Raw genomic sequence first — 57,671 nt, 5'->3', positions numbered from 1 at the left:
GCAACCGGTGAGGTAATGAGCGTCGGCAGAACGGTGGAAGAAAGTATACTCAAAGCTGTTCGCTCACTTGAAATCGGATTATACCATCTGCACCACTGCAAGTTTGATGATATAGGTGCAGATGAATTGCTGGACTATATCAAAATTGGAACAGATGACCGTATTTATGCCATTGCAGAGCTGTTTAGGAAAGGCCACAGCACGCAACAAATCAATGAGGTGACTGCAATTGATTTGTTCTTTATTGAAAAACTGAAAAATATTGTGGATATGGAAGCATGCCTTAAAGATCATCCTCACAATGTGAAGGCTCTTATGCAAGCCAAGAAAATGGGCTTTTCGGATAGGGAAATTGCAAAGCTTTGGCACATAACCGAGACAGCTGTTTTTGATGAAAGAAAGCATAATGGCATTGTTCCTGTTTACAAGATGATTGATACCTGTGCATCCGAGTTTGAAAGCTATATTCCGTATTTTTACTCCACCTATGCTGATGAAAATGAATCGGTGGTATCCGATAAGAAAAAGGTCATTGTGCTCGGCTCGGGACCTATCCGTATCGGTCAGGGTGTGGAATTTGACTATTCAACGGTTCATGCTGTCCAAACGATCCAAGCATCGGGTTTTGAAGCCATTATTATCAATAACAATCCCGAAACGGTGTCAACCGATTACACCTGTTCAGACAAGTTGTATTTTGAACCGCTTTGTGTCGAGGATGTTATGAATATCATTGAGCTGGAGAAGCCGTTTGGTGTCATTGCTACGCTTGGCGGTCAAACAGCAATTAACCTCGCAGAACCTCTTGCAAAGCGTGGCGTTCGCATTATTGGAACGGATAAGAATGCCATTGATAAAGCCGAAAACCGAGAGGCCTTTGAGAAAATTCTTGCCTCTCTTTCCATTCCACAGCCAAAAGGCAAGGCTGTTACTAATATCGAGGAAGGTCTTCGTGCGGCAGAGGAAATCGGTTATCCTGTTTTGGTTCGCCCGAGCTTTGTGCTTGGAGGCAGAGCAATGCAAATTGTGGCAAAGCCTGAGCAGCTTCGCCATTATCTGAAAAACGCGGTAGAGATTGACGAGGACAAACCTGTTTTAGTGGATAAATATCTGCGTGGAAAAGAAGTTGAAGTGGATGCCGTCTGTGACGGCAAGGATGTGTTTATTCCAGGTATCATGGAGCTGGTAGAGCGTACAGGGGTTCATTCAGGCGACTCTATCAGCGTTTACCCGTCCTTTAGTATTTCGGACAAGGTAAAGGGTAAAATCATTGACTACACGAAAAAACTCGGTCTTGGAATCGGCATTGTGGGGCTTTACAATATTCAGTTCATTGTCGATGCAGAAGATCATGTGTATGTCATAGAGCTTAACCCTCGTTCCTCGAGAACAGTTCCGTTTCTTTCAAAAGCTACGGGGTACAGTCTTGCGGATATTGCAACCCTTGTAATTCTCGGAAAAAGCTTGAAAGAACAAGGATTTACCGAAATCTATCCGAAAGAAAAAGAACGCTTTTACGTCAAAGTTCCGGCATTTTCTTTCTCAAAGCTTCATGGTATGGACGCCTATTTGTCACCCGAAATGAAATCCACAGGAGAAGCTATTGGTTATGATAAGAAGATGCACCGTGCGATGTTCAAAGCAATGGCGGCATCCGGAATCCACCTGCAGAATTACGGTACAGTCGTTGTAACTCTTGCAGATGAGGACAAGGAAGAAGCGTTGCCGCTTGTGAGAAGATTTTATAACCTCGGCTTTAACATTGAGGCAACTATCGGCACGGCAGACTTTTTAAAGGCACACGGTATTCGCACAAGAGTACGCCGCAAACTCAGCGAAGGGAGCGAGGAAATACTGGAATCCATCAGAGCCGGATATGTAAGCTATGTGATTTGCACTCGTGCCATTCTTTCGGGAGTACATTACGAAGATGGTGTTGCGATCCGCCGTTGTGCAACCGAAAACAATATTACAATGCTCACATCCCTTGATACGGTTAAGGTCCTACTGGATGTGTTAGAAGAAACAACAATAGGAATCTCAACGATCAATTCATAGGAGGTAAATAATGCACTTTACAAAAATGCACGGTCTGGGAAATGATTATCTGTATTATTATGGAGAATTGAAAAACGCAGCTGTCCTATCCCAAAAGCTATCGGATCGGCATTTTGGAATCGGTTCTGACGGAATCATTACAATTTCGCCGTCAAGAACCGCGGATTTTAAGATGCGAATTTTTAATGCTGATGGCAGCGAAGCCATGATGTGTGGAAACGGTATCCGTTGTGTGGGAAAATACGTTTTTGATAAAGGCTATACCGACCGAAAAAAGTTGATAATTGAAACGCTGTCAGGTCATAGGGAGCTTACGCTCAGAACCATCGGCAATAAGGTAACCGAAGTAACCGTCGATATGGGAAAATGCATTGTCTATAAGCCGGTTTTGCTTGCTACAACCTATGGAAAGGTTATGGTTACACCGGTAATGGTTGGAAATCCCCACGCCGTAGCTTTTGTTGAGAATATTACAGATGCTCCTATGGATACAATGGGAAAAGAATTGGAGCATCACCCGTATTTCAAAAATGGCGTCAATGCAGAGTTTGTGCAGGTGATTGACCGAAATACAATAAAAATGCGTGTTTGGGAGCGTGGAAGCGGTATTACCATGGCTTGTGGTACCGGAGCCTGCGCCTCAGTTGCTGCAGCAGTCCGGGCAAATTTATGTGATAAGGATCAGGAAATAACAGTTTGTCTTGATGGCGGACGATTAAACATTAAGGTGCTATCAGATGGCACAGCAATGATGACCGGTCCGGCAGAAACCATATGCGAATGTGAGGTTGAAGAGAAGTGAGAGCAAATATAAACTACAATCACTTAAAAGAAAGCTATCTGTTTTCAGAAATTGCCAGACGAGTAAGTGACTTCAGCAAAACTCATCCCGAGAAAGAAATCATCCGCATGGGAATTGGTGATGTCACCCTGCCGCTTTGTAGTTCGGTGGTGGAAGCCATGAAACAAGCCGCAGAGGATATGGGAAAAGCCGATTCTTTTCATGGCTATGGTCCCGAACAGGGATATGATTTTCTCAGAGAAAAGATGCAAGCCTATTATGCCGAAAATAACGTTGCACTTGAACTCTCGGAAATATTCGTTTCCGATGGAGCTAAAAGCGATCTTGGCAATATCCTTGATTTATTTGACAAAGAGAATACTGTTTTGATACCCGACCCTGTATATCCCGTATATGTGGATACCAATTTAATGGATGGCAGAAAAATCATTTTTACAGATGCAAACAAAAATAACGGATTTCTTCCGCTGCCTGATGATTCGGTTTTGGCAGATATTATTTATATCTGCTCTCCAAACAACCCAACAGGAGCGGTTTATAACCGGGAGCAGTTAAAACTTTGGGTGGAATATGCCCTCCGCAATCACGCCGTTATTTTATTCGATGCAGCTTATGAATCTTTTATTGTGGATAAAGACCTTCCCCGCAGTATCTTTGAGATTGATGGCGCAAAGAATTGTGCCATTGAATTTTGCTCGCTGTCAAAAACCGCGGGATTTACGGGCACTCGCTGCGGATATACCGTAGTCCCTCAAATACTTGAATTTGACGGAATGAAACTTAACCATATGTGGCTTCGCCGACAGACAACAAAATTTAATGGCGTCTCCTACATTGTGCAAAAGGGTGCAGAAGCAGTATTTGCAAAAGACGGAAGAAAACAAATCAAAGAAAATATTGCCTATTATCGAAAAAATGCCGAAATCATTACATCGGCCTTGGACAAGCTTGGTATCTGGTATACGGGCGGAAAAAATTCTCCGTACATTTGGCTTCGTTGTCCGTTTGGCTTGGACTCGTGGACGTTCTTTGATATGCTGTTATCTGAGATTGGTGTAGTTGGAACACCGGGAGCAGGCTTCGGAAAAAACGGGGAAAAGTTTTTCCGTCTAACTGCCTTTTCAACCAATGAGAATACGACGAAAGCGATGGAAAAGTTCCGTTCGCTCATAGAGAAAGGTGCAGGTAGGCTATGAGTCAAATACCATTCGTAACCAATGAGAGCCTCAATTTTAACGGTCAGCAGCAAAGGATGAGCAAAAAACGTAAACATTGGCTTACAACACGGATATTATGCCATTAAGACCCGGATTACTCTAAGCGCAAGCGAGTTGTGAATCTTTAACGAATCTCTTTCTCTGTGGTATCACGCAATGAGGTTGTAGTTTTGGAAAATCAGCGAAACATGGTTTTTCCGGTGATAGGCAAGCCCCTGTCCGGCGATATCTTTACCGTCGAAGAAAATATGTCCTTTTGTCGGGGCGTCGAGTCCGCCGAGCAGAGAAAGCAGCGTCGTTTTGCTGGAGCCGGACGGCCCGAGGATCGCGTACATCTTTCCTGTTTCAAATGCGGTATTTACACCGGATAAAATCTTGTTTCCCTTCGCGTAAGCGTAATCGACCCCTTCTTGGTCTTTTTATCGTCTTCCACAATCAGTAGTGTCGCCATAGGAACACCTCCTATCTTGAAGTATACTATTTTGATGTGGAGGGAGTTTGAAATCTGAAGGCTCTCAATTCTGATTTTTTTATGCTTCGCCGGTTTGTAAAAAGCTAACCGGATTCTTTGCTTGCATTTTGCCTTTCCCCATATATCATCTGCTTATACGCCGTACGGAAAGAAAGCCCGCCATGCGCATTCACTATTGCCGTAACATATACTGACACAGGAGGTGATCAACCATGCTCATGATTGCAACGGTGCGGGACGTGCGGTTTAACAGTCTGCTTGTCAGAGACCGCGTTACTTCTCAGAATGTCGTTGTCAACACCAGGAACACTCGCGGCTTCTTTCCGGGAGATATCGTCCGTATTTGGTATAACGGCGTAATGACCCCAAGCATTCCACCCCAAATTTTTGCTACGCGCATCACGCTTATTTTTTCACCTTGGTGTTGCCGATAAATACGCAAAGCCATGGTTCACAGATAGAGGAAATCGCTTGGGAACATGGTTTTATCCTTTTATAGAGCATTTGTTTCGAGCCCTGCGTTTTAACCGGGTATCTACTTTATCAACGCTTATCCACGTCGTCGCGGACCATGTTTTGTTCGCAACGACGTTTTTTTTTAAAAGTCGCTGGATCACGGGGCCTTCGATCCGTTTGCTAAAGATCTCCCTCGCTGCGTCCGTTGACTTTTAAACTGCCGCCTTCTCGTCGCTGCCAGGCTTTTTCGGGCTTTGCACTGCACGTTGGGCAGTGGGATATTTTTGTAGCGCAAATGCAACAATTCCAACGCATATCACACGGCCGTATCTGCATTTTCAGCTGTACCCGCTGACGAAAGACACGCATATATTGTAGGAGGGGTGGCATAAGCAGTTATGCCCGCTTCCTGACAGCCATACAGTCTGCTGTCCCAATTTTTTCCGCCGCCTCATTCTTGGCGGCATTGATTTTCGATCGAGAGGTGCAATTACTATGGCAACAATTTCGGGCCGTGTCGTCTTCGACAGGGATCGAAGCGCTACGATCTCCGGAGGTGATTCCGGCCTTGCCAATATTCCGGTAGTGCTTCAAAATGTCGATACGGCCGAGCGGCTTACCGTTTTGACGGACGCCGACGGCAACTACGCCTTTCTCAACGTGCCCAACGGCAACTATCGGATTGTAGAGTCTTACGGCGCCTCCGGCGGGGTTCCGACACCGGGGAATTTTTCCACAGCGGTGGTGGGGAGCATTCCTCAGGGCGTCAATCCGCCCATCGGCGCGGCGAGCAATCCGCCGCCAGGCTCTACGAATTTGGACTCCGTTACGCCGGATACACTGCTGGTTACGGTGACCGGTCCAGATTTCACCAATCAGAATTTTCTGAATGGTCCGGTCATCTATACCCCCATCCAGGTGATCCTGGACCCCTGTTCGTTCATTTCCGGTGAAAACCTGATCCAGGATGCGGACAACGGCACTTTCGGTTCCTTCCCCCCGGGGACACCGGCAAACACCGGGGCGCCGACCGAGCCTTATCCGGGAGTGACGCCGGACTTTACCTATGTACTACCCAATCCCGACGCCTACACGCCGGCCGGCGGGCAATATACGGTACAAAACATCATGAATAATGCCTTGAGCGAGGTGATCGGCGCGTGGTGGCGCATCGCGGATCACACCGCAGGCAACGAAACCGGCCGGATGATGATTGTCAACGGCTTTAACCCCGGCGCGGTCTTTTTCCAGACCGTAGTGCCGGTCCGGCCCTACACCAATTACCTATTTAGCGCGTGGATTTTAAACCTCTTCAGGGTGACGGGCTACCCCAACCCAGAGCTGGGTGTGCTCATCCTGGATCAAAACGGGGACGTCTTGTACAGCGCTACCCTGGGTATCCTGATTCCCGTCAATGTCAACGCGCCGGAATGGAGGCAGATCGGCAGCGCCATCAATTCACAAAACAACACCAGCCTGACCGTGGAATTTGTGAGTGAGGGCCCCGAGGTGATCGGCAACGATTACGCCATCGACGACGTCGCCTTCCAGGAGATCCAGGAGCCTGTGTTTATCCCGGTGAAAACTGTGGATAGATCCACCGCCAATGTGGGGGAGACGGTGCGCTTTACGGTGACGTTGACCAATACATGTGAAAGCCCGCTGACAAACGTATTTTTCCAGGATATCGTGCCAAACGGGCTTGCCTTTGTCCCTGGAAGCGTCACGATCAACGAAGTTTCGGACACACAAGCCGATCCGGACATTGGTTTCCCGCTGCCGAATGTGCCGGGCGGCGAGACTGTTACGGTCTCTTTCTCAGCCATGGTCACAGCCATCCCCGCCCCCAATCCCGCGCTGAACAGCGCGTCCATACGCTATGAATACACGCCGGTGGAGGGCGGCATTCCAGGGGTATTTCATGTGGTCTCCAACTACGTACCGGTGCAGGTGGAAGAATTGGCGGATCTTTCAGTGGTAAAAACGGCCAGCCCCAGCCCGGTGGACCCGGGAAGCGTGCTGACTTATACTGTTAAGATTTCCAATGCGGGCCCCTCGGACGCAGAAAATGTGGAGCTGGCGGACAATGTCTCCGCCACCCTCATCAATGCGGAATTCTCTACCGACGACGGCGCGACCTGGTACCCGTGGGTAGGGCCTTATCTGTTGGGCCGGCTTCCCAGCGGGCAGAGCCAGACGATCCTCATCCGCGGCACGGTGGATCCCGCGGCCAATGAGAGTATCATTAATACCGCCACCGTGCTTTCGTCCACGCCTGATCCCGATCTTTCCAACAACTCCGATACGGTGGTGACGCCTGTCAACGAGCTGGCCGACCTTTCCGTGGTGAAGCTGGGCAGTCCGAATCCCGCCATACCCGGTGAATGGCTCACCTATACGGTGACCATCTTCAATGCCGGCCCCTCCACCGCAGTCAATGCGCTGCTGACTGACGCGGTTCCCGCTGCCTTGACCGATGTGCAATACTCCCTCAATAGCGGCGGCACGTTCCAGCCTTGGCCCGGCTCCCTGCCCCTGGGCAATCTCGCGCCGAACACGGTCGTTCAAGTGCTGCTGCGGGGTATTGTGAGTGCCTCGGCGGTGGGGACCATCGACAACACCGCCACGGTTTCCAGCGATACCCCGGACCCCGATCTCAACAACAACCAGTCCACCGACACGACCCCCGTGGCGGCAAGCGCCGATTTGGCCGTGACAAAATCGGGGAGTCCGTCGCCTGTGCCGGCTGGAGGCGTGCTGACTTATGCGGTAATCGTATCCAACAACGGCCCCAGCGACGCGCAAAATGTGACGCTGACCGATTCTATTCCCCCGGAACTCGCCGGAGTGGAGTATTCCCTGGACGGCGGCGCCACCTTCCAAGCCTGGCCTGGCTCTGTGGATTTAGGCGTCCTAGCCGCAGGGGGCTCCCGGACCGTCCTGATCCGCGGCACCGTGGGTGCTGGGGCAACCGGGTCGATCATCAATACCGCGGTGGTGGAGAGCCCCACGCCGGACCCCGATCCCGATAACAACCAGTTCACGGAAATTACCCCGATTGATACCGCAGCGGACCTGTCGGTGGTCAAGACCGGGAGCCCAAGCCCGGTTTTTCCCGGCCAACCCCTAATTTTCAGCATTACCATCACAAACGACGGCCCTGACCCGGCGGTGAACACCGTGCTCACCGATGCGGTGCCGGCCACCCTCACCGATGTGGAATACTCTGTGGACGGCGGTGCTACCTGGTCTCCCTGGACCGGCTCCTACGCCGCGGGGACACTGGTAAGCGGCGCTGTCCAAACAGTGTTGCTGCGGGGTATTGTGAGTCCCACGGCGGCGGGGACCATCGACAACACCGCCACGGTTTCCAGCGATACCCCGGACCCCAATCCCGACAACAATACCTCCACGGCCCTAATCCCTGTGGGGATCTCCGCAGACCTATCGGTATCCAAAAGGGCGTTTCCGGTTCCGGTGGAAGCGGGCGGGATATTGACCTATACGATCACCGTGTATAACGCCGGGCCTAACGCCGCACAGAACGTGGAGCTGGCCGATTTGATCCCGGCCGAGATTCTGAACCCGGAATTTGCGGTGCAAGGCGGCACCGTGTTTGCCCCCTGGATTAGCCCGTACAATATCGGCACCCTGGGGGCGGGGGAGTCCTTCGTGGTGACCATACGGGGGACGGTGAACCCCTCCGCCCCCGTCGGAAGCATTGAAAACACCGCGGCGGTGGAGAGCACCACCCCCGATCCAGACCCCGATAACAATACCGCCACGGAAGAGACCCCTGTGACAGTATCCGCCGACGTGGCGGTAATCAAAACAGCCGGTAGTAGCCCCGCCATTCCCGGCCAAACCTTCAGCTATACGATCACGGTGACCAACGGCGGTCCCTCCGACGCCCAGGGTGTGATACTCATCGACGCGGTCCCCGCTGTCCTACGCGATCCGGAATTCTCCGTGGACGGCGGTATCACCTTCTTCCCCTGGGTCAGCCCCTATACGCTGGGTACCCTTGCGGCGGGCGCAAGCCGAGCGATTGTGCTGCGCGGCACCCTCAGCGCCTCGGCCACTGGAGAGATTATCAACACCGCCGTGGCGGAAAGCACCACCCCGGACCCCAATCCCGACAACAACATTTCCACGGATATAACCCCGATCCAGCCCTCTGCCGACATCTCCGTCGTCAAGACGGCAAGCCCCAATCCGGTGTTGGCGGGGGAACGGCTCACCTATACGCTGTTAGTCTCCAACGCGGGCCCCTCCGCTTCGGAGAACGTCGTCTTGAGCGACCAACTCCCGGCGGAGCTTGAAAACGCTGAAATTTCCGTGGACGGGGGCGTTACCTGGGCCCCCTTTAGCGGTATCTATCCCGTGGGAAGACTGGATGCCGGGGCGGTGGTGGAGCTAATCATCCGTGCCGAGGTCTCCTCCTTCGCGGCCGGTAGCCTGACGAACACCGCCGTGGTCAGCAGCGATACGCCTGACCCCAACCCGGATAACAACACATTCATCGTGGTCACGCCGGTGGCTCCCTCAGCGGATCTGTCGATCAGTAAGGCTGCCGCGCCCGACCCGGTACGGCCGGGCGATGTGCTGACCTATACGGTAACGGTCTTCAATAACGGACCGGCCGACGCCCAAAACGTTGTCGTGTTGGACAGCGTGCCATCCACCCTCATCGGCCCGGAGTACTCTGTGGACGGCGGTGGCACTTTCCAGCCCTGGCCCGGCTCTCTGCCCCTGGGGACGCTGGCGGCGGGAAGCACCCGCACGATTTTGCTCCGGGGAACGGTCTCGTTGCTGGCAAACGGCAGTATCATCAACACCGCGTTGGTGAGTAGTACCACCCCCGATCCCGATCCAAATAACAACACGGACACGGTGGAAACGCCTCTCCTGTTGGAAGAGGCAGACCTCTCCATCCAAAAAACCGCGTGCCCCAATCCCGTGTACCGCTGTCAGCACATTACCTACACCGTGACGGTCTCCAACGCTGGCCCGGCGCCAGCGGAGCAGGTGGTCATTACAGACAGGATGCCCAGGGAGTTGTGCGACGCCATCTATTCTGTGGATAACGGCCAAACCTGGGAAATTTGGACGGGATGCTATACGGTGGGCACCCTCGCTGAAGGCGCTTCTGTTACCCTTCGGATATCCGGATTCATCAGCGCGTGCGCCAAAGGGCGTATCTGTAACACGGCCAGAGTGTCTTCCCTCAATGCCGATCCGAATCCCCGCAACAACACCGTTTGCGCCTCTGTCTGCGTCATCCCCCGACGTCAACCCCCAAAGGGCTGCTGGTAAGTAGCACCACCCCTTTTTGTCAAAACATTCTAGCGCAATGCCCCCCTGATGCCATGTCCTCCGCCCCCGGCGGGAGTTATGCATCAGGGGGGCATTGCTCCCTTCCTGGAGCGAAATGGGGGTCCTCTGCCCCTCTCCCGATGGGGCAAAGGAATTGCTTCCTCCTTTTTCAATCTTGTGCCGCGCAAACAATCATGGTAAAATAAAGACAAGCCGAATGGCCGGTATGGCCAAGAAAACGCGCCAATTTCGCGGGGAAGCGGTTAGCGCCTCACCTAGGAGGAAACATCATGTTCATTTATTATTTTACGCGCACCGGGCGCAGCAAGCAGATTGCCCAAGCGATTGCGTCCCAGCAGGGAACTGTCGCTCTGCCCATTACGGATGGCAAGAATTGGTCGGGATTATGGGGCTATCTCAAGGCGGGCGCTATGGCGTTAAGAGGCAAAGGCTTGCCCGCGGTTTATCAATCCCCCGCCGGTGACGAGCGTGCCGTGGTGGTGTTCCCCGTGTGGGCGGGCCATCTGCCGCCCGCTGTTAAAACCTTTGCGCTTGAGGTGGGACGCGGCCGGATCATCGCAATCCCCACTTCCTTGGGCGGTCAGCTTAGGGACCGGGAAGGCTTTGTGAAAATCATGGACTTAGTGGGCAAAGAAATCTCCGCACCGCAGTCGCTTTAAGATAGGACCGTCATTGAGAACGGCAATGTATTGCCGTTCTTATTTTTATCATTTCGGGTGGGGTATCCGCCCGGGACAGGGCCGGCTGTATGGTTACTGAGGGCCATAACGCGCGCCAGAGCCTTTGGCGTGCCTATATCATATGAAAACGGGGAAAGGGGGAGAGTGCGATGAACGACAGTATATGGCTACTTTATTTCATCATCATGGCGGTATTCAACTTTCTCAGCTGCCTGTGGATTTACAATCTCCTCTTTCAAATCGCGGGCGTTACCAAATGTGAAGTGAAAGAATATAAGGACCAGATTGTCATTGCCATCGGGGGCGTCAACCGCATGGTTCTCCGCTGGATGGAGCAAAGGTCCCCCAATCCCAAGAAGTTTCGCAGGGTTATATGGATTTACACGATTTGTATGGCACCCAGCTTCCTCTGTGTCAATTTGGCGCTGATGAGCTATACGGTCCCCTTTCTTGACAGGGCGCTGGGTCCCGCCGCGGTGATTATGCCGGTCATCATCGCCGCCGAAGTGGTGGCGGGGATCCTATACCGCCGCAAAGCCAAAAAAGCGGGCGCTACTCAGCGGTCGGCCGGCGAGACACAGAGCACCCCCAAGGAGGAGGCGCCGGATGGGAAAACCATCGCCCTGGGAGCGCTTAAGGTTGCCGTTGCGGTGGGAAGTCTGTTCCTCCTCTTTTTTGTTGTGCTTCATCTTTTTGGCTCTCCCAAAACGCCTGCGACAGCCAATCAGGTTTGGGAGGCCGTCGTCGCACAGGGCTATCAGCCGTTGGACGTAACGCAGGAGTGGTGGCAGCCGGACTCCAATCTGAACAAGGCAATCGCAACGGAATACGGCGACCTATGCCTTTATTTTTTTACCTTTGGCAGCGATACAAATGCCCGGTCGGCCAGCCAACAGTTCGACGCCCTCATCCGCCGGACCAAGGACACGGCCAATTCTAAGAAGTGGAGAGAACAGGCAGCCAACTACTCCCTCTATACGCTGAAATCCGACGGGGAGTACACGGTTCTCGCGCGGGTGGGCCACACGGTCTTATATGCCTACACCCCCGAAGAAAATGCCGGCCTCCTCCGCACGATCATGGAAGCTATCGGCTATTTTTAAGAAGTAGAGAAGCAGCCGTCAAAGGAGCTGCTTTTTTACGTACGGCTTCCTGTGTGAGGCGGCCCTTTGCGGCGTGAGATTGCCGTGGCTTTCCGATCTACCGTTTTTCGCTGGGCTGACAGCCAGGGGACACTGGTTTCCCCCTCCATGGGGACGAAGCCAGGACCCTCCATTTTTTCCAGACAAAGGGTCTTTACAAGAACGTATGTTTTAGGATATACTATAAAAGGTAACATCGGTTTGGAAGCGGTAAAGGAGGGCGCAAGAGGGCGGAGATCCCGGCGCGTTCCCCGTGGTAGGACCAAAAGAGAACAAATGTTTGAAGGTGATGGCATGGACCGGGTGATTCTCCATTGTGATCTCAACAATTTTTACGCTTCGGTGGAGTGCATCCAGGACGAAACACTGCGGCAGGTGCCCATGGCGGTCTGCGGCCGGGAGGACGAGCGCCACGGCATTGTGCTGGCTAAAAACGAGCTGGCCAAGTGCTGTGACATCCGCACCGGGGAACCGGTTTGGCAGGCCCGGAGGAAATGTCCCCAGCTGCGGGTGGTGACGCCCCATGCGGGGGAATACCTGCGCTATTCCAAGATCGTACAGGGAATTTATGGCCGGTACACCGATCTGGTGGAACCCTTCGGTATTGACGAGTGCTGGTTGGACGTGACGGGGAGCCGGCGGCTCTTCGGGGACGGCGAGGCTATCGCCTACCAGATCAAGGAGCAGGTCAAGGAGGAGACGGGGCTGTGCATTTCGGTGGGGGTGAGCTTCAACAAAATGTTCGCCAAGCTGGGCAGCGATCTGAAAAAGCCGGACGCTGTCAGTGTGATCAGTAGAGAAAACTTCCGTGAGATCGTCTGGGGCCTTCCGGCCGGCGACCTGCTGGGAGTGGGAAGAAGAACGAACAAACGTTTAAACGATGCGGGCATTGTCCGCATCGGGGACATCGCCGCGGCCGACCGGCAGTATCTTAAACGGATGCTGGGCAAAAACGGGGAAGCCCTCTGGCACTATGCCAGAGGGGAAGACCAAAGCCCGGTGACGCCGCTGGGGTATGAGCCACCGATCAAGAGCATCGGGCGCAGCACCACCTGCACAGAGAACCTCGTCAATATGGAGGAGGTGGGCCGGGTGGTGCTGGCCCTGAGCGAGGAGGTCTGCGCCCAGCTGCGGGAGCATGGCTTCAAGGCGGGAATGATCGCGGCGCAGGTCAAGGACAGCGCTCTGCAAATATGGGAATACACCGGCCATTTCTTCACGCCGGAGCGCTCGGTAACCGCGTTTGCCCAAAAGGCCGTGCGTCTCATCGAGGAAAACTACGGCTGGCACAAAGACATCCGGGCGGTAGGCGTGCGGGCCTATGGTCTCGTCGACGAGATCCATTGCGGCCAGATCTGCCTGGGGCAGGACCCCTTTGCCCTCCAGCGGATGGAAGAGCTGGAGGGGAGCATCGACGGGGTGCGGATGAAGTACGGCAAGAGGGCGGTCCTCCGGGCCTCCCTTTTAGGGAAGACCAAAATCGCCGACTACGACCGCAAGGTGCGCACCCTGCCCGGCTGCTACCGGTGAGACGGAGCCCCGCGGCTGATACTAGGCCCCGCCGTGCCTGCCGCCCCGCGATGGAGCTGTGTCCGCCGGCAGGCTTCCGAGGGAGGGACGGCGGGTACGGCGGGGCCATAGGCGGTCGCCTTCTGTCTGCCCGGGCCCGCCAATCCCCGTCTCGCGGAGGGAAAGCAGGCGTCCCTCTGCCGCCCATGGCGGCTGTCCGCTGTTTCTTTCCCGGCGCCATTTGGGAGAAATTTGGGGAAAAAGAAAAATGGGGCTGGAAAAAAGACGAGGATCTTGCTATAATGGGTCTTGTCAAATGATCTGAGAAACCCTCGGAAAAAACAACCGCTCCGCGGCTGTTTTTTTTGTGCGCTCAGACCAATGCGGCGGCAATAAAAAAGAGAGAAGGAGGACGCTTTATGTCGATGCTTATCAAGGAGAAGGGCTTTTATAAAGTCATCTTGTCCATCGCCATTCCCATCGCCCTGCAAAACCTCATTTCCTACGGGATCAACATGATGGATACTATCATGCTCGGCGCCCTGGGGGAAACCCAGCTTTCGGCGGCGTCCTTGGCTAACCAGCCCTTCTTCATCTTCACCATCATCACCTTCGGCATCGCCAGCGGCTGCTCGGTCCTCACCTCCCAGTATTGGGGCAAGGGGGACAAGGAGCCCATCCGCCGCATCATCGGCATCGCGCTAGACGTGACCATCGTCCTCTCCCTGCTGCTCTTTGTGCTGCTCTATTTCTTCCCGGAGACGGCCATGCGCATTTACACCAACGAAGCCGACGTCATCGCCGCCGGGGTGCAGTATTTGAAGATCACTTCCTTCACCTACCTGTTCTTCGGCTTTACCAACACCATGATTTGTGTCTTCCGCAGCGTGGAGATCGTCAAAATTTCGGTCATCATCTATTCCAGTTCCTTTTTTGTCAATGTGTTCTTTAACTACGTCCTGATCTTCGGCAAGTTCGGTTTCCCGGCCCTGGGCATCCGAGGGGCGGCCATCGCCACCCTGACCGCCCGCATCTTTGAGTTTTGCGTGCTTTGTGTCTACCTGTTCTTTGTGGACAAGCGCATCCAGTTCCGCCCACGGAATCTGCTTGTCAAGGACAAGGTCCTGGCCAAGGACTTTGCCCTCAACAGCACCCCCGTCGTCCTCAACGAAGCCATGTGGTCGGTGGGGACTTCCGTCCACTCCATGATCCTGGGGCGGATGGGGCAGGACGCCGTGGCGGCAAGCTCCATTTCTGGGGTGGTGCAGCAGCTGGCCATGGTGCTCATCATCGGTCTGGGCAGCGCCACGGCGGTGGTCATCGGCAAGGCGGTGGGTGCCTCCCAATATGAACGGGCCCGCCAAAGCGCCCGAACCCTCCAGATGATTGCGGTGGGGGTGGGGGCGCTGTCCTTCGCCATCGTCATGCTCATCAAGGACCCCATTGTCGGATTCTATAACATCTCCGCTACCACCCGCGCCATGACAAATGAACTCATGATCGCCTCCGCCGTGCTCGTGGCCTTCCAGGCGCTGACCTACACCAATTTGATCGGTGTGCTGCGGGGCGGCGGGGACACTCGGTTCGTCCTGCTCATCGACGTGATCTTCCTATGGTTTGTGGGCGTACCGCTGGGCGCCGTGGCGGGACTTTGGCTCAAACTGCCGGTGGTGGTCGTGTTCCTGTGCCTTAAATCCGACGAGTTCATCAAATTCTTTATCGGCATTTTCCGTGTGAAAAGCGGCCGGTGGATTAACAACCTGACCCGTTAATCATGGGAGTTGCTGTCAGAAGAAAGAGATTTGTCTGGAAATTACAAAAATGAATTGACAGATTCCGATTTATCGGTTACAATGAACAACGTAGCGAAATTGATACATAAACCTGATTCCCACAGGGAAAACAGGGTTTATGAGAAGGATTATGCGTCTGACTATGATGGGAAAAAGTGCATCGCCTTTGGACGAAACACACTGTGACGAATGGCTGATCCGGGAAATCCGAAATCAGAACCCAAACGCCATGGGTGTCCTTTTCGACCGGTACATCCCGGTGGCCAAAATGAAGGCCAGAGGCAGCCGGATCGCCGGTATGGAGGAGGACGATATCTTCCAAGAGGCCATGATTGGACTGATCGGCGCGGTACGTTCCTATCGGGAGGACAGGGAAAGTTCTTTTAAGACTTTTGCCAACCTCTGTATGAACCGGCGGATCGCTTCGGTGGCCCAGTCCCAGCAGAGCCTCAAGCAAAAGCCTTTCCAAAACTACATTTCCATTGACAAAGGCGACGACGCTGTGGAGACACAGTGGAGCCTGATGAACCCCCAACAGCTCGATCCCGAGCACATCGTCATCGAGCGGGAGGCCATAGAGGAAAAAAAGAAACAATTTGAGAACCTTTTGTCTGTGTTTGAGCGGGAAGCTCTCATGCTTTACATCGGCGGTTTTACCTATGAGGAAATTTCCCAGCGGTTGGAATCCACACCGAAAGCAGTTGATAACGCCCTGCAACGAGTAAGACGAAAGCTAAGATCGGCGTCATAAGCGCCGCAAACCGTGTGTATCTGGGCGTTACAGCTTAGGTCAAATACATGCCCTTGTAGCTCAAAGGTAGAGCGTTGTAAGAGCAAAGGTGTCGGTTCAAATCCGTCCCGGGCAAATTTTATTATCCAAATAAGCGAGGTAAAAAACATGTACGCAGACAAAACATTAACATGCAAAGAGTGTGGCGCAGAGTTTGTATTCACAGCAGGTGAGCAGGAGTTCTATGCTTCCAGAGGCTTCGTCAACGAGCCCCAGAGATGCAAAGCTTGCCGCGATGCACGCAAAAACGCTTCCAAACCCGAGAGAGAGATGTTCACAGCTACCTGTGCAGCTTGTGGCCAAGAAGCGAGAGTTCCCTTTAGACCCCGTGAAGACAGACCTGTTTATTGCAGCGAGTGCTTTGCGAAGATGAAAGAGGAGCAGCAGCTGTAAGCATTTGTTTTGAATGTATTCAAATAAAATGCCCAACCGGGATGCTTTGGCGTTAGCCAAGGCATCCCTTTTCTTTTGCGCCGGGCCGTTATAGGCTCCAAAGAGCAAAGCGGTCATGCCGGGACGGGGCTTTTTCTGCCGGAAAGCGCATGTTGCAATCGAGGAAGCCCCATATTATAATAAAGAGCAAGACAGCGGCCCACCGCCGCCCAAACTGCAAGGAAAGAGAGTGCAAATGATGGAAAGAAAAGTGAGTAAGGAAACCCTCATCGGCGATCTGCTGCGCATGGAGCCCGAAACCGCCCAGTTTCTCATGGAGATGGGCATGCACTGCTTAGGCTGTCCCGCCTCCCGGGCCGAGAGCCTGGAGGAAGCCTGCATGGTCCACGGCGTGGACGCCGACGCCATGGTGGAACGCATCAACGCCTTTTTGGAGGAGTAAGCGGTGCCGGAACAGAAAACCCCCAAGCTAGACGCCCGGCTCTCCCTACTTTGGGAGTTCGTGCGCCCGGGCGGAGTGGTGGCGGATATCGGCTGCGACCATGGCTACCTCTCCGCTGCCCTGGTGGGGTCGGGGAAGTGCCCCCGAGCGCTGTGCTGCGACATCCATGAGGGCCCCCTATGGCGCGCCAAGGAGACCGCCCGTCTCTATGACCTGACCGAGAAGATGGACTTTCGTCTCACCGACGGGCTGGAGGGCGTTTCCCCCGGGGAGGCTGACGACATCGTCATCGCCGGCATGGGCGGGGACCTCATCGCCCGCATTGTATTGGAGACGCCCTGGCTCAGGTCGGGGGACAAGCATCTGGTCCTTTCCCCCATGTCGAAGGCCCAAGACCTACGCCGGGCTTTATGTGAGCACGGATTTTCCATCCTGCGGGAACAGGGCGTCAGGGAGGGCCGCTTTGTCTACACTGTCATGGCAGTTACCTTTACAGGGGAGCGTTTTTCCCCGGATGAAGTCTACGCCCGCACCGGGGCCCTCCCGCTGGACGGCGCGCCCGATTCCTGGGACTATCTTCGCCATCAAGCGCAAATTGTGCGGAAGATCGCGGAAAATCTGCAAAAAAGTAATACATATAGTAATAAATCAAATGAATATAACGAAATAGCGGACAAAATCCAAGAAATGATCGAAAGCGGGGGAAGAAAGACATGACAAAGGTACGGGACATCTACCGGTATATCGATCAGTTGGCCCCCTTTGACCGGCAGGAGAGCTGGGACAATTCCGGACTTCTCATCGGGGACGGGGAGGCGGTGGCGGAAAAGGCGATGATGGCACTGGACATCACCGACGCGGTTGTCGACGAGGCGGCGGCATGCGGGGCAAAGCTCCTCATCTCCCACCATCCGGTCATCTTCCATCCGCAGAAAAGGGTCCTCGCGGGGGACCTCAGCTACCGTCTGGTGCGGGAAGGGATGAGCGTCATCTGCGCCCACACCAATCTGGACGTGGCGGAACTGGGGGTCAACGACTGTCTCGCCAAGGTGATCGGCTTAGAGGACTTGGAGCTCCTCGAGGAAACCGGCCGGGAAACATTTTACAAGATTGCGGTCTTTGTGCCGGCCGGGCAGGGCGAGCAGGTGCGCGCGGCTATGGCTAGGGCCGGGGCCGGAAGCCTGGGGGAATATACCGACTGCGCCTTCCTCAGCCGCGGGGAGGGATGTTTCCAGCCCTCCGCCAAAGCATCTCCCTACATCGGCAGGGCGGGGGAACTCACCCGGGTGGAGGAAATAAAAATCGAAATGATTGTGGGGGAGGGGGAGCTTTCCAGCGTGGTTTCGGCCATGCAGGCGGCCCACCCCTACGAGACCCCTGCCTACGATATTTTTGAGAACCAGGGGGTCCGCCGTCCCTATGGACTGGGCCGGGTGGGCAGCCTCTACGAGAGCATGGGGGCGGAGGAATTCTCCCTGCATGTCAAGGAGGCGCTGGACACCCCGCTCATCCGCTCCAACCGCATTGACAAGCGCATCAAGCGGGTGGCGGTCTGCGGCGGCGCGGGCGGCTCCCTGTTGGGAGCGGCCAAGGCGGCCAGGGCCGACGCCCTCATCACGGGGGACATCAAGCACGACGTCTGGCTGGAGGCCGACCGGATGGGGATTCTCCTCATCGACGCGGGCCACTTCGCCACCGAAAACGTGGTGATGCCCCGGCTGCGGGGCCTGTTGCAGACCCGGTTTTCCGGCGTGCGCTTCCTACTGGCCCAGAATAGCATCGACCCGGTGGTCTACACTTTTTAGGTGGTGAAATTTTTTGGCATTAGACGCAGTATATTTGAGCTTTTTACGGGATGAAATTATCGAGACGGCGCTGGAAGCGCGGGTGGACAAGATCTACCAGCCCTCCCGGGAGGAAATTGTGTTGGCCCTGCGCTTTCGCGGGGGCACGGCCAAGCTCCTGCTTTCCGCCTCAGCCTCCAGCCCCCGGGTACATTTTACCAAAATTCCGCTGGAAAACCCCAAGGCCCCGCCCATGTTCTGCATGCTCCTGCGCAAGCATCTGGGCGCGGGCAAGCTGATGGGCGTGCGCCAGGACGGCATGGAACGCATCCTCTTTTTCGACTTTGAGACCATCAATGAGCTGGGCGATCTGACCACCACCACGGTGGTCATGGAGATCATGGGACGCCACTCCAACATCATCATCACCGACAAGGACGGAAAAATACTCGACGCCATCAAGCGCATCGACGAGAGCATGTCCTCGGTGCGCCAGGTGCTGCCGGGGATGCGCTACGCCCTGCCGCCCCAGCAGCATAAAAAGAGCCTCCTGCTCCACGCCCCCGACGAGATCGTGGAAGGAGTGCGAAACGGCAGGGACGTGGAGCTTTCCAAGGCGCTCATGGAACAGATTCAGGGTATTTCTCCCATTGTGGCCCGGGAGGCGGCGTACTACGCCACCCGGGGCATCGAGCGGGCGGTCAGCGAGCTGGGAAGCGAGCAGTGGGACCGCCTAAAATTCGTGCTGGGAAATTTCACCCAGACGGTAAAAGAGCGGGCCCCTCATTTTACCATGGTGACGGACCTAAAGGGCAAACCCAAGGACTTTGCCTTTCTTCCCGTACACCAGTACGGTCACAGCATGCTGACCCAGGATTTCGAGAGCCCATCGGCGCTCCTGGACAGCTTTTACAGCGAGCGGGACCGGATCGAGCGGATGAAACAGCGCTCCCACGACTTGCTCAAACTCCTGATGAACACCTCCGAGCGCATCACCCGGAAGATCGCCACCCAGCGGGAGGAACTACGGGAGAGCGACAACCGGGAGCAGCTGCGCGTCTTCGGCGACCTGCTGGCCGCCAACGCCCACACGCTGGAAAAAGGACAGCGCAAAGCGGTGCTGGCAAACTTCTACGAGGAGGGGAGCCCCCTGGTGGAGATCCCTCTGGACCCCCTGCGCACCCCCATCCAGAATTCCCAGCACTATTACACCGAATACCGCAAGGCGGCCACCGCCCAGGAGAAGCTCACCGAGCTCATCGCCAAAGGGGAGGAGGAGCTCATCTACATCGAGTCGGTCTTTGATCTCGTCACCCGGACCACCGGGGAAAGCGAGCTGGCCGCCATCCGGGAGGAGCTCTCCTCCCAGGGATACATCAAGAACTACCGGGCTAGGAACAAGCGCCCGGAGAAGCTCTCCCCCCTCAAGTACCGCTCCTCCGACGGATTCACGATTTTGTGCGGGCGCAACAATCTGCAAAATGACCGCCTGACCCTCAAGGACAGCCGGAACTTTGACATCTGGTTTCACACCCAGAAGATTCCCGGCTCCCACACCGTCATTCTCACCGAGGGCAGGGAGGTCCCCGACCGGACCTTGGAGGAGGCGGCCGTCATCGCTGCCTACAACAGCCGGGCCCGGGAGTCGGCCAAGGTGCCGGTGGACTACACTCAGGTTAAGAATGTCAAAAAGGCGCCCGGGGCCAAGCCTGGCATGGTGATCTACGACCGCTTCCAGACCGCCGTGGTGGACCCCGACGCCGCCCTGGTCGAGCGCCTCAAGCAATAAGCAGCCGCCCCATGCCGCCCTGAGACGTCATGGCAACGTAGGCGCGTGTGACGCGGCGGTGTCGCGGAGAAAACCAAGAGCGCGCCATCCCGCACCGGCGGCAGTCGGTGGAGGAAGCCGCGCTGTAACGCTTCGGCAGCGTGGGCGCGTGTGACGCGGTGGTGTCGCGGAGAAAACCAAGAGCGCGTCAACCCCCGGCGGCCACCTGCCGGTGGAGGAAGCCGCTCTGAGGCGCCATGGCGACGTAAACGCGTGTGACGCGGCGGTGTCGCAGATAAAGCCAAGAGCGCGTCAACCCCCGGCGGCAGCCGGCGCGTCAACCCGCGGCGGTAGCCGGAAAAGCGTCCGAAGGACGGACTCCCCGGAAGATGGGGGCTGTTTTTCGGACGCTTTTTTTGCATCTTGCCGCCGGATACCGTCCACTTGGGGGAAAACTGCTGACAGGGGCAGGGAAAGGCGCTATGATAAAGATGCAAGGAAGGGGGCAAAGGCTATGAAGGTGGAACTCAAACTGGATCCGGCGCTATTGGAGCCGGTGGTGACCATCCGCGCGCCGCGCCTGAGTGAAGAGGTGCGGCGTCTGATGGAAGAGCTCTCCGGAGACGTCCGGGACATGACCGTCACGGGGGAGAAAAACGGCCGCTACTTTCCCCTGCGGCCGGAGGACGTGGAGCTGATCCGGGTGGAGGGGGAGAAGACCATGGCCTATCTCCAAAATGGAGAGCGCTATGAAGTGAGACGACGGCTCTATGAGCTGGAAAAGGCCTTTTCCCCGGGACTTCTGAGGATTTCCAAGGGGGCGCTTGTCAATCTTGGCCGGGTGGAGAGCGTGGAACCCACCATCGGCGGGCTGATGCGGCTCTTTATGAAGAGCGGCCAAAGCGACTACATTTCACGCAAATACCTGCCCGCCTTCAAAGCGGCGCTGGGACTGGGAGGAAAGCGAAAATGAAACGCATGGTACAAAAGCTGCTTATCGGCATCGGCACCGGGTCGGTGATCTTCAATTTGACCATGGCCATCTTTGTGCTGACGGCGAAGGGACCTGTCTTGGACGCCGTCTTTGAGAGATATCTCCCCAACTTCGGGGCGGCGTTGCTCATCGGCATCGTCTTTAGCGTCATGAGCGTTGTCTACAAAAAGGAAAGCTGGGGTATGCCCCTCAAGGTTCTCGTCCACATGGGGTCGGGACTGCTCGTCTACTTTTTGCTGGCCGCGGCGCTGGGCTGGATTTCCCCGGCGCCCATCGCCTGCCTCATCTCCATCGGGGCGGCCCTCATTTCCAGCGGCCTCATTTGGCTGGGCTTTTATCTCTATAACCGCGCCCAGTGCAGGCGCTTAAGCGCCGCGCTCCGCGCCCGGGGAAACGCAGAATAATAAGTGCCCATCAAGAAGCGGGACGGCCCGAAAGGGGCCGTCCCGCTTTTTCTCTGCGGACTATTTGCTGTACTTTTGCTCGATGGCCGTAATCATGTCCACCCGGCGCTGATGGCGGTCGCCTTGGAACTCGGTGTCCAGCCAGCTTTCCACGATCATCTTGGCAAGCTCTGAGCCCACCACCCGGGCGCCGAAGGCCAGGATATTGGTATTGTTGTGCTCCTTGGAGAGCTTGGCGGTGTAGGGCTCGCTGCACACGCAGGCCCGGATGCCCGGCACCTTGTTGGCCGCCAGCGAGATACCCACGCCGGTGCCGCAGATCAGGATGCCCCGGTCGCACTCGCCGGAGACCACCGCGTTGGCCACCGCCTCGCCAAAGACGGGGTAGTCGCAGCTCTCGGGGGTGTAGGTGCCAAAGTCCTTGCACTCGTATCCTTTTTGTTTACAAAGCTCCATGATCTCTTTTTTCAGATCAATGGCCACATGATCGCATCCAAACGCTATCATTTGTCTGCCTCCTTACGTTTTCTATGATGGGGCGGGGATACCGCCCGTGATTTACAGCTTCTGCCAGCCATAGATGCCCCCGCCGATGACGCCGCTTTGCTGGGTGTGCTTAGAAAAGCGGAGATCCAGGTTTTCGGCAGGGTAGGGCTTGCGGGTGCGCTCCTTGATGAAACGGATGAGCTCCTCCCTGGGAAAGCCCTCCATGGCGATCACCCCGCCCGCGAGGACGGCGGTGTCCGGGTCAAGGAGGGTGAGCTCGGTGGCGATGGGAATGGCCAAATCCGCCACAAACTGCCGCAGCACCGGGGCGTCGCCGTGCTCCAAAAAGAGCCGGGAAAAGTCTTCGCCGGGAAAGTGGGTTTCGGCGATGGCGCGCAGGCCCATGCCGGAACAGAGGATCTCCGAGCAGCCCAGATTCCCGCAGTTGCACCGCCTGTCAAGGCCATAGAGCGGGATATGCCCCAGCTCCCCGGCCACGCCGTTTTTGCCGGTGTAGAATTTCCCGTCCAGATAGAGGGCGTTGCCGAAGCCCGTGCCCACATAAAAGCCCAGGATGGTGTGAGATGGGTCGAGTTTAAGCTGCTGGATGTCGTTTTGCAGCAGGAAGTTGACATCCCGCTCGATAAAGACGGGGAGGCCCAGTGCCTCTTGGAGGGGGGATACCACGTCCACGCCGTCAAAGCCGGGGAGGTTGGGGGTGGAATAGAGGGTGGTCCGGTCCTTGCTGACGATGGAGGGGAAGCCGATGGCCACCGCCGCTACCTCCTCCCGGGAACAGTGGGCGTCTAAGTAGGCGGTGATCTCCCGGATGAGATGGGGGACCCCGTTTCCTTCGGCGGCCAGGACGGTACTTGATTTCTTTTCAAAGTGATGAACCTTTAGCTCCCGATCTACCAGCCCCAGGCGGAAATTGGTGCCGCCGATGTCAATGCCGGCGACATAGGATTTCCCGGACATGGAAACACCTGCCTTTCCGTCTTTATTCGATGGCCCGGGCGTAGGCGCTTTCCATCTTTTCCCACGCCACCGTCAGGTCCTCGTCTAGGTCAAAAAGCCCGGAGGAACCCAAGATCATCACTTCGGCCCCCGCTTGCGTTAGGGCCTTGTAGGTGGCCTCGTTGCAGGCGCCGTCTACTTCAATGAGGTAGGAGTAGCCGTATTCCTCTTTGAGCTTCTTGGCCTTTTTGATCTTGTCGATCATCTCCCAGATGAAGGGCTGGCCCGCAAAGCCCGGGTCCACCGTCATGATGGTCAGCTTGTCGATGAGATGAATGTAGTGCTGGATAAAGCCGAGAGGGGTCTCGGGGTTGATGACCACGCCCACCTTGCACCCGGCTTCCTTGATGCGGGAGATGAGCCGGAAGGCCTGGCCGCTCAGGGTTTCCGCTTGGGGGCAGATGTAACCGGCGCCGGCCTTGGCCAGAATGTCGATGTAGTTCTGGGGGTTATCCACCATCAGATGGCAGTCCAGCGGCACGTCGGTGATGGCGGAAATCTCCGCCACCTGGGCCGGGCTCATGGCCAGGTTGGGGACAAAGTGGCCGTCCATGATGTCGATGTGATAGAAATCGGCCTTATCGTTCATGGCCTGGATGCCGCGGCGGACATCCAAGAAGCTCATGCACATGAGGGAAGGGGAAAATTTCATGAAGAAATACACACTCCTTTGCCCAGATGGGCGATATGTAGCTTAACCGACAAAGTCGGTGAGGGGCTTAAGGTCGAGGCGGTCAAAGCCGGTGCCGATGACGCCCAGTAGCTTGCGGATGATCTTCTTGCAGCCGCCGGGGGAGTTGGACTCCACGTTGATGGGGATGATGGGATCGTGGAGGGACATGCGGGTGAGCATCCACCCATTGCCGTCCTCCTTGGCGAAGTTGATGCGGATGCCCTCGTGATTGACGGGGGCCACCATCCAGTCGGCGTGGCTGTCGGCGTAGGCCTTGATGGTTTCGAGCACCATTTTGCCGTAGACGGCAAAATCGTCCCCCTTAATTTTGATGCGAAGTTCCTTGGATTCCAGCGGGTGCTTAAGACCGGCGATCAGCGTCTCAATGCGCTTGCCTTCCTTGGCCATCTTGGCGGCCTTGATGAGGATTTTGGCCGTGAGATAAGCGCCGTCGTCCAAGAAGTAGTTTTCCTTGAGCGCCGCGTGGCCCGAGGTTTCGATGGCGAGCTGGCAGTCCACGCCGGTGTCATTGAGGCGCAGGGCCTCGTTGATGACGTTGCGGTATCCCCGTTTAAAGCGGTGGTGGACGCAGCCGCAGTCCTTCTCGATAAATTCGGCCAGCTCGTCGGAGGTGACCGAGTCGGTGACGATGGTGGTGCCTCCATGCTCCTCGGCGATGATGGCGGTGATGAGGGCGATAATGGCGTTGCGGTTGATCTCGTTGCCGAACCGGTCTACCGCCGAGCTGCGGTCCACGTCGGTGTCGAAGATAATGCCGAAATCCGCGCCGTTTTTGCGCACCGCTCCGCAGATGGAGGCCATGGCCTCCTCATTTTCCGGGTTGGGGATGTGGTTGGGGAACATGCCGTCCGGTTCTAGGAACTGGCTGCCGGTGGTGTCGGCGCCCAAGGGGCCAAGCACCTTGTCGACGAAGAAGCCGCCGGCGCCGTTTCCGGCGTCCACCAGGATTTTAAGCCCTTCCAGGGGACGGTCGTAGTTGTCCTTGATGTTGGCGCCCTTGCGGATGGTGTGGACGAGAAAATCGGCATAGACGCCGACGAGGTCGGCGACCTGGATACGGCCCTCGCCCTTTTCCTCGATGTCCCCGGCGGCGAAGGTGATGATGGCGCTGATGTCGGTCTTGTCGAGCCCGCCGCGACGGGTAAAGAACTTCATGCCGTTTCGGTTAAAGGGCAGATGGCTGGCGGTAATCATGATAGCGCCGTCGCACTGAAACTGGGGAAATACGGTGGACATGAACATGGACGGCGTGGAAGTCAGCCCACAGTCAAAGACCTGGCAGCCCATGCGGGACAAGGCTTGGCAGGCGGCGTCCTTGAGTTTAGGGGAAGAAATGCGGGAATCGTGTCCCACCGCGATGGTCAGTCCCTTGGGCGCGCGCTGTTTGAGCCACAGGGCAAACGCCTTGGAGAGCTGATAGACGGTGTCGGAAGTGAGATTCACCTTTTCCCCCTCGATACCTTCCACTGCCACGCCGCGGATGTCGCTACCGTTTTGCAGCTTTCTCAAATCCATACCCATGTTACCTTCTCCTTTGTCATTGGCGGCGTCCCTGTCCCGAAACAGGGGCGGCCCGCCCATTTTGATCTTCTAAAAATTATACCACGCCTGACGGGGAGTGGCAATCGGTGGGGGAGAAATAATGAAACTCTTAATAACTAAAAGGCCCGGACAGGAGAAAGAAAAAGCAGCCGGAAGACGCCTTGCGTCTTCCGGCTGCTAAAGTCACTTTTCGGTGCGGTCGGGGATTTGGGTAAAGTCCACGATCGGGCCGTTTTGATCCGAGGTCTGCATTTCGACGCGCCACTCTCCCCTGGTAACGGCGACGATGTAATAATAACGGCCATGATCCAGATGATAGGAGACCGGCGAATCGGATGGGTCGGTCAGTTTTGTCATTTTGCCTGTGTCATCCAAGAGCCAAGCAGTCAGGATGCCGTGGCAGAAGATTCGAACATCTTGGTTCGTTCCAGGGAATATACCAGTGGCGCCCGAGCCTTTCCCCTCCCAGTTGAGTCCGCCGTACACCATCAGCGGCTCAAAGGAGATGGTCCAACCGGCGTCCGCCTCCACCACAATGCGGGCGTCATGGACCCCATCTGTTTTGCCGGAAAAGAGGGGTGCGTAGGAGACTGAGACTGAGCTATTGCACCATAACTCCTCGTTGCCCTTGTCGTCAAAGGCGGTGACACCGAAATAGCCTTTCCCCTCATGCTCCATCCGCACGGCGTAGCATCCGGCGGGGACACTGACGTGCTCGATGGTTTTGTCCCCCGAGCCCCGGTAGGTAATGGGGTCGGGGCGCACCAGCACATGGCATTCCGCTATTTTGCCGTTGATAGTATTGGCTTTCACCGTGGCGGCACCAAGGCCGGTAGCGATGATTTTGCCTTTGTGAACAGTGACCACCGATTCATTGTCGCTTGACCAGTGAATGGCAGCGTCCTCCACGGTGCCCGAGGAGGGCTTGGCAGTCAGCTGGATCGACTCCCCCTGCTGCATGGAGACGGCGCCTCGGTCGAGTTTGAGCCCCAGCGGGAGCTTGCGGACTTCTACCTCGCAGACAGTCTCTTTTCCGTTACTGGAGGTGGCAGAGACGCTGGTCTTTCCAATGGTTTTGCCCACCAACCGGCCTTTCTCATCGACCGCCACCACGGCCTGATTGTGCGAGCGCCAGGTAACCTCCCGGTCGGTGGCTTCTTCCGGAATAAAAAGGATTGTGGGGGAGATTTTGTCGCCAAGTGCCATGACTATACGGGGGTTCTCCACCCTAATTTCTTGGGTCTGGACATGCCGCACCTTGACTTCACAGACCGCAGTGGCGTAGCCTTCACAGGACACGGAGACGCGGGCGGTGCCCGGTTGGACGGCTCTCAGTTCGCCATGATCCACCACGACGACATTGAGGTCGGAGGAAGACCATTGGAGCCCAGCGTCCGTCTCGGGATTGGGCGATGCAGTGAGGATGTCCTCCTCGCCTGGACCCAATCCTAAGGAGAGGGCGTCGAGGGCAATGATTTTTTGAGGCGCAGCCTGCTCTTTCTGGCAGCCGGTGGAAAAGAGCAAAAGACAAAAACTGCATAAGAGAATCAACCATTTTTTCATAGCCTGACTTCCTCTTCTCATCCAGATTTTTAGAAAATTTTGCTTTTATATCTCCATTATATGGGGAGAATTGTCGAAAGTCAACGAGGGAGGAGAGTTTTGTTTGTTGGATCTCGAAAAGTATAGGGTTCGTCCTAATAAAGGGAGTAAGGGGTTACTTTGTGTGCCGTAAGACACCAAGGCACATCCGGCGGGAGAAGCCGCGGGGTGGGTAAAAAAACTTCGGAAAGAAAAAAGACTCCCTATGGGAGCCTTTTTTCAAAAAGCCTTATGAGAGTTTGCCAAGGGACATCATTTTAGCGTCGAAATGGGGATTTTCGGCCAACTTGGCGGAAAGGATTTGACTATGATCATAGGTCTTGAAAAAATATTGTTTTGCCCCAAGATCCATGAAAGCGGTATATTGCGTGTAGTCGCTGGCCCCCCGGGAGGTGATGACAATGCCCTTGGGGATGCTGACGCTCTCCATGATGTGAAAACAAGCGTTTACAGCCTCTAGTTGGCCGGTGGGTGGCTGGATATGGCTCTTCAGATAAGCGGCTCGTACAAAGCGGGCCGGGGGCGTATAATCTCCCGGCAGCCCCATGGATCCTCCACCTTGACCGAAGGGGGTCAATGGGACGGAGGACCAGACGGCTTCGGGCTGTTGGGAGGGCACCACATTCATATAGTTGCGCAAGTTGGTCAGGTGCCATGAAAAATCTGGGCTGTTGGAAAGAATACCGATGGGATTGTCTAGGATGTGGAGCCCGTCCGCCATTTTTTCGATGACCTTACATTGCCCGCTCTCATCCGCGATGATCCAGTGGAGCGGTGCGACGGAATTGGTCACCGAATCTTTGCTACCGATTATCTGGATGGTGGGCAGGAGGGAGGCGGCCTGGTCTAACGTCGCGCAGCTGCCCAATAAAAAACCAACCAGCTCCAAGGCGGCGATGGGCTGTCTGGGATCACGGGCATTGTAGATATCATAGTGGGCATATCCTGGAAAGTACAGCACGGCTGCGGCAAAGCCCCTTTCGTTGACCCCGTCCGCGAAGACCACGGGAGAAATATTTTGTCCAATGCCCATAAATTGAAATTGGTTGCAAATTTTATGGGTGCCAAGGGTATTGATCCATTCGTAGCCTTTGGCCGCGATATAGAGTTCCGGCTCCAGTGGATAGGAAAAATCCATGGTGCGCCCGAAAAAGGGGCCCCCTTGCGACGTTTGCATCGCCATAGCAGTACACATCAAAAAACCTCCTCCGTCTCGGCAATCGGAGACAATGGTCATGTATATGCCCTCTTTTTCCATTGTATGAGATCTTTCCATAGGGGAGAAAGTTTCGATTTGCATTTTGGGCAGCAAGAGAGATGCCTGATGATTGCAGAGCAAACAGAGCCACAGGATCAAAAAAACAGCTACAAACCGCATGAGTATGCGGTTTGTAGCTGTTTTCCATTTATTCCCATTCTATCGTAGCCGGTGGTTTCGAAGTCACGTCGTAGACGATTCTGTTGATGCCGCCCACTTCGTTGACAATGCGGTTGGACACCCGCTCGAGCACGTCGTAAGGGATGCGCGCCCAGTCGGCGGTCATGAAGTCGGTGGTGGTGACGCCACGCAGCGCCAGCGTATAATCATAGGTGCGTCCGTCGCCCATGACGCCTACGGAACGCATGGAGGTAAGCACTGCGAAGTACTGATGAATATCCCGATCGAGCCCCGCCTTGGCGATCTCCTCCCGGAAAATAAAGTCGGCGTCCTGCAAAATGGAAATTTTTTCTCGGGTGATCTCCCCGATGATGCGGATGGCGAGACCCGGTCCAGGGAAGGGCTGGCGCCACACCAAATAATCGGCGAGGCCAAGCTCCAGTCCCAGCGCCCGAACTTCGTCCTTAAACAAAAGCCGCAGCGGCTCGATGATCTCCTTAAAGTCTACGTAATCGGGTAGGCCGCCCACGTTGTGGTGGCTCTTGATGACCGCGGCATCTCCCACGCCCGACTCGATGACGTCGGGGTAGATGGTGCCCTGGACCAGATAGTCCACCCGGCCGATCTTCTTGGCCTCGTCCTCGAAGACGCGGATGAACTCTTCACCGATGATTTTGCGTTTGCTCTCCGGGTCGCTGACCCCCGCGAGCTTCGCTAAGAAGCGGTCTCCGGCGTTAACCCGGACAAAATTGATGCCGCTGTTTGCAAAAGCGGCCTCCACCTCGTCCCCTTCGTTTTTGCGCATGAGGCCATGATCGACAAAGATACAGGTTAGCTGGCTGCCCACCGCTTTGGCCAGCAGCGCCGCCGCGACGGAGCTGTCCACGCCGCCGGAAAGAGCGAGGAGCACTTTCCCGTCTCCCACCTTTTCCCGGATGGATGCAATGGCGGATTTGGCGTAATCGCCCATGGTCCAGTCGCCCTTGGCGCCGCAAACTAAGTACAGGAAGTTGTGGAGCATCTGGATGCCGTTTTCGGTGTGGAGCACCTCCGGATGAAACTGCAAACCGTAGAGCTTGCGCGCCGGGTCCTCCATAGCCGCTGTGGGACAAGCGGCGGTATGGGCGGTGGAAGTAAAGCCCTCGGGCAGGGTGGAAATATAATCCGTGTGACTCATCCAGGTGATGCCCTCGGAAGGCAGATCCCGGAAGAGGAGACAACGGGTATCGAACTGTGTGTGCGTTTTGCCGTATTCCCGGGTGTTCGGCGTTTTGACCTGCCCCCCCAGCAGATGGGCCATCAGCTGGATGCCGTAGCAGATTCCTAGGACCGGGATACCCAGCTCAAACAGCTTCGGATCGCATTTGAGGGACTCGTCCAGATAGACGCTGTTGGGCCCTCCGGTGAAGACGATGCCGATGGGGTTTATTTCTTTAATTTTCTCCAGCGGCAGGGTATAGGGGTGGACTTCACAGTAGACAGAGCACTCGCGGATTCTCCGGGCGATCAGCTGGTTATACTGGCCGCCGAAGTCCAGGATCAGAACTGTTTCATGTGTCATATACTTCCCGACTTTCTTTATAAATTTTTTAAATTGTTTATCTTTATACTTTCTTCATTTTGCCATGCTTTCGATAAAAATGCAAGCAATATGCCACAAAAGATACATGGAAATCCGGCAGAAAAAGCCATGGTAAATTTATTCAGGTATCCTTTGCAAATTGGGGCAGAAAATAAGGACAGGTATTCTTTGATGAACCATCATTCCATCCAAAACGGAGGTTTTACAGCATGAAAAATAAAATGAAAGAGCTTTCCGCCGCGCTCATGGCCGCTGTGATGCTCTGCACCAGCGCCTTTGCCATCGGCGACGTGTGGTGGCCAGCGGCCGCCACGACCAAGGAAGAAACCTGCACCATCACCTTTAAAAAGGGCGGCGTCTATGAACTGTCCCCGGTAGATCTGGAATACCGCCTGGGTATCGCCCAGGGAGAACTCAAGGGGATCACCATCACCAAGCTCCCCGCAGTGGGAGACGGCATTCTGATGCTGGCCGACATCGAGGTGGACGAGTACGATTATGTCCCCCGCGAAAAGATTCACAGCATGTATTTTGTCCCCATCCGTGACATTACCACCACCTCCTTCACCTTTATCCCCGAGTGCGACAATCCCACTGTCACCACCCTCAACATGAATTTCACCGAGGATTTAAAGGCCTCCCCCAAGGTTTCGGATTTAAAATTTGCCACCATGTCGGGAGCTGTCTTGTCCAGCGCCTTTGACTGCTATGATGTGGACATGAATGACGTCACCATCAAGATCACCCAGCAGCCCACCAAGGGCGAGCTCAAGGTGAGCGGCATGTCCTTCTCCTATGAGCCCTATCCCGGCGAGACCGGCAAGGACCGCTTCTCCTATTGTGCCGTGGACAGTCAGGGCAACTATTCCTCCGACGCCGTAGTCAACATCGATTTGGAAAAATGTTCCGGTACCCAGTATGCCGATATGGCCAAGAACCCCTCCGCTTACGCCGCTGTGAAGCTGAGTGAAGCGGGTCTGATGACCGGAGAAAAGCTGGGCGGCACTCAATTATTCTACCCAGAACGTTCTGTCAGCCGCGGAGAACTGATGATGATGCTTTTGGCCGCCAAGGGCTATGATAAGGACCTGGCCGCCTGCGTCAACACCGGCCTTGACAACGACAGCGAGATTCCTATGTGGCTCAAACCCTATGTGGCAAGCGCCATGGAAAATGGGCTGATCACCGAATCAAGCTTCCAGGCAAGCGGCGTGCCCACCAACGCGGAGGCCGTCGTCATGGTCAACCGGGCTTCTGGTGTGGACAACGCCACCGGTGTCAACCTCAAGGTGTCCGACGCCGGGGAAATCCCCGACTGGGCCACCCAGTCCTATATGAACCTGAGCGCCTACGGGATGCTCTCTACCCACGATGGCAGCGTTTATCCCACCAAAGAGCTCAGCCGCGCGGGCGCAGCGGATTTGGTTTGGGCTTTGTGCCAGCAGGAAAACGCCTCGGAGAAATAATCACTGCAATAAAAAACAGCCGCATTTGCGGCTGTTTTTTTATTATTTTTTAGCCCGCGTCGGAGCAGAAATCCTGTCCGAACACCCGGTCGTAGGTGAGCATATCCAAAAACTCATCCGACTTCACGTTTTGGACCGACGTGGGGGAATAGACGGGGACTTCTTTGCGATGGGCCAGCATGGTGGAGGCAAGCTCGGTCTGGGGAATGCCGGCCACGTCGATGAGCAGGTAAGGCAGGTAGAAGGTGGAAACTTCCTCGGTAGGAAGACCGCTCAAATCCGCGCCATAGTTGCTCCAAATGAAGTAGGACTGCTTGTAAATTTCAGTGCTGTTGCTGTAATCGATGCCCGCGTCGTCATAGGTGGTGTTCGTATGGGTGAACATGGGGAAGTGGTCGCCCACAAAGAAGACCAACGTCGGCTCGTTGAGCTGCTTGAGCCCCTCGAGAAACTCACCCAGCGCCCGGTCGGTCTCGCGGATGCCGCGAAGATACTGGCCCAGCTCCGCGTCTCCGACGCCGTTTCCGGTGTAGGGCTGATGGTTTTGCATGGTGGTGGTAAAGATGAGGCTGGGCTCGTCGTTTTGAGAGAGCAGGGAGGTGATCTGATGGAAGAGGGTCTGGTCGTCGATATACTGGTTGGAGCCGAAGCGGGTCCGCTCCACGGTCAGATCGTCCTCAAAATACATTTTGTCAAAGCCGAAAGTGGAGTAGATGCTTTTTCTGCCGTAGAAGGAGCTGGAGAACGGATGGATATAATAGGACTTGTAGCCGTACTGGCGGTAATAACTGGCCACCGAGGCGTTGGAATCTTTATCCTTGAGCATTTTTTGGGGTGCCGGCGGGGTGTGCAGGCTTTTGACCGGCATGCCGGTCAAAAGCTCAAACTCGGTGCGCACGGTGTAGCCGCCGAAGGTGGGGACCACGCAGGTGCCGCCGAAACCTTCCTTTTTGGCCTTGTCAAAATTTTGATAGATGGTGGGGTCCACATCCAGCTTTTCCAGCTGCCGGAAATCAGCGAAGGACTCGGACATGATCATGATCACATTGGGTTTGACGCTGCCCCCGGTTTTCTGGCTGCCCTGGATGAGCATGCTGTCCACCGTCTCCTCGTTGTAGTTCTGGGGACGGGCGACCCGGGTGGAGAGATATTCCGCGGCCGACTGGGTAAAATAGGTGATGAGATTGGTCTCCTGGAAATGCTTGTCGGCCATGAAGACGTTGGCGGTATCCGGCTCCTCCACCCGAAACAGTTCGAAGACGTCCATAGCCATGGTAGGGGTGACAAAGAAAATACAGACCACGGCAAAGGTGGCGCAGAAACTAAGCATCCGGTATTTGAGCCGGACTTTGTTTTCCAGCTTGAAGAAGTAGGCCGCCGCCACATAGGCCGCCAACAGCAGGAAGTTGAGGACCAGGTACCAGGTCAGATGGATGTTGGCAAACTTGGCAATATCGGTGGCGTTGGAGGTCATCTGCAAGTCGGTGATGGTGAAGTGGGTCCCGCTGACGTCGAATTTAAAATATTCGACCCAGGAGACAATGAAGAAGATGAGCCCTGTCAGGCCCATGGAGATACAGGTGCGTTTAAAAAGCAGGGAGGTCAGCAGGAAGATCACCGCGACGATGAGGTAGTCGAGAAGAATGATCTGGGGATTGCGCCCCATGAAGGTAAAGACCTGCCCCAGGTTTTGAATATGGTTGAGCTCGGTGGTAAAGGCGAGAAACAGCGGGAAGAACCCGACCATCAACAGCCGCAGCACGAAAAGCAGGCTAAAATCGTGGCCGCCGATGGAAAAACGTTTCTGCTCCAATTTTTCAAGCACGATATTGTTCACCACGCTTCCTTATATTTGTTCTGCCGGGCAAATCCCCGCGGCAGAATTCTGATCTGTTTTATACTATAACAGAAATTTCTTTCAAAAATCTTACGGCCAGCTTTAGGATTTATGAATCCTTATTTACAGTGGAGTTTTCCCCGGTTCCAGCGGGGATGAAACTTGTTTCACATCGGAGTATACCATAATAGAATACGATATGCCTCTTATTATATGCCAATTTTTGTTTTTTGCAAGGAAATAGGCGGGATTTGACAGCAAAAAAGGCCTTTGGCCATTTTTCGCGCGGGAAGGGAGGCTGCCGGGCGCAGTGGCCATGTGCTTTTGGCGGCAAAAAGGAGTGCGAAACGGCACGTTTCGCACTCCCCAAAAGAGGTCATATTCAAAAGGTCGGCAGCCGTCAGGCGGGGATGGGGAACAGAGCGTCAAAACACTGTTTCTACCAGCTTTGCGGCGCTGTCGGGGGAATACTGCCAGCGGGAGAGGGTCCCCTCCTCGATGAAATACCGGGGCTTTTCGGGGGAATACTGGGCGTCGAAGGCGTCGACGATGATGAGTTTGACCTTCATCTTCTCGGGGATGAGGCTCTTGATATAGACGCTGGCGTGCTGTCCAGCGGCCACGTCGTCCCGCGGCTCGGCCAGTCCCGCCAGATTGGGGGTCAGCTCCACAAACACGCCGTAGTCCTCCACCGACCGGATGATGCCCGCCACCGTCTGCCCGTTCTGGAAGAGCGCCGCGTTTTCTTCCCAGGTGCCCAACAGCTCCTTGTGGCTCAAGGTAATCCGCCCGTTTTCATCCACTGAGCGGACCACGGCCTTGATGTCCTGGGACACGCGGAAGCGGTCCTTGGGGTGGGAGATGCGGGAGATGGAGATGGCGTCGATGGGGATCAGGGAGGAGATGCCGCAGCCGATGTCCACAAAGCAGCCGAAGGGCTCCAGGTGGGTGACCCGGGCGTCCAGGATGGTGCCGGGGGTGAGAGTGGGGAGATATTCCTCCATGCACTGCTGCTGGACGGCCCGGCGGGAGAGCAGGGCATAGGCGTCCCCGGAGGCGTCCTTTTCAAAGCCGGTGACCACGAAACACACCGGCTTATTGACGCGGGAGATGACCGCGATGTCCCGGGTGGTGCCGTCGGCAAGGCCCCAGGCCCCTTCTTCCCGGGGGATGACGCCCCGCATGCACCCTAGGTCCACCGTCAGGTTGTGGGCGCTGTCACAAAGGATGGCCCGGGCCTCTAATATTCGGGAGGACTGGCACGCCTCATGAAGCGCGGCCTGACTTTTGAGCGCCGCCCGGTTTTCATAGGTGTCGATGAGCCAGCCCTCGGGTTTATAATCGTACATCTGTGCGACCTCCTTTTTATTGCACGTAATCAGATTCGTCGGTCCCCAAAGCCCGGGCGGTGCCGGGCTCCCAACGACGGGAAGCGGCCCGAAGCCGCGGGTTATTTTTGTTCCGCTTTCATATATATGCGCCGGGCTCCTCCAATATCCTGCTTTTTCTTGGGGCCCGCATCGGGGGCTTGCGCCCGCCGTGGGGCATGAAAATCGGGAAAAGGGGAGAAATTGGAGCGGGATTTACCGGATAAATATTGCGGGGAATTGGACACTTTGCTATAATAGAACTTTAGTAAAAGATACCATTCCCACAAAAAGCGGGTTGCCAGGAGGTCGTGTGAAATGGATGTGCGGGTGGGCGATACCCTCGTCATGAAAAAAAGCCATCCCTGCGGGGAAAACGAATTTTTGGTGCTGCGCTCCGGGATGGACTTCCGCATCCGGTGCAAAAAGTGCGGCAGGGAGGTCATGGTGCCCCGGGCCAAGGTGGAAAAGAATATTAAGAAGATCGTCAGAGTTGCAAGTGAAGGGTAAGAGGTAGATTATGTTTGAAAAGCTCAAAAATGTAGAGGACCGCTACGAGGAGATCAGTGACCGTCTCATAGACCCGGCGGTGATCGGGGACAACGAGCAGTACAAAAACCTGATGAAAGAATACAAGAACTTAACCCCCATCGTGGAGAAGTACCGGGAGTACGCCGGGGTCAAAAAGACCCTGGACGAGGCCAAGGGCCTCCTCGACGAGGGCGGCATGGAGAAGGACTTCCGCGAGATGGTGGAGGAGGAATACAGCGAAAGCAAGGAGAAGATCGAGCAGATTTCCGAGGAGCTCAAAATCCTGCTTCTCCCCAAGGACCCCAACGACGAAAAGAACGTCATCGTGGAAATCCGCGGGGGCGCCGGCGGCGACGAGGCGGCCCTGTTTGCAAACTCCCTCTACCGGATGTACACCATGTACGGCGAGAGCCGCCGCTGGAAGAGCGAGGTCCTCTCGGCCAATCCCACGGAATTGGGCGGCTTTAAGGAAATCAGTTTCTCCATCGAGGGCGAAGGAGCCTATTCCCGCCTCAAGTTTGAAAGCGGCGTCCACCGGGTCCAGCGGGTCCCCGAGACCGAGACACAGGGACGCATCCACACGTCCACCGTCACCGTAGCGGTACTGCCTGAGATGGAGGATGTGGAGGTCGAGATCAACCCCGACGACCTGCAAATCGACGCCTTCCGGGCCGGTGGCGCGGGCGGACAGCACGTCAACAAGACTTCTTCCGCCATCCGCATCACCCATCTGCCCACCGGGCTGGTGGTGGAGTGCCAGGACGAGCGCAGTCAGTTTAAAAATAAAGATAAGGCCATGAAGATTCTCCGCTCCCGGCTCTATGAAAAAGCCCAGAGCGAGCAGAATGAGAAGATTGCCTCCGAGCGCAAGCTCCAGGTGGGCACCGGGGACCGCAGCGAGCGGATTCGGACCTACAACTATCCCCAGGGCCGGGTGACCGATCACCGGATCGGGCTGACCCTCTATAAAATCGAAAGCATCTTAAACGGCGACCTGGATGAGCTCCTGGACGCCCTCATCACCTTCGATCAGGCCGAAAAGCTCCAGGCCCAGAGCGAGGAATAGAGGAATAACTGTGATGAATACGCAAATACTGCCCATAGAGGACCCTGCGCTTACGCCTGACGCGGTGGAGACGGCGGCCAAACTGCTCCGAGCGGGCGGCCTCGTTATCATCCCCACCGAGACGGTCTACGGTCTGGCGGCCAACGCCCTGGACGGGGTAGCCGTCCGGCGCATTTACGAGGCCAAGGGACGGCCGGGGGACAATCCCCTCATCGTGCATGTCAGCGACATGGAGATGATCCCGCCGCTGACCGCACAGTTTCCGCCCGCCGCCCAAAAGCTGGCCCGGGCCTTCTGGCCGGGGCCGCTGACCATCATCGTCAAAAAGAGCGGCCGTATCCCCTATGAAACCTCCGGCGGCCTTGACACCGTGGCCATCCGGATGCCCTCCCACCCGGTGGCCCGGGCCATCATCGCGGCGGCGGGACTGCCCCTGGCCGCCCCCTCGGCCAACCTGTCGGGGAAGCCCAGCCCCACCAACGCCGCCCGCTGCATCGAGGACATGATGGGCCGGGTGGACGCTATCGTGGACAGCGGCCCCTGCCAGGTGGGGGTGGAATCCACCGTCATCACCCTGGCCGAGGGCAAGCCCCGGCTGCTGCGTCCCGGCGGGGTCACCGTCGAAGCGCTCCGGCGGGTCCTGGGAGAGGTGGAAGTGGACCCGGCGGTCCTCCACCAACTGGAAGCCGGGGCGAAAGCCAGCTCCCCGGGCATGAAGTATAAGCATTACGCCCCCAAGGCCCACGTCATCATTCTGGACGGGACGCTCGAGCAGTTTGTCAGCTATGTGGAAACGCACAAGCGTGGCAGAACCGCCGCGCTGTGCTTTGCTGGGGAGGAAAGCGCCCTCCCGGTGCGTGCCTTCCCCTACGGCAAAAAGGACGACCCGGAGACCCAGGCCAAGGAGCTCTTTGACCGGCTGCGGGAACTGGACGACGCGGGGGAAGAGACGGTCTACGCCCGTTGTCCCGGCAAGGAGGGCATGGGCCTTGCCGTCTACAACCGGCTCATCCGGGCCGCGGGGTTTGAGGTGGTGAAGCTGTGAGCTTTGTCTTGGGGCTGACCGGCCAGACCGGCGCGGGAAAAACCACCGTCTCCCAGATTCTGCGCCGGGCGGGCTTTCCCGTCATCGACGCCGACGGGGTGGCCCGGGCGGTGGTGGAGCCGGGACGCCCGGCGCTCCTTACCTTAGCGGAAACCTTCGGGGAAGAAATTCTCAGGGAGGGAAGACTGGACCGCCGGCGACTGGGGCAGATTGTGTTTGCCGACAAGGGGGAGCTCATGCGCCTCAACGCCATCATGTTTCCCCACATCTGCCGGGAGATCGAGGCCCAGATCAAGGCTCTCGACCGGGCCGGGGAAAAGGCGGTGGTGCTCGACGCCCCCGTCCTCTTTGAAAGCGGGGCCCAACAGCTTTGCGACAGCGTCTGCGGGGTCATCGCCCCGGTGGAAGTGCGGTGCGCGCGGATTATGGATCGAGACTCCCTTCGTCGGGAGGAGGCCATGGACCGCATCCGCAGCCAGCACGGCGACGCCTTTTTTTATCAAAACTGTGATATAATCATCGAAAACAGCGGCAGTTTGCGAGAGCTTGAGGAAAGCGCCCGGAAACTGGCCCACATGCTGAAAGGGAGATTATGCCAAGACGATTAACATCCACCGCCCGGCGACGAAATCCGCTCAAAATTCTGGCGGTGATCGCCGTGGTGCTGGTGGCGGCGGCCGCCATCTTCTGGGCGGCCCGGGACAAATACTACGAAATGGCCTATCCAATGAAATATACCGAGATCATCGACCAGTACGCGGAGAAAAACAATCTCCCGAAGGCGCTGGTCTATGCGGTGGTGCGCTGCGAGAGCGGCTTTCGCCCGGACGTCGTATCCTCCATTGGGGCCAGGGGGATGATGCAATTGACCGAAGACACCTTCGACTGGGTGAAATACCGGATGGGGGACGAGCGGGACATCACCTACGACGACATGTTCGACCCCGAGCGCAATGTGGAGTACGGCACCTTTTTGCTGCGTACCCTGCTGGATGAATATGAGACCATCGACAACGCCCTGTGCGGTTATCACGCGGGGTGGGGCAGCGTGCGGCAGTGGTTAAATAACCCCAAGTATTCCAGCGATGGGAAGAATATCGACCATATCCCCTTTGGGGACACCTCGCAATACGTAAAAAAGGTCAATAAGACCATGGAAAAATATAAGGAGCTCTACGATCTGTGAGCAAGGAGGCAACCAATATGAAAGAGGAAAAGAGCGCGGCGGCGCTTTTACAGGAAAAACTGACCGACAAGCCGAAAAACAGCTACGACACCATGAGCGAAATGGAGATTGACAAAGCGGTCTCCTTCTGCGAGGGCTACAAGTCCTTCTTGGACAGCGCCAAGACAGAGCGGGAAGCGGTGGACGCCATCGTGGAACTGCTTTCGGCCAAGGGGTACAAAGAGTTTACCCTGGGAACCAAGTACGCGCCCGGGGAGAAGGTCTACTACAATAATCGGGGCAAGGCTCTCATCTGCGCCACCATCGGCACCGAGCCCATGGACCAAGGCGTCCTCATCGCCGCGTCCCACATCGATTCCCCCCGCCTGGACTTAAAGCCCCGGCCGGTCTATGAGGACAACGAGCTGGCGCTTTTTAAAACCCACTATTACGGCGGCATCAAGAAATACCAGTGGACCGCCATCCCGCTGGCCCTCCACGGCGTGGTGGTCAAAAAGGACGGTGAGACGGTCAAGGTGCGCATCGGCGAGGAGGACGGGGACCCGGTCTTCTGCGTCACCGACCTGTTGCCCCACCTGGCCACCGAGCAGAGCAAACGGACCCTCTCCGAAGGGGTCAAGGGGGAGGAGCTCAACATCCTCATCGGCAGCCGCCCTTTTAAAGACGACAAGCTCAGCGAGAAGGTGAAGCTGGGTATCCTCGCCCTTCTCCATGAAAAGTACGGCATGGTGGAGGGGGATTTCCTCTCCGCGGAGCTGACCATGGTCCCCGCCTTCAAGGCCAAGGACTTAGGGCTTGACCGGAGCATGGTGGGTGCCTACGGCCACGACGACCGGGTCTGCGCCTACACCTCCCTCATGGCGACGCTGGACTGCCCCGCTCCCAAGAAGACCTCCGTGGTCATCTTCGCCGACAAGGAGGAGACGGGCAGCGAGGGGAACACCGGCCTCGACTCCTGCTTCCTCAAATACTTTATCGCCGACCTGGCCGCCCCCTACGGGGTGGAGGGCCGCACGGTGCTCCAGCACTCCCAGTGCCTGTCGGCCGATGTCAACGTGGCCTTTGATCCCACTTTCCCGGACGTGGTGGAGAAGAGAAACACCGCCTACCTCAACTACGGCGTGGTGGTGACCAAATATACCGGCGCCCGGGGCAAGAGCTCCACCAGCGACGCCTCCGCCGAGTTTATGGGTAAAGTCCGTTCCATCCTGGACAATGCCGGCGTGGCCTGGCAGACGGGGGAGCTGGGCAAGGTGGACTTTGGCGGCGGCGGCACCGTGGCCAAGTATATCGCCTCTCTGAGCGTGGATGTGGTGGATGTGGGTGTGCCCGTCCTCTCCATGCACGCCCCCTTTGAGGTGGTGGCCAAGAACGACGTATACGAGACCTACCGGGCCTTCTACGCATTCCTCAACCAGTAAGAGGAGGCCTGTTACAAGCAAAATAAAGTCCGGCGGCGGAAGATTTCGCCGCCGGACTTTTGCGGCCGAAGGGCGGGAAGTAGTATTCCTGTCTCCGAGAGGGAGGACAGAATATCCCGCCCCGTTGCGGTTTTGGCGGGAAACCGCCAAAAAGCGCGTCACAGAAAAAGCAAAAGGGGGACCACCATGATTTCCACACTGATTTTCATGGCCATCGGCATGTTCATCGGGGCCAAGCTTTTCCCGGCGAAGCTCCAAAAATATAACAGCGTCCTGCAGCAGGCCTGCGTCTTTCTGCTCATCTTCTCCATGGGGATTTCTTTGGGCAACGGCCCCACGTTCTGGGAGGATTTGAGAACCGTGGGCTGGGAGTCGGTGGTCTTTGCCCTGACCACCATCGCGGGGAGCATCCTGTTTGTCTGGCTCCTCACCCGGAAGCTGCCCCGGCCGGGGGAGGCGGAGGACGCCGTTGAGGAGGTCATGGAAGCCGCCTTGGCGGAGGGAGCGAAGGCGGCTTCCGTCAAAGAGGACGGCGGGGCAGAACCGGACGAGCTGACCGTCGGGGGGAGGGAAGACGCATGACCATCCTCCTCGCCATCGTCTGTCTCGTCGCCGGGGTCCTTTGCGGACAGTTCATCCCCCGGGAGGCGGTGGGACTCATCGACAGCGCCTCGGACGTGCTGTTAAATTTGCTCCTCCTCTCGGTGGGGATCACCGTGGGCGCTAACAAGCTCATCTTCCGCAAACTCAAGGAGTTTAACCTGCGGGTTCTCTACATACCGCTGGGCATCATCGCCGGTTCTCTCCTCTTCGGCACGGCGGCGGGATTGCTCATGGGGCTGCCGCTCAACACGTCGTCCGCCATCTCGTCGGGGCTCGGATGGTACAGTCTCTCGGGCATCATGCTCAAGGACTTGGCCGGGGCCCAGATCGGCACCATGACCTTTTTGAGCAACATCTTCCGGGAGATTTTTTCCTTTATTCTCATTCCCCTCATCGCCACCCGCTTGGGGCCCTATACCGCCATCGCCCCGGCGGCGGCCACCAGCGAGGACACCACCCTGCCCATCCTGATGAAATACACCAGCGAGGAGGTGGCGGTTATCGCCGTCATCAACGGGGTCATTTGCTCCACCGCAGTGCCCATTTTGGTCTCTTTTACGTTTAAGGTGTTTGCCTAAAGCGGACGGGCCATGCGGGCGCTTCGGGAGAGTAACTTTCGCGCCGCCGGCGGGGACGGAAAAAAGCGGAAATAGAGCCCGCGCGCGGGAAATGGGCCACAGTAACCGAGGCTACCATGTGCGCGACATGCTCACCGCCAGGAACGGACGAAAGCGGAAACGAGACCCGCTCGCGGGGTATGAACCACAGCAACCATGGGAACCAAGTGCGCGGAATGCCCGCCGCCAGGCGCGCGGCATGCTCACCGCAGGTGCGCGCTTGTGTTTTCTCTCCTTTTGCGCTATGCTAGAGATAATTAAACCGGCCTGGTTGGAAGGCAAAACACGAAAGGGGAGAAAACTATGGTAGTCAAAAAAGCGGACATGAAGGTGGAAAAACGCTCGGCCTGGCGGGGCGGGGACGGCGCCATCGAATGCAGGCATTTGGCACCCCAGGGAAACCCTGCCAAATGGCGCTTCGCCGCAGAGCTCACCTTTGCCCCCGGCGACTCCATCGGGGAGCACGCCCATAGTGGGGAAACCGAGCTTTACTATGTAATGGAGGGCGAGGGGACGGTCATGGATAACGGCCAGCCGGTACAGGTGGGCCCGGGCGACGCCGTGTTTACCGGCGGCGGCGCGTCCCACTCCATCAAGAATACCGGCGATGGGATCCTCCGGTTATTGGCCCTCGTGGTCGAGGAATAGGAAATCCCATTGGAATTTCACAAAAAGAAAACCCGGCCGCATTTGCGGCCGGGTTTTTGCGCGGCTTGTCAGGATTCGTAAAGAACAGACGGGAATCATCAAAAAAGGAACGCAAACCGCGTTCCTATCCATCTTTTTCGACGAGAAAACACGCCAAAATGTTCTTGACATTAGCGCTCATCTATTATATACTAATATACTGTATCAAAATGGCTATACGCGCCCTAATACCCAAGTATTATAGCACAGGGTACAGAGAATTTCAATACGTATCAGCGAATCAAACAGAAAGATATGGGGCTTCCTGTTTGGTTTGCATAAAAGGTTGGCAAATAGACGAATGGAGTGTGAGCCTATGGTGAATGTCAAGCCGGTGCAACTCGGAAAGAATACGCGCATGAGCTTCGCCAGGATTAACGAAGTCCTGGACATGCCCAATTTAATCGAGGTGCAGAAGAATTCTTACAAATGGTTCCTGGAAGAAGGTCTCAAGGAAGTATTCCGCGATATTTCCGCCATCACTGATTACACCGGAAACCTGGTTTTGGATTTTATCGACTACCGCCTGGACGATAAACCGAAGTACTCGGTGGAAGAGTGCAAGGAAAGAGATGTAACCTACGCCGCACCGCTGCGTGTCCGCGCAAGGCTCCTCAACAAGGAGACGGGAGAGGTCAAGGAGCAGGAAATCTTCATGGGAGATTTCCCCATCATGACCGAGAGCGGCACCTTCATCATCAACGGCGCCGAGCGCGTCATCGTTTCCCAGCTCGTCCGGTCCCCCGGCATCTATTACGGCATGTCGTTTGACAAGACGGGCAAAAAGCTCTTTACCTCCACGGTCATCCCTAACCGTGGCGCATGGCTCGAATATGAGACGGACTCCAACGACATCTTCTATGTCCGCATCGATAAGAACCGGAAAATCCCTGTCACTACCTTCATCCGCGCGTTGGGTTTGGGCAGCGACCAGGAGATTCTGGACTTCTTCGGCGAGGATGAGCGGGTTCTCGCCACCATTCAGAAGGACGCCACCAAAAATACCGAAGAGGCCCTTTTGGAGGTTTACCGGAAACTCCGTCCGGGCGAGCCTCCCACAGTCGACAGCGCCCAATCCCATATCGACGCGCTGTTCTTTGACCCCCGCCGGTACGATCTGTCCCGGGTGGGCCGCTACAAATACAATAAAAAGCTGGCGATTTCCGCCCGGATTGCGGGACGGAAACTGGCGGCTGTTGTCGTCAACCCCTTAACCGGTGAAATCCTGGGCGAGGAGGGAGAAATCCTGACCCGCGAAAAGGCTCTCGCCATCGAAAAGGCCGGTGTGGACACCGCCTACATCGACATGGAAGGGAAACTGGTCAAGGTCATCTCCAACGGCATGGTGGACCTGCAGGACTTCTTCCCCGAGGTGGATCCCAAGGCTCTGGGCATCAACGAAAAGGTCCGCTTCTGCGTGGTCCAGGAGATTTTGGAACAGAACCTGGAGGGCGAAGCCCTCTCCGAGCTGATCGCTTCCCGGGTGGACGACCTCATTCCGAAACACATCATCAAGGCGGATATCCTCGCCTCGATCAACTATATCAATAACCTAGGCTGCGAAGTCGGCAAGATCGACGACATCGACCACCTGGGCAACCGCCGCATCCGCAGCGTGGGCGAACTGCTGCAAAACCAGTTCCGCATCGGCTTCTCCAGAATGGAGCGGGTCATCCGTGAAAGAATGACCATCCAGGCCCAGGATATGGACGTGGTCACTCCCCAGGCGCTCATCAACATCCGCCCGGTGGTGGCCTCCATCAAGGAGTTCTTCGGTTCTTCGCCCCTGTCCCAGTTCATGGACCAGACCAATCCTCTGGCGGAACTGACCCACAAGCGCCGCCTCTCGGCCCTGGGCCCGGGCGGACTTTCCCGTGACCGCGCCGGATTTGAGGTGCGCGACGTGCACTACAGCCACTACGGCCGTATGTGCCCCATCGAGACCCCGGAAGGACCCAACATCGGACTGATTTCCTATCTCGCCACCTTTGCGAGAATCAATGAATACGGCTTTGTGGAAGCGCCCTACCGCCGGGTGAACAAGGAAACCGGCGTCATCCTCGACGAAGTGGTCTACATGACCGCCGACGTGGAGGACGACTTCATCGTCGCCCAGGCTAATGAGCCCATCGACGAAAACGGCTGCTTCGCAAGACCGAGGGTTAACGCCCGCTACCGGGATGAGATCATCGAGGTGGAGAGAGAGCGTGTCGACTTCATGGACGTCTCCCCGAAGATGGTGGTTTCCGTGGCCACGGCCATGATCCCTTTCCTCGAAAACGACGACGCCAACCGCGCCCTGATGGGCTCCAACATGCAGCGGCAGGCGGTTCCTCTGCTCAAAACTCAGTCCCCCATCGTCGGCACCGGCATGGAGTACAAAGCGGCGGTGGATTCCGGCGTGGTGGTGCTCAGTAAACATGACGGCGTGGTGGAGCGCGTCTCCGCCGACGAGGTGGTCATCCGCACCGACGACGGCGAGCTGCACCCCTACCACCTGATCAAATTCCTGCGCTCCAACCAGGGTACCTGCACCAACCAGCGTCCCATCGTGGACCGGGGCGAGCGGGTCAAGGTGGGCCAGGTCATCGCCGACGGCCCCGCCACCTGCAACGGCGAGATCAGCCTGGGCAAAAACGTCCTCATCGGGTTCATGACCTGGGAGGGCTACAACTACGAGGACGCGGTCCTCATCAACGAAAAGATCGTGCGGGACGACGTGTTTACGTCCATCCACATCGAAGAATATGAAATTGAGGCCAGAGACACCAAGCTCGGCCCCGAAGAAATTACCCGCGACATCCCCAACGTGGGCGAGGACGCCCTCAAGGACCTCAACGATATGGGCATCATCCGCGTCGGCGCCGAGGTTCGTGCCGGCGATATCCTGGTGGGCAAAGTGACCCCCAAGGGCGAGACCGAGCTCACCGCCGAGGAGCGGCTCCTGCGCGCCATCTTCGGCGAAAAGGCCAGGGAAGTCAGGGACACCTCCCTGCGCGTGCCCCACGGCGAATACGGCATCGTGGTGGACGTCAAGGTCTTCACCCGTGAAAACTCCGACGAGCTCTCTCCCGGGGTCAACATGGTGGTGCGCTGCTACATCGCCCAGAAGAGAAAAATTTCGGTGGGCGACAAGATGGCCGGACGCCACGGCAACAAGGGCGTTGTTTCCCGCATCCTGCCCCAGGAGGATATGCCTTTCCTCCCCGACGGCACACCGCTGGACATCGTGCTCAACCCGCTGGGCGTTCCCTCCCGTATGAACATCGGCCAGGTGCTGGAAGTTCATCTGGGTTACGCCGCGGCGGCTTTGGGCTGGAAGGTCATGACCCCGGTCTTTGACGGCGCACACGAGGAAGACATCCGCGAGTGCCTCAAGGAAGCGGGCCTTCGCGAGGACGGCAAGACCGTGCTCTACGACGGACGCACCGGCGAGCCCTTTGATAACCCCGTCACCGTGGGTTATATGTACTTCTTAAAACTGCATCACTTGGTTGACGATAAGATTCACGCCCGCTCCACCGGCCCGTACTCCCTGGTCACCCAGCAGCCGCTGGGAGGCAAGGCCCAGTTCGGCGGCCAGCGCTTCGGCGAGATGGAGGTCTGGGCCCTGGAAGCCTACGGCGCCGCTTACACCCTGCAGGAAATCCTGACGGTCAAGTCCGACGACGTGGTGGGCCGTGTCAAGACCTACGAAGCCATCGTCAAGGGCCAGAACGTGCCCAAGCCCGGTATCCCCGAATCCTTCAAGGTGCTCATCAAGGAGCTCCAGTCCCTGTGCCTGGACGTCAAGGTGCTCGACGCCGACGACCAGGAGATCGACCTGAAACAGACCTTCGACGACGACGAGGATATGGGACTCGCTCCGGTGGAGGAGCCCAGCACCTTCGAGAACCAGGAAGTGGAAGTCGAAGAGGACCTGGAGGGCTACGGTGTAGAGGAGCCTGAAATCGACGAGATTGACGACGTATTTGAGGCGCTGGACGTCTTCGACTTGGACGACGGCAGCGATGAAGTCGTGGATGTGGAAGTGGATCTGGGCGTCGACATCGCAGGCATGGAAGACGAAAATCTGTAAGGGGGTCGCAATATGGAATTTAATGTATTCGAATCGATAAAGATCGGCCTGGCCTCTCCCGACCAAATCAGGGAGTGGTCCTACGGCGAAGTGAAAAAGCCGGAGACGATCAACTATCGGACACTGAAGCCAGAGCGCGACGGCCTTTTCTGCGAGCGCATCTTTGGGCCCCAGAAGGACTGGGAGTGCCACTGCGGAAAGTATAAGCGCCTGCGCTACAAGGGCAAGATCTGTGAACGCTGCGGCGTCGAGGTCACCCGGGCCAAGGTCCGCCGCGAAAGAATGGGACACATCGAGCTGGCGGCCCCGGTCTCCCACATTTGGTATTTTAAAGGAATCCCCTCCCGGATGGGCCTGATCCTGGACCTGTCCCCCCGGTTCCTTGAAAAAGTGCTTTACTTTGCACAATATATCGTCATCGATCCCGGCGCCACCCCGCTGGAGAAAAAACAGCTCCTCAGCGAGAAGGAGTACCGCGATATGCGGGAAAAATATGAGGACGAGTTCAAAGCCGGCATGGGCGCGGAGGCCATTAAAGAGCTGCTGACCGAAATCGATCTGGACCGGCTCTCCAAGGAGCTCAAGGACGAGCTGGAGGGCGCTTCCGGACAGAAGAAGGTCCGCATCCTCAAACGCCTGGAAGTCGTCGAGTCCTTCCGCCAGTCCGGCAACCGCCCGGAATGGATGATCATCGACGTGGTGCCGGTCATTCCGCCGGACATCCGCCCCATGGTCCAGCTCGACGGCGGCCGTTTCGCCACCTCCGATTTAAACGATCTGTACCGCCGGGTCATCAACCGCAACAACCGCCTCAAACGGCTCCTGGAGCTGGGCGCGCCCGACATCATCGTGCGCAATGAAAAGAGGATGCTCCAAGAGGCGGTGGATGCCCTCATCGACAACGGCCGCCGCGGCCGTCCGGTGACCGGTCCCAACAACCGGCCGCTCAAATCCCTCTCCGACATGCTCAAGGGCAAACAGGGACGCTTCCGCCAGAACCTGTTGGGTAAGCGCGTCGACTACTCCGGACGTTCCGTTATCGTAGTCGGGCCCGAACTCAAGATGTACCAGTGCGGTCTGCCCAAGGAGATGGCGTTGGAGCTCTTTAAGCCCTTCGTCATGAAGCGCCTGGTGGAGACCGGCGCCGCCGGCAACATCAAGAGCGCCCGGAAGATGGTCGAGCGGGCCAAGGGCCCCGTCTGGGACGCCCTGGAAACCGTCATCAAGGACCATCCGGTCCTCTTAAACCGCGCGCCGACCCTGCACAGACTGGGCATCCAGGCCTTTGAGCCGGTGCTGGTCGAGGGCCGTGCCCTCAAACTCCATCCGCTCGTCTGTACCGCCTACAACGCCGACTTCGACGGCGACCAGATGGCCGTCCACGTCCCCCTGTCCGCCGAGGCCCAGGCCGAGGCCCGCTTCCTCATGCTGGCGGCCAATAACCTCCTCAAACCCTCCGACGGACGTCCGGTGGCGGTGCCCACCCAGGACATGGTGCTGGGCTCCTACTACCTGACTCTGGTCAAGGACGGCGAGCCGGGCGAAGGCAAGGTTTTCCGGGACGTCAACGAGGCGCTCATGGCCTACCAGGAGGGCGTCGTGGGGCTCCACGCCCCCATCCGTGTGCGGGTCACCAAGGAAATCGGCGGCAAGAAGATGACGAAACTCATCGACGCCACCGTGGGACGCCTCATCTTCAACGAACCTATTCCCCAGGATCTGGGTTATGTGGATCGGTCCAATTCCGAGAACCTTTTCAGCCTGGAAATTTCCTTCCTGGTCGGCAAGAAGCAGCTGGGCCAGATCATCGAAAAATGTATAAAAGTGCATGGAACGGCAAAAACTGCTGAGGTACTTGACAAAATTAAGGCCCAGGGCTTTAAGTATTCCACCCGCGGCGCCATCACGGTCGCGGTGTGCGACGCGGTGATCCCGCCCCAGAAGAAGGAACTGCTGGAAGCGGCGGAAGCGAACATTGAAAAGATCACCCGCCAGTTTAAGCGGGGCCTTATCTCCAACGAGGAGCGCTACAACCAGGTCATCAAGACGTGGGACGACACCACCAAGAAAGTGTCCGACGCGCTGACCGACAACCTGGATCAGTATAACCCCATCTTCATGATGGCCGACTCCGGCGCCCGTGGTTCCATCAACCAGATCCGGCAGCTGGCCGGTATGCGCGGCCTCATCGCCAACACTTCCGGCGCCACCATCGAAATCCCCATCCGCGCCAACTACCGGGAAGGCCTCAACATCTTGGAGTACTTCATCTCCTCCCGTGGCGCCCGAAAGGGTCTGGCTGACACGGCGCTGCGTACCGCCGACTCCGGTTACCTGACCCGCCGTCTGGTCGACGTCTCCCAGGAGGTTATCATCCGCCAGGACGACTGCGGCACCCACGAGGGCATCTGGGTCTCCGACATCAAGGACGGCAGCGAGATGATCGAGCCCATGACCGAGCGCCTCATCGGCCGGTATGTGGCCGACGATGTCATCGACCCGAACACCGGGGAGCTCTTAGTGAGCAGGGACAAGATGATGGATGACGCGGACGCGGCCAAGATCGCGGCGGCGGGCATCACCCGGCTCAAAATCCGCTCCATCCTCAACTGTGAGTCGAAGCACGGCGTCTGCGCCAAGTGCTACGGCGCCAACCTTGCCAACGGCAATCCCGTGGCCGTGGGCGAAGCGGTGGGCATCATCGCGGCCCAGTCCATCGGCGAGCCGGGCACCCAGTTGACCATGCGTACTTTCCACACCGGCGGTATCGCGTCGGCCGAGGATATCACCCAGGGTCTTCCCCGCGTCGAGGAGCTCTTCGAGGGAAGAAAGCCCAAACATCTGGCCATCATTTCCGAGATCGGCGGCGAGGTCCGGATGGAAGAAATCAAGAAAAACCGCCATGTGGTGGTCTTCAATAAAGAAACCAATGATGAAAAGAGCTATCTGATTCCCTACGGCTCCCGCCTGCGGGTGCAGGAGGGCGATGTAATTGAAGCCGGCGACATGCTCACCGAAGGTTCGGTCAATCCCCACGACGTGCTGGCCATCAAGGGATCGCTGGCCGTCCAGGATTACCTGATCCAGGAAGTCCAGCGCGTCTACCGGATGCAGGGCGTTGACATCAACGACAAGCACATCGAGGTCATCGTCCGCCAGATGCTCCGCAAGGTCCGGGTGGACGACGCGGGCAGCACGGGACTCCTCTCCGGGGCGCTGGTCGACAAGACCGAGCTGCGAGCGGCCAACCGGGAGATCGACGAGCGCATCGCCGCCGGGGAAGAGGGTCTTGAGAAAGCCACCTTCATTCCGGTGCTGTTGGGTATCACCAAGGCATCCTTGGCCACCGACTCCTTCCTGTCCGCGGCCTCCTTCCAGGAGACCACCCGCGTCCTCACCGAAGCCGCCATCAAAGGCAAGGTGGACCCGCTTTTGGGACTCAAGGAGAACGTCATCATCGGCAAGCTCATCCCTGCGGGCACCGGTATGAACTGTTACACCAATGTACAGGTTGTTCCCACCGGAGAGGTATTGACAAGCGTGCAGGAATAATGGTAAACTATATACTTGTGTGAAACAGGTAAACTTGCGTTTTTCTCTCGTTTTTTGTTGGCTTGCGCGGGGAATTGTCCCCGCGCATGACATAGATTCCGGGCTTTTGCCCGACAACAAAGTAAGGAGGTGCAATATGCCAACCTTTAACCAGCTCGTACGCAAAGGCAGAGAGGTGGTCGAGAAAAAATCCACGGCTCCGGCTCTTTTGAAGGGTTACAACTCCAAAAAGCGGGTCGCCATCGACCAGAATTCTCCGCAAAAACGTGGTGTTTGTACTGCAATCAGAACACAGACCCCGAAGAAGCCCAACTCCGCGCTTCGTAAAGTGGCCAGAGTCAAGCTTTCCAACGGCATGGAGGCGACAGCTTACATTCCGGGAATCGGTCACAATCTGCAGGAACACAGCGTTGTGCTGATCCGTGGCGGACGTGTGAAGGACCTGCCTGGTGTGCGTTACCACATCATCCGCGGTACTCTGGATGCCCAGGGTGTTGCCAAGAGAATGCAGGCTCGCTCCAAATATGGCGCGAAACGTCCAAAAGCTGGTGCCGCAAAGAAATAATTCTTCCAAAGTTTCTAAAGTAAACTCGTGCTGCTGATGCGGCGTTTATATAACTTATAAACACCGGCCGCGTTGGCACCGACGGAAGTATTGTCGCTTTCGAGTACCGATGATATCATACTGTGAAGGAGGGAAGCGAAGTGCCAAGAAGAGGTCGTGTAGCAAAACGTGATGTTTTGCCAGATCCGCTTTACAATTCCAAACTGGTCACCCGGCTGATCAACAACATTATGTTGGACGGCAAAAAGGGTGTTGCCCAGAAGATTGTATACGGTGCATTCGATATTGTTAAGGAAAAATCCGGAAAAGATCCCCTGGAAGCTTTTGAGCAGGCCATGGAGAATATCATGCCTGTCCTGGAGGTCAAGGCCCGCCGCGTGGGCGGCGCCACCTATCAGGTGCCCATGGAGGTCCGTCCGGAGCGGCGCCAGACTTTGGGTCTGCGCTGGATCACCAGCTATTCCAGAGCTCGCAACGAGAAGACCATGAGAGAGCGTCTGGCTGGCGAGATCATGGATGCCCTGAACAGCACCGGTGGAGCTGTCAAAAAACGTGAAGACACCCACAAAATGGCAGAGGCCAACAAGGCGTTTGCCCATTACAGATGGTAGTTCGTTATCCATGGCGGCTTTCTTAAAGCCGCTTAAAACGGTCATCCGACAGGGCCTTTCCTGCCGGATAGCCGTCTATCTGCCGGGTTTTGCCGGCAGCGCATGAAAAATCTACGGGACTTGCGAGAAGTCCCGGTCGTTTGTAACTGAAGGAGGAGACTATGCCAAGAGATGTCGCTTTAGAGCAAACTCGTAATATCGGCATAATGGCTCACATTGACGCGGGTAAAACCACCACCACCGAGCGCATCCTGTTCTACACCGGTATCAACCATAAGATCGGTGAGACCCACGATGGAAGCGCGACCATGGACTGGATGGCCCAGGAACAGGAGAGAGGTATTACCATCACCTCCGCTGCCACCACCGCCTATTGGAAAAGCCATAGAATTAACATCATCGACACTCCGGGACACGTTGACTTTACCGTTGAGGTCGAGCGTTCCCTGCGTGTCCTCGACGGCTCCGTCACGGTTTTCTGTGCAAAGGGCGGCGTTGAGCCCCAGTCGGAAACCGTCTGGCGTCAGGCCAACAAATATCATGTGCCCCGCATGGCATATGTCAATAAGATGGACATCATGGGCGCCGATTTCTACCATGTCATCGACATGATGAAGGGCCGGCTCAAATGTAACGCCATCCCCATCCAGCTTCCCATCGGTTCCGAGCAGTTCTTCAAAGGCATCATCGACCTGCTGGAGATGAAGGCCTATGTCTACTACGACGATCTGGGAAAAGACATCCGCGTGGAGGATATCCCCGAGGATATGGTGGAGAAAGCGCAGCAGTATAGAGCGGAGCTCATCGAGAGCGTGGTAGAGCTCGACGACGCGCTGATGGAAAAATATCTGGAAGGCGAAGAGCCCACCATCGAAGAGCTCAAAAAAGCCATCCGCAAAGGTACCATCGACAATGCGATCGTACCGGTTTGCTGCGGTACGTCCTATAAGAACAAAGGTGTCCAGAAGCTCCTGGATGCAATCGTCGATTATATGCCCTCTCCCATCGACATTCCCCACATCAAGGGAACCAATCCGGAGACCGGCGAGGAAGAGGAGAGACCTTCTTCCGACAAAGAGCCGTTTGCGGCTCTGGCATTTAAAATTGCCACCGACCCCTATGTGGGCAAGCTGTGTTTCTTCCGCGTCTATTCTGGTACGGTTAACGCCGGCACCACCGTTTTCAACTCCACCAAGGACACCCAGGAGAGAATGGGACGCATTCTGCAGATGCACGCAAACCACAGAAAGGATCTGGAGGTCTGCTACGCGGGCGATATCGCCGCCGCGGTCGGTGTGAAGAACACCACCACCGGCGACACCCTGTGCGATCCCAAGCATCCGATCATCCTTGAGTCCATGGAGTTCCCCGAGCCGGTTATCAACCTGGCCATCGAGCCCAAGACCAAGGCTGGCCAGGAAAAGATGGGCATTGGCCTCTCCAAGCTGGCGGAGGAAGACCCCACCTTTAGAACCTACACCGATCAGGAGACGGGCCAGACCATCATCGCCGGTATGGGCGAGCTTCATCTGGAAGTCATCGTCGACCGCCTGCTCCGGGAGTTCAAGGTAGAAGCCAACGTGGGCGCGCCCCAGGTTGCTTATAAAGAGACGGTCCGCCGTCTGGCCGACGTGGATTACAAATACGCCCGTCAGTCCGGTGGTAAAGGCCAGTACGGTCACGTCAAGATCAAGCTGGAGCCCAACGAGAGCGGCAAAGGCTACGAGTTCAGAAACGCCATCGTGGGCGGCGCCATCCCGAAGGAGTATATCGGCTCTGTCGACGCTGGTATCCAGGGAGCCATGCAGGCGGGCGTCTTAGCCGGTTATCCGGTGGTTGACGTCATCGTCACCCTCTATGACGGTTCTTATCACGAGGTCGACTCCTCTGAAATGGCATTTAAGATCGCCGGTTCCATGGCGTTCAAAGAGGCCATGAAGAAGGCGGACCCCGTCATCCTGGAACCCATCATGAGAGTCGCCGTCAATATTCCTGAGGAATATATGGGCGACGTCATCGGAGACCTCAACTCCCGCCGTGGCCAGATCCAGGGCATGGAAGCGGTCTTCGGCGCGCAGGAGATCAAGGCCTTTGTGCCGCTGTCTGAAATGTTCGGCTATTCCAACGCCCTTCGTTCCAAATCCCAGGGCCGCGGTCAGTACGTCATGGAGCCTTCGCACTACATTGAAGTGCCCAAGTCCATTGCGGAAAAGATCATGAGCACCAGAGGCAAAAAGGACTAATCGTCACCCCGCTTGCGGAGCGCGATTTTCAGGTGCCGGGAGGCCCCGTTTTTGCGCAAAGAAACGCGGTGTTATTCCCGGAAAACACTTGAATTTCCTATGAATTATTGCTACAATACAAATTGTAGTCTGCGTACAAAATCAGTAAGAAAATTAAAGGAGGCCACACGAAAATGGCAAAGGCTAAGTTTGAAAGAAATAAGCCCCATATTAACATCGGTACCATCGGCCACGTTGACCACGGTAAAACGACTCTGACCGCTGCGATCACCAAGACCCTGGGCATGCAGGGCCAGGCTGAGTTCGTCGCATACGATATGATCGATAAAGCTCCCGAAGAGAGAGAGCGCGGCATCACCATCAACACCGCTCACGTTGAGTACGAGACTCCCAACCGTCACTATGCGCACGTTGACTGCCCGGGACATGCTGACTATGTTAAGAACATGATCACCGGTGCTGCCCAGATGGACGGCGCTATCCTGGTTGTTTCCGCTGCTGACGGCCCCATGCCCCAGACCCGTGAGCACATCCTCCTGTCCCGTCAGGTTGGTGTTCCTTACATCGTTGTCTTCATGAACAAAGCGGACCAGGTTGACGATCCCGAGCTCCTGGAGCTGGTCGAGATGGAAATCCGTGACCTCCTCAGCAGCTACGACTTCCCCGGCGACGATACCCCCATCATCACCGGTTCCGCTCTGAAAGCGCTGGAAGCTCCCAACGATCTGAGCGATCCTGCATACAAACCCATCCTGGACCTGATGGAAGCTGTCGACTCCTACATTCCGACTCCGGAGCGCAAAGCCGACCTGCCTTTCCTGATGCCTGTTGAGGACGTCTTCACCATCACCGGCCGTGGTACTGTTGCCACCGGTAGAGTGGAGCGTGGACAGCTGAAGACCTCCGACGAAGTCGAGATCATCGGTCTGACCGACGAAAGAAAGAAAACCGTCGTTACCGGTATCGAGATGTTCCGCAAGATCCTCGACTACGCTGAGGCTGGCGACAACATCGGCGCGCTGCTGCGTGGTATCCAGAGAACGGAAATCGAGCGCGGACAGGTTCTGTGCAAACCCGGTTCCATTCATCCCCACACCAAATTCCGCGGCCAGGTCTATATCCTGAAAAAAGAAGAGGGCGGCCGTCATACCCCGTTCTTCAATAACTATCGTCCGCAGTTCTATTTCAGAACCACCGACGTTACCGGCGTCATCTCCCTGCCCGAGGGTGTTGAGATGTGCATGCCTGGCGATAACGTCGAGATGGACGTTGAGCTGATCACCCCGATCGCTATCGAAGAGGGCCTGCGTTTCGCTATCCGTGAGGGCGGCAGAACGGTTGGTTCCGGCGTTGTCATCAAGATCAACGAATAATTCGATTTTCTATGTAAGAAAAGCACAGGATACCAAATGTATCCTGTGCTTTTTTGTTTGTGATAAAAAGAAAGCGGAGAATCCGTTCGGATTCTCCGCTTTGTTCGGTAAATTTTACTCGGTAATCTCGTTGGTTTCCGGGCTGCGGAAGAGCAGGGAAATGCACCAGATGCCGGCCAGGGCAACCAATGTATAAATGATGCGGCTGACGGCGGCGGCTTGTCCGCCGAATGCCCAGGCGACCACGTCAAAGGAAAAAATACCGATGGCGCCCCAGTTGAGTGCGCCGATAATCACCAGGACTAACGCAATTTTATCCAGCATAAGAACTCCTTCTCCGCGCGGCAGTGAGTAAAAGCGCGCTTTCCAAACCGCGCGGCCGTGGAAAGCGGCGGGAAAAGCGGGGACGGGAAAATGCTGTTTGCTGCTTTTCCATGCAGTAAGTAGTCTGCCCGATTCAGGGGAAAATATGCGTGGGAGGGCGCAAACGGAAGAATCCGGGAGAGAATCTGGAATGAACCGGAAATGATGGCGAAATTTCATGAATTGTCTCTTCATATGGAACAAAATGCATAGAATCTTGGTGTTTTCCGTGGTTTTTTTGAGGAGCTTTTCTCTTGCAAACCCATATAAATAGGTATATCATTAATGAAATAGCGATATTTTTATAAGGGTCCCAAAGCCCGATGAGGGAGGTAATGGAATGGATCAAGTGATTGCTAGGCTGCTGGAAGTCGACAAGGAAGCTGCGAAGCTGGTCGACGACGCCAAAGAGGAATTGGAAAAGATCAAAGAGGCCATGGAAGGCGAAAAGTTACAGTTTAAACAGGCCTATATAGAGAGAGCCAAACGAAGGATTCAGCTGCTCGAAAAGGAAGAAAACGAGCACATGGACAAGGCAAGCGCTGAGCTGGCCGAATACTACAACAAGCGGCAGCAGCAGCTCCAAGAGACCTATGACGAGCGTCACGAGGCGTGGGAGCAGACTATTTTTGATCGCTGCCTGGCCAAATAGCAAAGGTTTGACGCATGGTCCTCCGCGCGGACGATGCGATGACTGGAAAACAAAGCGCGGAGAAATGGCGGTTAAAAATGCTCGATTCTTTGTCCAATAAAGCAATTTTGACAAAAGCCAGAGCGATGTACGGCAAGCGCCTGACATCGGAGGACTATAACGAAATGATGCGGATGCAATCGGTGAACGACATCACGGCGTATCTCAAAAACGAGACGTGGTATGGCGATGTTTTGGCCCCCATCAGCGAATCAACGGCCCATCGTGGACAGGTGGAAAACCTGATTCGGCGCAGTGTCATCGAGCGGTACACGAAACTCCTGCGCTATGATTTTTCCAAGGGCAACAGCTTTTATTCGTATCTGATCATCCGCTCGGAAATTATCTTGGTCCTCTCTTGTATGCGGATGCTCAATTCCCATTCCAGCGATGAGTTTATCATCACCCTGCCCACCTATATGATCCGGTACGCCAGCTTTGATTTGATGGGCCTTGCCAAGGCCAGAAGCTACGACGATCTGCTTCGAGTGGTCGAACACACCGAGTACTATGACATCATCAAAGCCTACCGGCCGAAAAAGGGCAGCGAATATATCGATCTCATCGGCTGCGAGAGCGCGCTGATGACCTACTATTACCAAAAGGTCTATGCGCTCATCAAAAAGGACTACGGCGGGGACACCCGCAAGCAGCTGGAGGATTTATTCGGGTCGGAGATCGATATCCGGAATGTGAGCCTCATTTACCGGCTCAAGCGTTACTACCGTTATAAGCCCGACCAAATCCGAGCCCTGCTCATCAAGGCCCCGGGCAAAATGACAGCCCGGCTGCTGACGGAGCTAGTGGACGCGGCCAATCCCAAAGCGTTTATCGCGGTGCTCAAAAGGACGCCCTTTGGACGCTTTTACGACGGAGAACGCTTTACGCACATTGAAAATGTGACGGATAAAACCAGTTACCACACCAATGCCAAGCTGCTGCGCTTTACCATTGAGGCGCCGGTCGCCTTGGCTGCTTATATGAACTGCATCGACCTGGAGGTCGAAAACATCTTTTGCATCATCGAAGGCGTGCGCTATCAGGTCCCGGTGGAGGAAATTGACCGCCTTCTGGTCTAATCCTCGGGTGCGGGCCGCGCCCGCGTCGGAGCGGACACCTGGCACGACGGAAGAAAAAATAGAGCGATGGAGTAGGATATGTTAAAAAGTAATGGATGTCTATGGTATTTAATATCAGGAAAGGAGGTGTAGCTGGTGTCGATTACAAAGATGGCGCTTGTAGAGATTCAGGGGGAAGAGAAGTACTTGGATGAGGCTTTGCGGCGGGTGGCTAAGAGTGAAATGTTCCAGCCCGAGCCCTTTACTTCTTTTAGTGAATACGCGGCAGGCGTCACCGCAATGGAAGGCCACAACCCTTACAGCGATATGCTCCGTAAGGTCATGGGGATTGCCGACACCTTTGAGGTAACGCTTCAGTACAAGGACTTTGCACAGCTCGACCTTTCGGTGGAGGAGATTCCACCCTATATCGACCAGCTGCAAAGCCGGGTATCAGCCCTTCGTGAGGAGAAAAAGAGCTTAGAGAATCTAGCGGAGGCGCATCAGCAGACGCTGACCCATCTGCGCCACATCATTTCCCTGCACGTCAATTTCGACGAAATTTTCTCCCGTCACTTTTTAAAGGTGCGCTTCGGACGGCTGCCGGTGGACAGCTATCCCAAGCTCAGCTACTACGAGGAGAAGCCCTTTGTCTTTTATTCTTTTGACAACGACGGCGCCTATCATTGGTGCATGTACCTGACCGCGGACGAGGATCAGGAGGAGATCGACGGCATCTTTAACGCCCTGTTCTTCGAGCGGATGTGGATTCCCGACTACGCCCACGGCACGCCGGAGAAGGCCATTGAGTCCATCCAGGCGGAGATGGCGGAAAAGTCGGAGCGGTTAAAAGAAGTCAGGGAACAGATCAAGCAGGTTTACCGGGAAGAGGTCGACAAGTTTTTGATGATCTATTCCAAGCTCCAGTTTTTGAGCGACGCCTACGATCTCAGGCGCAACGCGGTCATC

The 57,671-nt window shown here is 56.3% G+C and carries 46 protein-coding genes (2 of these 46 only partly in view); 35 read left to right on the top strand and 11 right to left on the bottom strand.

Annotated elements, in window-relative coordinates; genetic code table 11:
• The 3 genes in view from carB to H8709_RS05060 are tightly spaced (at most 10 nt apart) and all read left to right on the top strand, a layout consistent with a single transcriptional unit that may run on beyond the window.
• Nucleotides 1-2,058 carry the 3' portion of a carbamoyl-phosphate synthase large subunit gene (gene carB / locus H8709_RS05070; protein ID WP_262397279.1) on the top strand. The gene continues 1,122 nt to the left of window position 1, outside the view, so 2,058 of the gene's 3,180 nt are visible here — the last part of the coding sequence; the start codon falls outside the window, past its left edge; it ends in the stop codon at nucleotides 2,056-2,058.
• A 10-nt stretch (nucleotides 2,059-2,068) separates the two neighbouring features.
• Nucleotides 2,069-2,860 carry a diaminopimelate epimerase gene (gene dapF, locus H8709_RS05065; RefSeq protein ID WP_262397278.1) on the top strand — a complete coding sequence of 264 codons (792 nt, stop codon included), beginning with the start codon at nucleotides 2,069-2,071 and terminating at the stop codon, nucleotides 2,858-2,860.
• The gene (locus H8709_RS05060; protein ID WP_262397277.1) at nucleotides 2,857-4,056 is read left to right on the top strand and encodes an LL-diaminopimelate aminotransferase; all 1,200 of its coding nucleotides are present in this window, start codon (nucleotides 2,857-2,859) and stop codon (nucleotides 4,054-4,056) included. The genes dapF and H8709_RS05060 overlap by 4 nt, the downstream gene beginning before the upstream one ends.
• A 170-nt stretch (nucleotides 4,057-4,226) precedes the next feature.
• Here H8709_RS05060 and H8709_RS05055 read toward each other — a convergent pair whose 3' ends face one another.
• Entirely contained in the window at nucleotides 4,227-4,412 is a 186-nt protein-coding gene (locus H8709_RS05055) for an ATP-binding cassette domain-containing protein (protein ID WP_262397276.1), read from the bottom strand.
• A gap of 1,088 nt (nucleotides 4,413-5,500) precedes the next feature.
• Between H8709_RS05055 and H8709_RS05050 the strand changes: the two genes are divergently transcribed.
• The 13 genes from H8709_RS05050 to H8709_RS04990 all read left to right on the top strand — a co-directional run bounded on the left by H8709_RS05050 (nucleotide 5,501) and on the right by H8709_RS04990 (nucleotide 22,041).
• A complete protein-coding gene (locus H8709_RS05050) occupies nucleotides 5,501-10,321 on the top strand; it encodes a DUF11 domain-containing protein (RefSeq protein WP_262397275.1) in 4,821 nt (1,606 codons plus the stop codon).
• Between the two features lie 290 nt (nucleotides 10,322-10,611).
• Nucleotides 10,612-11,001 carry a flavodoxin gene (locus H8709_RS05045; protein ID WP_262397274.1) on the top strand — a complete coding sequence of 130 codons (390 nt, stop codon included), beginning with the start codon at nucleotides 10,612-10,614 and terminating at the stop codon, nucleotides 10,999-11,001.
• Between the two features lie 170 nt (nucleotides 11,002-11,171).
• Nucleotides 11,172-12,125 (top strand): hypothetical protein, encoded by a 954-nt coding sequence (locus tag H8709_RS05040; RefSeq protein WP_262397273.1) that lies wholly within the window; start codon nucleotides 11,172-11,174, stop codon nucleotides 12,123-12,125.
• 315 nt (nucleotides 12,126-12,440) lie between these two features.
• Complete coding sequence (locus H8709_RS05035) at nucleotides 12,441-13,694, top strand: DNA polymerase Y family protein (protein ID WP_262397272.1); 1,254 nt, start codon at nucleotides 12,441-12,443, stop codon at nucleotides 13,692-13,694.
• Between the two features lie 398 nt (nucleotides 13,695-14,092).
• Entirely contained in the window at nucleotides 14,093-15,445 is a 1,353-nt protein-coding gene (locus H8709_RS05030; protein ID WP_262397271.1) for an MATE family efflux transporter, read from the top strand.
• A 139-nt stretch (nucleotides 15,446-15,584) separates the two neighbouring features.
• The gene (locus tag H8709_RS05025; protein WP_262397270.1) at nucleotides 15,585-16,217 is read left to right on the top strand and encodes a sigma-70 family RNA polymerase sigma factor; all 633 of its coding nucleotides are present in this window, start codon (nucleotides 15,585-15,587) and stop codon (nucleotides 16,215-16,217) included.
• Between the two features lie 147 nt (nucleotides 16,218-16,364).
• A complete protein-coding gene (locus H8709_RS05020) occupies nucleotides 16,365-16,649 on the top strand; it encodes a zinc-ribbon domain containing protein (RefSeq protein ID WP_262397269.1) in 285 nt (94 codons plus the stop codon).
• A gap of 238 nt (nucleotides 16,650-16,887) precedes the next feature.
• Nucleotides 16,888-17,091, top strand: a complete 204-nt coding sequence (locus H8709_RS05015; RefSeq protein ID WP_262397324.1) for a DUF1858 domain-containing protein — start codon at nucleotides 16,888-16,890, stop codon at nucleotides 17,089-17,091.
• Between the two features lie 3 nt (nucleotides 17,092-17,094).
• Entirely contained in the window at nucleotides 17,095-17,808 is a 714-nt protein-coding gene (locus H8709_RS05010) for a class I SAM-dependent methyltransferase (protein ID WP_262397268.1), read from the top strand.
• Nucleotides 17,805-18,896: a Nif3-like dinuclear metal center hexameric protein gene (locus H8709_RS05005; RefSeq protein ID WP_262397267.1), complete on the top strand. Its 1,092-nt coding sequence runs from the start codon at nucleotides 17,805-17,807 to the stop codon at nucleotides 18,894-18,896. Before H8709_RS05010 ends, H8709_RS05005 begins: the two co-directional genes overlap by 4 nt.
• Before the next feature lie 13 nt (nucleotides 18,897-18,909).
• Complete coding sequence (locus H8709_RS05000) at nucleotides 18,910-20,664, top strand: Rqc2 family fibronectin-binding protein (protein ID WP_262397266.1); 1,755 nt, start codon at nucleotides 18,910-18,912, stop codon at nucleotides 20,662-20,664.
• Between the two features lie 493 nt (nucleotides 20,665-21,157).
• Nucleotides 21,158-21,616 carry a LytTR family DNA-binding domain-containing protein gene (locus H8709_RS04995; RefSeq protein WP_262397265.1) on the top strand — a complete coding sequence of 153 codons (459 nt, stop codon included), beginning with the start codon at nucleotides 21,158-21,160 and terminating at the stop codon, nucleotides 21,614-21,616.
• Nucleotides 21,613-22,041, top strand: a complete 429-nt coding sequence (locus tag H8709_RS04990; RefSeq protein ID WP_262397264.1) for a DUF3021 domain-containing protein — start codon at nucleotides 21,613-21,615, stop codon at nucleotides 22,039-22,041. Before H8709_RS04995 ends, H8709_RS04990 begins: the two co-directional genes overlap by 4 nt.
• Nucleotides 22,042-22,101: 60 nt before the next feature.
• On the opposite strand, the gene rpiB is transcribed toward H8709_RS04990, so the two are convergent.
• From rpiB to guaA, 7 genes are all read right to left on the bottom strand, one after another.
• Nucleotides 22,102-22,548 (bottom strand): ribose 5-phosphate isomerase B, encoded by a 447-nt coding sequence (gene rpiB, locus H8709_RS04985; protein WP_262397263.1) that lies wholly within the window; start codon nucleotides 22,546-22,548, stop codon nucleotides 22,102-22,104.
• Nucleotides 22,549-22,599: 51 nt separating this feature from the next.
• A complete protein-coding gene (alsK, locus tag H8709_RS04980) occupies nucleotides 22,600-23,505 on the bottom strand; it encodes an allose kinase (protein WP_262397262.1) in 906 nt (301 codons plus the stop codon).
• A gap of 22 nt (nucleotides 23,506-23,527) precedes the next feature.
• Entirely contained in the window at nucleotides 23,528-24,196 is a 669-nt protein-coding gene (gene alsE, locus H8709_RS04975) for a D-allulose 6-phosphate 3-epimerase (RefSeq protein ID WP_262397261.1), read from the bottom strand.
• Between the two features lie 42 nt (nucleotides 24,197-24,238).
• Nucleotides 24,239-25,759, bottom strand: coding sequence for a phosphomannomutase/phosphoglucomutase (locus tag H8709_RS04970; RefSeq protein WP_262397260.1), 1,521 nt, complete (start codon nucleotides 25,757-25,759; stop codon nucleotides 24,239-24,241).
• Between the two features lie 204 nt (nucleotides 25,760-25,963).
• The gene (locus H8709_RS04965; RefSeq protein ID WP_262397259.1) at nucleotides 25,964-27,343 is read right to left on the bottom strand and encodes an Ig-like domain-containing protein; all 1,380 of its coding nucleotides are present in this window, start codon (nucleotides 27,341-27,343) and stop codon (nucleotides 25,964-25,966) included.
• A gap of 268 nt (nucleotides 27,344-27,611) precedes the next feature.
• Nucleotides 27,612-28,760: a linear amide C-N hydrolase gene (locus H8709_RS04960; RefSeq protein WP_392391657.1), complete on the bottom strand. Its 1,149-nt coding sequence runs from the start codon at nucleotides 28,758-28,760 to the stop codon at nucleotides 27,612-27,614.
• Between the two features lie 28 nt (nucleotides 28,761-28,788).
• Nucleotides 28,789-30,321, bottom strand: coding sequence for a glutamine-hydrolyzing GMP synthase (guaA, locus tag H8709_RS04955; RefSeq protein ID WP_262397258.1), 1,533 nt, complete (start codon nucleotides 30,319-30,321; stop codon nucleotides 28,789-28,791).
• Nucleotides 30,322-30,551: 230 nt separating this feature from the next.
• Between guaA and H8709_RS04950 the strand changes: the two genes are divergently transcribed.
• Nucleotides 30,552-31,808, top strand: a complete 1,257-nt coding sequence (locus H8709_RS04950) for an Ig-like domain-containing protein (RefSeq protein WP_262397257.1) — start codon at nucleotides 30,552-30,554, stop codon at nucleotides 31,806-31,808.
• A 49-nt stretch (nucleotides 31,809-31,857) separates the two neighbouring features.
• Here the strand turns inward: H8709_RS04950 and H8709_RS04945 are convergent, their stop codons facing one another.
• Together H8709_RS04945 and H8709_RS04940 are read right to left on the bottom strand one after the other, a co-directional pair.
• Nucleotides 31,858-33,645, bottom strand: a complete 1,788-nt coding sequence (locus H8709_RS04945) for an LTA synthase family protein (RefSeq protein ID WP_262397256.1) — start codon at nucleotides 33,643-33,645, stop codon at nucleotides 31,858-31,860.
• Nucleotides 33,646-34,070: 425 nt separating this feature from the next.
• Entirely contained in the window at nucleotides 34,071-34,994 is a 924-nt protein-coding gene (locus H8709_RS04940; protein WP_262397255.1) for a S1 RNA-binding domain-containing protein, read from the bottom strand.
• Nucleotides 34,995-35,330: 336 nt separating this feature from the next.
• Between H8709_RS04940 and H8709_RS04935 the strand changes: the two genes are divergently transcribed.
• The 15 genes from H8709_RS04935 (at nucleotide 35,331) to tuf (ending at nucleotide 54,590) form a co-directional block, all read left to right on the top strand.
• Nucleotides 35,331-35,522 (top strand): DUF951 domain-containing protein, encoded by a 192-nt coding sequence (locus H8709_RS04935; protein WP_262397254.1) that lies wholly within the window; start codon nucleotides 35,331-35,333, stop codon nucleotides 35,520-35,522.
• A gap of 10 nt (nucleotides 35,523-35,532) precedes the next feature.
• Complete coding sequence (prfA, locus tag H8709_RS04930; protein WP_262397253.1) at nucleotides 35,533-36,609, top strand: peptide chain release factor 1; 1,077 nt, start codon at nucleotides 35,533-35,535, stop codon at nucleotides 36,607-36,609.
• Between the two features lie 13 nt (nucleotides 36,610-36,622).
• On the top strand, nucleotides 36,623-37,654 hold the full coding sequence (locus tag H8709_RS04925; RefSeq protein ID WP_262397252.1) for an L-threonylcarbamoyladenylate synthase: 1,032 nt from the start codon (nucleotides 36,623-36,625) through the stop codon (nucleotides 37,652-37,654).
• On the top strand, nucleotides 37,651-38,262 hold the full coding sequence (gene coaE / locus H8709_RS04920; RefSeq protein ID WP_262397251.1) for a dephospho-CoA kinase: 612 nt from the start codon (nucleotides 37,651-37,653) through the stop codon (nucleotides 38,260-38,262). The genes H8709_RS04925 and coaE overlap by 4 nt, the downstream gene beginning before the upstream one ends.
• On the top strand, nucleotides 38,247-38,840 hold the full coding sequence (locus H8709_RS04915; protein ID WP_262397250.1) for a lytic transglycosylase domain-containing protein: 594 nt from the start codon (nucleotides 38,247-38,249) through the stop codon (nucleotides 38,838-38,840). The genes coaE and H8709_RS04915 overlap by 16 nt, the downstream gene beginning before the upstream one ends.
• Nucleotides 38,841-38,857: 17 nt before the next feature.
• A complete protein-coding gene (locus H8709_RS04910; protein ID WP_262397249.1) occupies nucleotides 38,858-40,261 on the top strand; it encodes an aminopeptidase in 1,404 nt (467 codons plus the stop codon).
• Nucleotides 40,262-40,447: 186 nt separating this feature from the next.
• Entirely contained in the window at nucleotides 40,448-40,843 is a 396-nt protein-coding gene (locus H8709_RS04905) for a lysine exporter LysO family protein (RefSeq protein ID WP_262397248.1), read from the top strand.
• Entirely contained in the window at nucleotides 40,840-41,442 is a 603-nt protein-coding gene (locus H8709_RS04900; protein ID WP_262397247.1) for a lysine exporter LysO family protein, read from the top strand. Before H8709_RS04905 ends, H8709_RS04900 begins: the two co-directional genes overlap by 4 nt.
• A 342-nt stretch (nucleotides 41,443-41,784) precedes the next feature.
• Nucleotides 41,785-42,129 (top strand): cupin domain-containing protein, encoded by a 345-nt coding sequence (locus H8709_RS04895; protein WP_262397246.1) that lies wholly within the window; start codon nucleotides 41,785-41,787, stop codon nucleotides 42,127-42,129.
• A gap of 355 nt (nucleotides 42,130-42,484) precedes the next feature.
• Complete coding sequence (rpoB, locus tag H8709_RS04890; RefSeq protein ID WP_262397245.1) at nucleotides 42,485-46,246, top strand: DNA-directed RNA polymerase subunit beta; 3,762 nt, start codon at nucleotides 42,485-42,487, stop codon at nucleotides 46,244-46,246.
• 12 nt (nucleotides 46,247-46,258) lie between these two features.
• Nucleotides 46,259-49,798: a DNA-directed RNA polymerase subunit beta' gene (gene rpoC, locus H8709_RS04885; protein WP_262397244.1), complete on the top strand. Its 3,540-nt coding sequence runs from the start codon at nucleotides 46,259-46,261 to the stop codon at nucleotides 49,796-49,798.
• Nucleotides 49,799-49,934: 136 nt separating this feature from the next.
• Nucleotides 49,935-50,363 (top strand): 30S ribosomal protein S12, encoded by a 429-nt coding sequence (rpsL, locus tag H8709_RS04880; RefSeq protein ID WP_262397243.1) that lies wholly within the window; start codon nucleotides 49,935-49,937, stop codon nucleotides 50,361-50,363.
• Nucleotides 50,364-50,503: 140 nt separating this feature from the next.
• Nucleotides 50,504-50,974 (top strand): 30S ribosomal protein S7, encoded by a 471-nt coding sequence (gene rpsG, locus H8709_RS04875; RefSeq protein WP_262397242.1) that lies wholly within the window; start codon nucleotides 50,504-50,506, stop codon nucleotides 50,972-50,974.
• Nucleotides 50,975-51,135: 161 nt separating this feature from the next.
• A complete protein-coding gene (gene fusA, locus H8709_RS04870) occupies nucleotides 51,136-53,217 on the top strand; it encodes an elongation factor G (RefSeq protein WP_262397241.1) in 2,082 nt (693 codons plus the stop codon).
• A gap of 173 nt (nucleotides 53,218-53,390) precedes the next feature.
• A complete protein-coding gene (tuf, locus tag H8709_RS04865; protein WP_262397240.1) occupies nucleotides 53,391-54,590 on the top strand; it encodes an elongation factor Tu in 1,200 nt (399 codons plus the stop codon).
• A gap of 114 nt (nucleotides 54,591-54,704) precedes the next feature.
• On the opposite strand, the gene H8709_RS04860 is transcribed toward tuf, so the two are convergent.
• A complete protein-coding gene (locus H8709_RS04860; RefSeq protein ID WP_262397239.1) occupies nucleotides 54,705-54,914 on the bottom strand; it encodes a DUF378 domain-containing protein in 210 nt (69 codons plus the stop codon).
• A gap of 379 nt (nucleotides 54,915-55,293) precedes the next feature.
• Between H8709_RS04860 and H8709_RS04855 the strand changes: the two genes are divergently transcribed.
• The 3 genes from H8709_RS04855 to H8709_RS04845 form a co-directional block, all read left to right on the top strand.
• Complete coding sequence (locus H8709_RS04855; protein WP_262397238.1) at nucleotides 55,294-55,605, top strand: hypothetical protein; 312 nt, start codon at nucleotides 55,294-55,296, stop codon at nucleotides 55,603-55,605.
• Between the two features lie 77 nt (nucleotides 55,606-55,682).
• Nucleotides 55,683-56,723, top strand: a complete 1,041-nt coding sequence (locus tag H8709_RS04850; RefSeq protein ID WP_262397237.1) for a V0D/AC39 family V-type ATPase subunit — start codon at nucleotides 55,683-55,685, stop codon at nucleotides 56,721-56,723.
• Nucleotides 56,724-56,858: 135 nt separating this feature from the next.
• Nucleotides 56,859-57,671: the start of a V-type ATP synthase subunit I gene (locus H8709_RS04845; RefSeq protein ID WP_262397236.1), read on the top strand. It continues 1,119 nt past the right edge of the window; only the first 813 of its 1,932 coding nucleotides appear in the window; its start codon is at nucleotides 56,859-56,861; its stop codon lies off the right edge, out of view.

It is taken from the genome of Zongyangia hominis (assembly GCF_014385095.1).
Lineage (GTDB): Bacteria > Bacillota > Clostridia > Oscillospirales > Ruminococcaceae > Zongyangia > Zongyangia hominis.
Note: the sequence above shows the minus strand (reverse complement) of the source record. Positions and strands in the feature narration are given on the sequence as shown.

Excerpts from the sequence above, each read along its gene's own strand:
- H8709_RS04860 (WP_262397239.1), bottom strand. The coding sequence starts at position 54,914 with ATGCTGGATAAAATTGCGTTAGTCCTGGTGATTATCGGCGCACTCAAC.
- H8709_RS04895 (WP_262397246.1), top strand. The coding sequence starts at position 41,785 with ATGGTAGTCAAAAAAGCGGACATGAAGGTGGAAAAACGCTCGGCCTGG.
- H8709_RS04940 (WP_262397255.1), bottom strand. The coding sequence starts at position 34,994 with ATGTACGATTATAAACCCGAGGGCTGGCTCATCGACACCTATGAAAAC.
- guaA (WP_262397258.1), bottom strand. The coding sequence starts at position 30,321 with ATGACACATGAAACAGTTCTGATCCTGGACTTCGGCGGCCAGTATAAC.
- H8709_RS05040 (WP_262397273.1), top strand. The coding sequence starts at position 11,172 with ATGAACGACAGTATATGGCTACTTTATTTCATCATCATGGCGGTATTC.
- rpoC (WP_262397244.1), top strand. The coding sequence starts at position 46,259 with ATGGAATTTAATGTATTCGAATCGATAAAGATCGGCCTGGCCTCTCCC.
- rpsL (WP_262397243.1), top strand. The coding sequence starts at position 49,935 with ATGCCAACCTTTAACCAGCTCGTACGCAAAGGCAGAGAGGTGGTCGAG.
- H8709_RS04970 (WP_262397260.1), bottom strand. The coding sequence starts at position 25,759 with ATGGGTATGGATTTGAGAAAGCTGCAAAACGGTAGCGACATCCGCGGC.
- tuf (WP_262397240.1), top strand. The coding sequence starts at position 53,391 with ATGGCAAAGGCTAAGTTTGAAAGAAATAAGCCCCATATTAACATCGGT.
- prfA (WP_262397253.1), top strand. The coding sequence starts at position 35,533 with ATGTTTGAAAAGCTCAAAAATGTAGAGGACCGCTACGAGGAGATCAGT.
- H8709_RS04950 (WP_262397257.1), top strand. The coding sequence starts at position 30,552 with ATGAAAAATAAAATGAAAGAGCTTTCCGCCGCGCTCATGGCCGCTGTG.
- H8709_RS05005 (WP_262397267.1), top strand. The coding sequence starts at position 17,805 with ATGACAAAGGTACGGGACATCTACCGGTATATCGATCAGTTGGCCCCC.
- H8709_RS04960 (WP_392391657.1), bottom strand. The coding sequence starts at position 28,760 with ATGCGGTTTGTAGCTGTTTTTTTGATCCTGTGGCTCTGTTTGCTCTGC.
- fusA (WP_262397241.1), top strand. The coding sequence starts at position 51,136 with ATGCCAAGAGATGTCGCTTTAGAGCAAACTCGTAATATCGGCATAATG.
- H8709_RS05020 (WP_262397269.1), top strand. The coding sequence starts at position 16,365 with ATGTACGCAGACAAAACATTAACATGCAAAGAGTGTGGCGCAGAGTTT.
- H8709_RS04910 (WP_262397249.1), top strand. The coding sequence starts at position 38,858 with ATGAAAGAGGAAAAGAGCGCGGCGGCGCTTTTACAGGAAAAACTGACC.
- H8709_RS04990 (WP_262397264.1), top strand. The coding sequence starts at position 21,613 with ATGAAACGCATGGTACAAAAGCTGCTTATCGGCATCGGCACCGGGTCG.
- H8709_RS04855 (WP_262397238.1), top strand. The coding sequence starts at position 55,294 with ATGGATCAAGTGATTGCTAGGCTGCTGGAAGTCGACAAGGAAGCTGCG.
- rpoB (WP_262397245.1), top strand. The coding sequence starts at position 42,485 with ATGGTGAATGTCAAGCCGGTGCAACTCGGAAAGAATACGCGCATGAGC.
- H8709_RS04915 (WP_262397250.1), top strand. The coding sequence starts at position 38,247 with ATGCCAAGACGATTAACATCCACCGCCCGGCGACGAAATCCGCTCAAA.
- H8709_RS05030 (WP_262397271.1), top strand. The coding sequence starts at position 14,093 with ATGTCGATGCTTATCAAGGAGAAGGGCTTTTATAAAGTCATCTTGTCC.
- H8709_RS04900 (WP_262397247.1), top strand. The coding sequence starts at position 40,840 with ATGACCATCCTCCTCGCCATCGTCTGTCTCGTCGCCGGGGTCCTTTGC.
- H8709_RS04995 (WP_262397265.1), top strand. The coding sequence starts at position 21,158 with ATGAAGGTGGAACTCAAACTGGATCCGGCGCTATTGGAGCCGGTGGTG.
- H8709_RS05055 (WP_262397276.1), bottom strand. The coding sequence starts at position 4,412 with ATGTACGCGATCCTCGGGCCGTCCGGCTCCAGCAAAACGACGCTGCTT.
- H8709_RS04925 (WP_262397252.1), top strand. The coding sequence starts at position 36,623 with ATGAATACGCAAATACTGCCCATAGAGGACCCTGCGCTTACGCCTGAC.
- H8709_RS05045 (WP_262397274.1), top strand. The coding sequence starts at position 10,612 with ATGTTCATTTATTATTTTACGCGCACCGGGCGCAGCAAGCAGATTGCC.
- H8709_RS05025 (WP_262397270.1), top strand. The coding sequence starts at position 15,585 with ATGAGAAGGATTATGCGTCTGACTATGATGGGAAAAAGTGCATCGCCT.
- rpiB (WP_262397263.1), bottom strand. The coding sequence starts at position 22,548 with ATGATAGCGTTTGGATGCGATCATGTGGCCATTGATCTGAAAAAAGAG.
- H8709_RS05035 (WP_262397272.1), top strand. The coding sequence starts at position 12,441 with ATGTTTGAAGGTGATGGCATGGACCGGGTGATTCTCCATTGTGATCTC.
- H8709_RS04965 (WP_262397259.1), bottom strand. The coding sequence starts at position 27,343 with ATGAAAAAATGGTTGATTCTCTTATGCAGTTTTTGTCTTTTGCTCTTT.
- H8709_RS05015 (WP_262397324.1), top strand. The coding sequence starts at position 16,888 with ATGGAAAGAAAAGTGAGTAAGGAAACCCTCATCGGCGATCTGCTGCGC.
- alsE (WP_262397261.1), bottom strand. The coding sequence starts at position 24,196 with ATGAAATTTTCCCCTTCCCTCATGTGCATGAGCTTCTTGGATGTCCGC.
- H8709_RS04850 (WP_262397237.1), top strand. The coding sequence starts at position 55,683 with ATGCTCGATTCTTTGTCCAATAAAGCAATTTTGACAAAAGCCAGAGCG.
- H8709_RS04935 (WP_262397254.1), top strand. The coding sequence starts at position 35,331 with ATGGATGTGCGGGTGGGCGATACCCTCGTCATGAAAAAAAGCCATCCC.
- H8709_RS04905 (WP_262397248.1), top strand. The coding sequence starts at position 40,448 with ATGATTTCCACACTGATTTTCATGGCCATCGGCATGTTCATCGGGGCC.
- H8709_RS05050 (WP_262397275.1), top strand. The coding sequence starts at position 5,501 with ATGGCAACAATTTCGGGCCGTGTCGTCTTCGACAGGGATCGAAGCGCT.
- dapF (WP_262397278.1), top strand. The coding sequence starts at position 2,069 with ATGCACTTTACAAAAATGCACGGTCTGGGAAATGATTATCTGTATTAT.
- alsK (WP_262397262.1), bottom strand. The coding sequence starts at position 23,505 with ATGTCCGGGAAATCCTATGTCGCCGGCATTGACATCGGCGGCACCAAT.